This is a genomic window from Desulfovibrio sp. (assembly GCA_016208105.1).
Lineage (GTDB): Bacteria > Desulfobacterota > Desulfovibrionia > Desulfovibrionales > Desulfovibrionaceae > Fundidesulfovibrio.
In genome coordinates, this window is the sequence record JACQYS010000019.1 from 57,672 (window position 1) to 114,006 (window position 56,335).

Consider the following 56,335-nt stretch of genomic DNA (forward strand, 5'->3'; position numbering starts at 1 on the left):
CAGATGGAGCAGAAGCTCTCCGACGCCTTCGAGGCGGAAAAGCTCAACATCATCATGGGCCACGCTCCCTCCAAGGAGGAGATCGACGCCAAGAAGAACAACTCCAAGGCCTGCGTGAAGAACCGGGTGCTCACCCTGCTCAACGAGCGCTTCGGCATAAGCGAGACGGACCTCTACTCCGCCGAGCTCCAGGCCGTTCCGGCCGGCCCGGCCAGGTTCGTGGGTCTGGACGGCTCTCTCATCGGCGGCTACGGCCACGACGACCGGCTGTGCGTGTTCGCCGGGCTTGAGGCCATCCTGGCCGCGCCCAAGCCCGAGCACACCCAGATCGTTCTTTTCTGGGACAAGGAGGAAATCGGCTCCGAGGGGGCCACAGGCGCGCGTTCCAGGTACTTTGAGCACTGCCTGGAAGACCTTGTCGACGCCTGGGAGCCGGGAACAAGGCTGTCCAAGATCTTTCACGCCTCCAAGGCGGTGTCCGCCGACGTCAACGCGGCGCTCGACCCGGACTACCAGGACGTGCACGAGAAGATGAACGCGTGCCTTTTGGGCCACGGGCCCACCTTCAACAAGTTTACCGGGCACCGGGGCAAGGTGGGAGCAAGCGACGCCCACTTCGAATACGTGGCCTGGATCCGCGGGATCATGGACAAGGCCGGGGTGCCCTGGCAGATGGCTGAGCTTGGCAAGGTGGACCTGGGTGGCGGCGGAACCGTGGCCAAGTTCCTGGCCGAGCACTGCATGGACATCATCGATTTCGGCCCGCCCGTGCTCTCCATGCACAGCCCGTTCGAGCTGTGCAGCAAAGCCGATCTCTATGCTTCGCTCAAGGCCTACCAGGCATTCCTGCTGAGCTGAATCCAAACCCAAGCATGAGAAGAGCCCCGGCGCGATGTTCGCCTCGGGGCTCTCTTTGCAGCCATCAGACAGCGGCCGTTTGGCGTCCCACTTGCCGGAGGGGCAGCTCTGAGGAACTCAGACATGAGCGCGCCCGCCCAGGCCACCTCTTGTGGGGCATTATTTCATCATCCCCCGGCCGCGAGGAGAACTTCTCCGCGCTGGTCAGGCCGGAACTCATTCAGGAAAGTGTTAGCCGAGGCGACAACGCCGTCGATGTTGAGATAATCCCACGCGCCGCTCCGGCCCACCAGGTGGATTCCCTTGCCCGCCAGGAACTTTTTGGCGAAGGTTTTCAGACTGTGCAGCCCCACTGTGGGGATGGGATATGTGTGGGCCTGGTAGTGCGCGTCCACGGTCCTGATGTCGTCCATGGAGCGCAGCACTCCACGGCGCAGGAGATCCCGCACCACCTGCTCCGCGATGGCTGCCGGGTCGGCCGTCTGGCCGTCCTTCGCGGTATGTTCGGCCACCACAGCGGCCGGGAAATCGTCCGAGAAGTTGTGCATCATGGTGATGCGGTAGAATACCTCATCGTGCGCGAAGAATACCCAGTGACAGGAGTCGAAGTTCGCGAAGCTGCGCCCATCTTTTAGCCCGACCATGATGAACACCGTATTGTTGTGCCTGAGCTCGCGCCTGAGAGGCGCCAGTTCCCTGTAGGGCAGGGAATCGATTAGGGTCGTCAGCGGGATGGTGGAGATCAACTGTTTGAAGGCCCGAGCCTGGCCATCCACGAACTCGATCACATGCCCTCCCTCCGCCGGGACGATGCGGGAAACCGCCTTATCCATTTGCGCATGCGGACCTACCAGTTCGTAATAGTGATCCACCAGGGTCTGGACACCTCCCTTGGGGTAGAGAAACTTGGCCTGGTAGGCACGTCCCACGAAATTCTGGCCCATGGCGCCGCGTAACACCTTTTCAAAGGGCTCCGGTTCGATCTTGTTGGACACGAGGCGGGGGGATATCCTTTCGAGCGGACTGTTCCAAATCTTCTTGTTGTATGGAACCATGAAGCATCTGGCGATGCCCGAACCAAGACCCCTTACAATCCAGTCTTCGAGGCTTTTAAAATCCACCTTGTTGTTGGCGCGGGACTCCATATAGCCCACAACGCAGTCCTCCCAGTCGTCATCCGGCAGCTGATGCAGGCCGTTCTCGAAGGGGTAGTCCAATTGGTGCAATCCCTCGTTCGAGATATGGCAGATCTTCACCTGTCGGTCGCAGGATTGGTATCGTATGGGAAGCGAACGCAGGTACCCGGCGAAAGCGGGGTCCTTGCCATAGAGGGCGTGCACTCCAAGGTCCCAGGAGAAATGACCTGTACGGAGCGTTCTCGACAGCCCGCCCGGAACAGACTCTGCCTCGAAGAGGGAGAAGTCCCGCCCTCGTTTCGCCAGCTCCGAACCAATGTACAGGCCGCATATGCCGCCGCCCAGAATCGCCAGGTCGCCAAGTTCCATATGATCGCCTCGTTTCGATTCAAACATGACGTGACACGCCGTCCATTTCCGCTTCGGCTACGCTCCGGGGTTACCCGAAGGCCGTACAGGATACTGGGAGAGCCCTAACGGCGTATTGACCAATATCTGTGCGTTCGGTTTGAGAGTCCTTGCCCAAGCTTCGACCAGCGCCTCATTTTGTCCCGAGTCCTCTGTCGCTTCCATGAACAACAGATCAACGCTCCTGTCCCTAAAGAGCGTTGCTCCTTCACGCGGTGCTTCGGGTAACACGCGAACCATGTGTTCAATCCCAGCTGTAGCCAACACTGATTCGTCGCAGGCGCCTCCCAGAACGTAGGCCATGGCGTCCAGACGCAGTGAACCAATCATCCCGCTGGCAATCAGCGCCGAAGACAGTTCCCCTCGAGCACCGAGAACAACAGCCACGCCGTCGGGGGGCAGCGCGCTCCCGGCTTCGTAAATTGTTTCGATATCCTGAAATCGCAGAAGCCCCGGAATGCCGTTTGCCGTGATCCAGCCCGACCGGGTTGGGTCCTTTAATGCCTGGATTCCCCGGTTTACCCAGTATTGCCCGTTGCGCCCTACTCCATCCGGATCCAGCACGAGCGGCGCCAGAGCCTCTGGACGACGCAAGCGTTTTGGTGCGAGTTCGGACCGGATTTCGTGGGGCCTGGTCATCCAAACCCCTTGGCGACGCTCGGGCATTTTTCGAAGTGAACGCAGCATCCGTTCCGCGAGCTTGTCGTTGTCGAAGTGTCGCTCCCAGGTTTCCCTGGCCAGGAGGCACATGAGTTTGAGCTGCTTTGGAGTTTTTGACTGGAGCCACTGTTTGATGATGCTTCCAGCCTCATGCGCTCTGGACTCGGGGATGCGCAGGGAAAAGCTTCCGTAGTCTATCTCGTCTTCAAAGGGCAGGCAGCCGTCGTCGTCCACCAACACCGGGATTCGCCCCATGCACATGGCTTCATAGAACCGGAAGCAGATGTGACCGATCCCGCGTGGGCTCATAACCGCAAGGCTGCGTACCAGGGACTGGACGTACCGGGCTTCCATGGAGCGTTTTGATTCCCCTTCCGGCAAGTAATACCATGAAGATTTGGTGACATCGCTCTCCCTGGGCGTTTCGACGAATGCGTCGAGCCCCGGTTCGCTCACCAGGGAGCGCATAAGAGGGATACGCACCTCATGTTGGATTGAGCCGGTGAAGCTCACTTCGTGCCGAATCTTGGAAAAATCCAACCCCGGTGCCTCGTTACGGACGAAATCATGAGCGGGATAGGGAAAGGCCAGAGCGTTCGGGTCCCGGCGGGTGCGGCTGAGGCTGGTCTTGAAGATCACCGATTCGATCCCCACCGGGTTATCCAAGTCCCCTGAATCGTAGAAGACGTGCTTTCCCTCATAGGTCTGAAAGTACGGTAGTGTGTTGAGAAAATCGCGCAACCGGGCATACCCGAAATGCGCGATGAAATGGCAAAACTCCAAGGGGAATACGATCCAGTCCGCCTTTTCAGGATCATCCGTCAGCAAAGCATTATGGCGTTCCAACCACTCTGAAGAAGGGTCTGCAGGCAGACAAAGGGGAGTCTGCGCCACTCCGGGAGGCACGGTGAAAAAAACATCAGGCCGGTAGACCAGCAGTGTGATACCCTTCATGTCGCTCCCAACGAATCTTCCTGAAAGACAAACCTTTTAAGTATGCGCCCCGCTCTCACACGAACGCTCCAGCGGAACCACGACTTAAATGTCCTGTCATACCACAGGCCCGTTATCCGCCTGAACCAGGCACATATCCCCGGTATCGACCCCGCGGGTTTACCCTTTCCAACTGAGTGGAACGAGAATGAAAGTGTCAAAATTCCGTTCACTCAGGTTCTCAGGGGAGCACCGCACGGCCGAAATAATCGCTCAGTCAACAGGCGAGATCTCGTTCCACGAATGCCACGTCATCCAGCTTGTCCAAGTCGGGCAAAGCAGGCATATCCGCAGCATCCAGTCCCACTCTCCCAACGACACCCTTCATCAAGATTGGCTCCGGCTGGTGCGTGTCCGCATCCGAATATGTCCTTCTTCCCTCTGGATTCGTAATGCGGATCGCCTTCCCAAAAGCCCTCCGAGCAATTCCCATACCAACCGCATGAAACAGGAGAACAAGCGGCACGAATCATGCATTTGGTCCCAGACGGAGGACGCCATGCTCATACCCCACGCCCAGGACAAGTACCATTACCTCATCAATTTCTGTCACTGGCGCAAGGTTCACCATATTCCCGGGGACTTTGTGGAGATCGGCGCCTTGTTCGGCGAAGGTACGCAGTTGCTCTCGCACTATCTGTCCAAGGAATGCCGGAACAAGCTCCTCCACGTCATCGATGTGTTTGATCTTGATTTCGATCAGACCGCCACGGACCAGGGCTTCGTGATGAAAGAACTCTACAAGGAGTGGCTGGCCGAGAGAGGGGCTCCCTCGCAGTGGCTTCTCTATCTGCACAACACCCGGGGGCTCTTGAACGTCCGAACCCTGCGAGGAGATTCCAAGGCAGTCATCCTGCCCGCATCCAAAATCGCCTTCGCCTTTATCGACGGCAACCATCAGGCCGACTACGTCCAGAGTGATTTCAACATGATCTGGAACCGGCTGAGCCCAGGCGGAGTGGTGGCCTTCCATGACTACAAAGGCGACCTGCCCGATGTCACCCGCACCATAGACGAACTGGCCGAGCGCCATGCCACGGACCTTGAATACTCCAAGGCTGTTCCCAGGCAGTTTCTCTATTTCATGGTGAAACGCCGGCAACAGGGCCAATCCTCCATAGTCGCATAAATCTTCCTGGCCCTTTACAGACCGCGCCCATCCGGCGATACTTGGAAACGGCGCCTTAACAACCTGGTGCAAAAGTCGGTCTTCTTAAGCCTGTTCAAAAAGCCTGCTGGCAAGGCGTAGAAAAAAGTCAAGGCTGAAGCGTATTTGACATACGCGAAGGTTTGGCTTTTGCGCTGCAACACCGCCAGCGGGAATTTTTCAACAGGCTAGAGCGCCAATCCAAACCGTCTGGAGTCATTCATGCCGGTCATCATGGGCACGGCCGGTCACATCGACCACGGCAAGACCACACTCGTCAAAGCCCTCACAGGAATCGACTGCGACCGCCTGTCCGAGGAAAAGAAGCGCGGCATTACCATCGAGCTGGGCTTCGCCTTCATGGAGCTCGGTGGCCACCGCATTGGCGTGGTGGACGTTCCCGGGCACGAGCGTTTCGTAAAGAACATGGTGGCCGGCGCGGCCGGCATCGACTTCGTGGTCCTGGTCATCGCGGCCGACGAGGGCGTCATGCCCCAGACACGCGAGCACCTGGAGATCTGCACCCTTTTAGGCATCAAGCAGGGTGTGGTAGCGCTGACCAAGCTGGACGCAGTTGACGAAGAATGGCTGTCCCTGGTCACCGAGGACGTCAAAACCTTCCTGGCTCCGACATTTCTAGCCGATGCCCCGTTCATACCGGTATCCGCCCACACCGGCCAGGGTCTTGACGCGCTCAAGGCGGAACTCGCCCGCCTAACAGCTGAATTTACCCCCAAGCGCCGCTCGGACCTTGCCCGGCTGCCCATAGACCGGGTTTTCACCATGAAGGGGCACGGCACCGTAGTGACCGGCACGCTCATAGCCGGGCAGCTTAAAACTGGTGACGAAGCCATGCTTTTCCCCTCGGGCAAGCCAACCAAGGTGCGCGGCCTCCAGGTGCATGGCAACGCTTCCGATGTGGCCCTGGCGGGGCAACGCACCGCGGTGAACGTCTCCGGCCTGGAAGTGGAGGACGTTGAGCGCGGCGAGGTGCTCGCCCATGCAGGCACCCTGTTTCCAAGTCTGGCCTGGAACATGGAAATCACCTGCCTGGCATCCTCCCCCAGGGCGCTCAGGCATCGCGGCGAGGTCCATTTCCACCACGGAACCCGCGAGGTGATGGCCCGGCTCTATTTCCTGGACCGGGACAAGCTCGAACCCGGCCAGACCGCTCTGTGCCAGGCCCGTTTTGAATCTCCCCTGGCCGGCGTAAGCGGCGACCGATGCGTCATGCGCGCCTTTTCCCCGCTTCGTACCGTTGCGGGCGGGACCATACTCACCCCCCTGGCTGGCCGCATCAAACGCAACGGCCCGGAACTCGCCGATCTGGCCGCCTTGCCCCAGGCATCAACAGAAGATGTGATCCGCCTTCATCTTAAACTGCGTGGGTCTGTGGGTGCCAGCTTCGCGGAACTCATGGTTCTTACCGGCCTGGAAAGCCGCGAGTTGGACAAGACCCTCCAGGGCTTTTCCGGTAAGGGCCAGGCCAGCCTCTGGGACAAGGAGGCCAAGCTATGGATCTTGGGCGACGTCTTGGAAGGGCTCGGACTAAGCCTCATCCAACACATGGAGGCCTTTCACAAGCGCGAGCCCCTCAAACAGGGCGTCGCAAGGGGAGAGCTGGCCTCCACATGGGGGAAGAAACACCCACCGAAGCTCATGCATTTCCTGTTGGAGCGGCTGCTCAAGACCGGCGGTCTGTCCCAGGATCTGGAGCTGTTGCGTCTGCCCGCCCACACAATTCTGTTGGGGACTGACCAGGAGGATCTGCGCGCCAGGATTCTCGGGGTCTATCAGGTCGGGGGGCTGACCCCTCCCAACTACAAGGATGTTCTGGAGATGATGGGGCTTGGCCCCAAGGACGTCCAGCCTGTGTACAAACTCCTTCAGGACCAGGGATTTCTGGCCCGGGTCAAGGAAGAGATGTACTTTGCCACCTCGGCTCTGGAAGCTCTTAAATCCAAAGTGCTGGAGTACTTTTCCTCAAACCGGGAACTCGGCCCCCAGGAGTTCAGGGAGCTGACCGGGCTGTCGCGCAAGTTCGCCATCCCCCTGCTGGAATACCTGGACAAGGAGAAGGTCACTATCCGCGTCGGTGACAAACGCGTCCCCAGGGCCGTCACAAGCGGGGCGGGGGCTTGATTTTTTCCCGCATGGGGCTAAACCGCTCATGCCCCCCTGGGGCCAACCACTCACAAGGAGTCACTCATGGCCCGTAAAGCCTTGCTCATCGCTCTCGCCCTTATTCTCGCCCTGGCCGTCCCGGCCCTGGCCCAGAAAAAATCCGGCGACAAGACCCCAACGCCTCTTGCCTCCTCCCCTTCCGCAGCTGCTAAGGGACATGGTGAAGTCACCAATTTCGGCCAGCGCTGGACCGCCATGACAGACAAGGAACGTATCTCCTTTGTTGAAGGTATCGCCACGGCTTTTCGCATCCTCTGCCTGAACGTCACCTTTGGCGGACAGGATAGCGCCAAAAACCCGCAGGATGCCCAGAAAAGTTTTATGGATTGCTTTCTGGCTCAATTCCCTTACCAGCCGTACATGGTGAAGGATGCCATGAACAGCCTCTATCAGGACAAGGCCAACAATATCATTCCCTTCGACCTGATGTACGGGATGGCCCTGCTCAAAGTGAAGGGAGACCCCATCGAGGACAACCTGGCCAAGCTGCGTCAGGACCTTTCCAAGCGCGGCAAGTAGCCAAGGCTCAAGGCGTGAGCGCCCTGAACCTGAAGTTGGGCCAGTCTCTTGGGATTCGGCCTGCGGGAGAGGGGCCCGCGCCCGTGTTGGTCGGTGGGGGATTCGAGGTTTTCTTCTTCTATGGTGGAATCTCCCCCGGCGAGGTGCGCGGCTTTGCCAGCGGAGCCCTCACCTGTGGCGTCTATGTGGAAGAAGCGGTCCCTGTGCTGGTGCTGGACATCGAAGGTTTTGGCGGATTGGAGGTGGCCTTCAACATCTTTGCCGAACCTGAAGACAAGCGCAGTGCATTTTTTGAATCAACTCCGACGCTCGGCACGGCACACCTGGTTCTCTGCGACCACCCCGAATCCGTTGTCCGGGCGGTAAGGACCATCCATCCCGGCCCCCTGCTCATTTCCGAGATCAAGAAAGCCTGCCTGGACCAGCTGAGTCTCTACACCGACATTTCCCATTGCTTCAGAGCCATGAATCACCTGTACGAGACCATTACCCCCGAAGACATGCGCGAGCGCGTTCTTATGCGCCCGGCCTGAGCGAGTCATATTCGGATGGACCTCCACCGCGGCTCCATCCTCCGGAGCCCTGCCCCCCTCGTGCGATGCTTTCGGGAATGAACCGGAACCTCAGCCCGATTAGACAGCTCTTCTCCTTCCACGACTTCGGCCCTGCCGCAATTATTCCGATATATCACACCCAGAAAAGGGCCGCTGCCTGCCTACTGGACTCACACGCCCAGCAACAGACTTAATATTAAAGACAATTCGCCAAGGCATACGATTTGCTTTTAGAATCCTTAAGTTCGAACAACCCATCGGGAGGCTTTGTTTTCTCCATTATTGCCAAAAACCACCTCAATGCTATATGTAACTTATGGGCTCTGTTTTACGTCTTCAGTTGACGAACCTAAGTCCCAGGGAGGGGTCATGATTCGAATTGTCCTTGCTGTCGCGATGACCATCATCATCGCAGTTCCTGGCCCTGCTGGAGCCGTTTTAGCCCAGCAGAGGGTTACCACCAGCTACGTGGAAGAGCTCAGGAACAAAGTTGAAACTCAGCGGGACGCTTACTACCGCTTCGAATTGGCTGAGAAGGAAGCTCTGGAGGACGGCTCCGCTGAACGGGCCGCAGCATTTCGAGATGCCAAGGCCAAGGCATATGAAGCCTACCACTCCTTAAACGCTCAATTGCAAAAAGCTCAGTACGAAAAACGCGAACAGGAAAAACGACTCTCCGAACAAAATCCCGACTACCGCTAAAGCTTCTAGGTTCTTCCATTCTCTAGCCGGAGAGGCTTCCGTCCTCTCCGGCCCATTCTTCCCATATTTTTGTGATCTAGATCACATTTTTCATAGCTGAATGTGCTAATAATAGCGTATTCCATCAATTCATCACGCCCGCATTCCCGGGCCAGCAACGCAGGAGGGAGCCGCATGAGCAACTCGCCGCCGAAACAGGCAGGAACGACCAACTGGTTCAAGGTCGCCATGATTCTCCTGGCTGTCCTGGTATTAGGCGTTGGCGGGGCCTATACCATGCAGACCACGGACCAGGCGGCCTTCTGTTCCAGTTGCCATTCCATGGACACCTCGTTCTGGACCTTCAAGAACTCGGGCCATGCCAAGCTCGCCTGTAACGATTGCCACGCCCCCTACAACCTGGCCGCCAAGATTCCCTTCAAGGCCGCTGCTGGCGCAAGCGATGCATGGAGCACGGTCACCAAGAACATCCCCGACGTGATCCATGCGAACAAGCTGCATAAGGATGTGATCCAGGCCAACTGCGTGCGCTGCCACACGCCCACCATTGAAAAAGTGGCCATGGATTCCAAGCCCTATTGCGGGGACTGCCATCGTTCGGTCCCGCACAAGTCCCGCACCCCCATCTCCACAAGGAAGGTCGCCGATGACTAAGAACAAACTTTTCGTCGCCCTGCTCGCGGCAGCGGTCTTGAGTCTTTTCATCGTCGGCTGCGGCCAGCAGGCCGACGCGCCCAAGGCCCCCACCTACAAGACCGGGCTAAAGAGCGAAGAGACCAGCAACAAAGCCTTTGAAAAACAGTTCCCGGCCCAGTGGACCACCTACCAGCGCAACAACAAGGACGACCTGCAGCAGCTGACCGACTTCGGCGGACCCGTTCCCTGGGACAAGAACGACAACATCAACCAGCCTCCCAAAGGCAATCCCAAGGCGGCCCAGCCCTATCTCAAAAACCTGTGGCTGGGGTACCCTTTCAGCCTGGAGTACAAGAAAGCGCGCGGGCACACCTACGCCATCGACGACATCCTGCACACCGATCGTATCAACCAGTATTCAGACAAGGCCGGCCTGCCCGCCACCTGCTGGAACTGCAAGACCAACAAGATGGCCAATTGGCACAAGGAATACGGCGACAAATTGTGGTCCATGGAATTCCAGGACTTCCGCGCCAAGACCGACCCCAAGGACGATTCCATCGGATGCGCCTACTGCCACGATCCAGCGGACATGAAGCTGCGCATTTCCTCGGTGCCCCTGAAGGAAACTCTCGAGAAGCTCGGCTTCGACCTGTCCAAGGCCAGCCGGAACGAAATGCGCACCCTGGTATGCGCCCAGTGCCACGTGGAGTACTACTTCCAGCCCGCCAAGTACGGCCCGGCCGCCAAACCCATCTTCCCCTGGACCACCGGCGCCACGCCTGACAAGCCCTTTGCCGGCGTGGATCCCGAAAACATTTACGAATACTACAAGGACCACGGCGTGGTCGAGATGAAGGGCATGGAGAACTGGTTCGCCGACTGGACGCATCCCGTGTCCAAGACTCCCATGCTCAAAGCCCAGCACCCAGAATTCGAACACTTCATCAACGGTCCCCACGGGGCCGCGGGTGTTGCCTGTGCCGACTGCCACATGGCCTACACCCGCACAGTCGATCCGGACAAGAAGAAGACCAGCAACCACCAGTGGACCTCGCCGCTTCTGAACCCCGAGGGGACCTGCAAGCAGTGCCACCAGGACAAGACTGCGGAATATCTCAAGGAGCGCGTGCTGTTCACCCAGCGCAAGGTTCACGACCAGCTCTTAAAGGCCCAGGAAATGTCCGTGCGCGCCCATGAGGCAGTGCGCCTGGCAAACGAGTTCAAGGGCGAAAAGAACGCCGCTTACGACGCGCTCATGCTCCAGGCCAAGGAGAATGTCCGCCACGGCCAGTGGATGTGGGACTATGTGTCCGCCGAGAACTCCATGGGCTTCCACAACCCCGTGAAGGCCCTGGACACCCTGGCCCGTTCCCAGGAATACAGCCGCCGCGCCGCTGACCTGGCCATGCAGGCAACCAACTACGCCGTGGCCAAGAACCTGGAAGGCGACATCAAGACCCTGGTTCCGCCCATCTTGGAATGGAGCCGCGAAATGATGATGAATCCTGAAAACCTGAAGAAGTACGTCTGGACCACTTACCTGCAGCCCGCTCCCAAGGCCACCAAGATGTGGGACGGCACCAAGAAGCTGACCCAGTAACGTAGCCGAACAATCCTGCTCCAAATGACGGCCTTCGGACATGGATTGATGAATCGTCCCGGCCCCGAAAACACAAGCCCCTCGCGAAAGCGGGGGGCTTTTTCCTGGCCGTCACTTTCGTATTCCCTCCCGGCTCGGGCTGATATATCAGGGCTCATGGACAATAAGCCGTACCTGCGCCTTGGATTGGGCTATCTGTTGGGATCGATCCTCTTGGCCATATACGGGGGCAAGGTCTGACCCTTCATGGATGCACTGCCCCCCGTGAAGCTGGGGGCGATCATCCTGGGCGCCTCGACACTTGTGCTCGCGGCCAGGCCCTTTCTGGAAAAAGCCCTGGTGGAAAACCGCGAGATTTTCTGCCAGCCCCGAGCCCAGTTCATTCTCGATTTTCTCCTGGGCCTCGCGGCCGGATCACTGGCTGCATCGTTTAATACCGCCGTGCTCGGATTCCCCTTTTTCAGTGGTGTGAAGTTGGGAATAGGCATGGCCTCGCTAGCATTCTTCCTGTCCATGGACGCTGCAATTACCCGGCAGCGACGCATCATCGACCGGGCATGCACCAAAAACTGGCGGACCCCGCCTGAAAAGGTGCGTCCCATGGCCCGCAAGTTCGCATTCGTGGCTCTGGGTTCCGCTGTCATCGTGGCGGCGCTTCTCACTGTGATTCTCATTAACGGCGTGGACTGGCTGGCCGGACACGCAAGCGACCCCAGGGCCCTGGCCGAAGCCAAGCGGTCGGTGACCATGGAAGTGGTTTACGTTACAGCCGTGCTCATCGCCGGGGTGGGCATCCTGATATTTCGGTATTCGGAAAACCTGCGCAGGCTTCTTTCCGAGCAGACAGTGGTGCTGGAAGCCGTGAGCCAGGGAGAGTTCCGCCGGTTCATTCCCGTGGCCACCGCCGACGAGTTCGGAGTAATCGCCGCGCGCACCAACTCCATGATAGAGGGACTACGGCACCGCACCCAGCTCATGGAAGCCCTTTCCCAGGCCGAGGCCATACAGAAGAGTCTCTTGCCGGGCATGATCCCCATGCGCCAAGGTGTGGACATCGCGGCCACAGCCATCTACTCGGGGCAGACAGGCGGGGACTACTACGACTTCTTGGAACTGGCCGGGGACACCCTGGCCGTGGTGGTGGCGGACGTCTCCGGCCACGGCGTCGATTCGGCCCTGCTCATGGCCTCGGCCCGAGGTTTTCTGCGACAAGCGGCCCTGTGCCTGTCCGACACCTCGCGCATCGTGACCACCCTGAACCGGCATCTGGCCCGGGACGTGGCCGGAAGCGGCCATTTCATCACCCTGTTCATGCTGGTGCTGGACCCGAGGCAACACCATGTGGAGTGGGTCCGGGCCGGCCATGACCCCGCCATAGTGTATGATCCGGACTCGGATGCATTCACCGAGCTGCACGGCAAGGGCTTACCCCTGGCTGTCGACCAGGAGAGCGCCTATCTCCCCCAGAGGCTGAAAGAGTGGCCAGCCGGCAAGATTCTGATACTTGGTACGGATGGGCTCTGGGAGAGCTTCGGGCCGGACAGGTCCATGTACGGCAAAGACAGGCTCCGCAAGGTGATCCGGGACAATGCGGCCAAACCCGCCCAGGCCATACTTGAAGCCATCACTACGGATTGGCGCGAATTTCTGGACGGAGGGAACCAGGACGACGACGTGACCCTGGTGGTAATCCGCTTCGCGGCTGTCTAGAATAATTCGGTCGGAGTGTTTGCGCAGGAAGCACTGCGTGCCCATAAGGCCTGTTCTTTTCTTCCACCTAGCATATACTCACAACGGTCTTCTCCGTTTTGCATTGTTGCACAGTCCCAGGCGGTCTTGCCTGGGGCCTGGTTTCAAGGCTATGGGATTGTTTGCATTTCCAGGAGGAGCTCCCCGTGAAGAAAGATATACCTCAGCTGCACTTCATACGCGCCATCGCCATGGTGGGAATATTCCTGCACCACCTTTTCCAGGGGATCGGCCCCCTGCGCGACGCCTACGCCGGGACATTGCTTGGAGAGGCGTTCAAGGATCTGGCCCTGGGCGTGGTTGTGTTCAACGTCATGACCGCCTTTCTCCTGGCCATGCCCTATGTTGGCGACACCCCCGCCCCGATACCGAAGCTCAAGGACTTCGTTCCCAAGCGGCTGTCCAGGCTTTGCCCCCATTATTTCATCGCCGTTCTTCTGGTGATCATCGGCAACGCGGTAGTGTACAGGGTGACTGATCCCGCTGCCTGGCTGCCTTCGGCCCTTTCGCACATTTTCTTTCTGGACCCACTGCGGACGCAGTCTTTCATGTCCAACACGGCGGCCTACTGGTGGCTTGGACTCCTGTTCCAGTTCACCCTGGCCTGGCCCTGGATACTTACCCAGTACCGCAAGTACGGCCCGGCCAAATTCACCATCACCACCGCGCTCATCGTCTGGCCGCTCACCGAGGCCGTCAAGCTTTGGGGGCAGGCTTCCCCGGACGGATGGGGAGGCACCCTGGCCTTCCTCTCCTCCTTCAACCTGCCTTCGAGACTTCCGGAATTTCTCATCGGCATGTGGATGGCTGACCTGTGGAAGCAGTCTCCTGGGCGGGCCTTGATTGTGGACACCCGCCTGGGCGGCCTCATCTTCGGCACCTGCGGATTCTGCCTGGTCTGGTGGCTCCTTGGCTTGCAAACCCCCTGGTTCGCCTCCCTGGCCTGGACCCTGGCCCTGTTCGTGGTTCTCTTTTCCCTGCCGTTTTCCGAAAGCATGGGCCAGCGCCAAGGGGTGCTTTGGCTCTCAGGCGCTTCCTACGCCATCTATCTCATGCACCAGCCGATATTGAGCTACCTGGACGTGGCCGTGGCTTCGTTCTCGCCGTGGTGGAAATTCCTGGCGCTTGGGGCCTTGGGATGGTTCTTCAGCGTGAAGGAGGCGGACTACCTGGACAGGGCCGCAGCCTGGGTTTCAGGGAAACTGCCAGGGCACAAGTGATGCGCGAGCCAGTGCTCCGGTCCAAGCCAAACGTTTTTTGACGCCACAGCCTGAATCTGGCGATGCCTCGTGCAAAACCGGACGGGCGGACCGGTCTCAGCAGCGCACGCTTTCGGCCAGACCGCCCTGAGCTGTCTCCTTGTATTTTGCGCACATGTCACGGCCGGTTTCGGCCATGGCCTTAATGGCCTGATCCAACCCGACCATATGGTGCCCCGGGACCTCGGCAGCCGCAATCTGGTAGGCTGCGAAGGCCTTCACCGCCCCCATGGCGTTTCGCTCGATGCAGGGTATCTGCACGTAGCCCTGCACGGGATCGCAGGTCAGTCCCAGATGGTGCTCCAGGGCTGTTTCAGCGGCATTTTCAACCACCCTGGCGGGATGGCCGTTCACCTGGGCCAGAAACGCGGCAGCCATGGCGGACGCCACGCCCACCTCTCCCTGGCACCCCACCTCGGCCCCACTCACTGAAGCGTTGTGCTTGGCCAACATTCCCACCACGGCAGCGGCCAACAACGCCTCGCGCAGGGCCTTCCTGAAGACTCCCGCGGTCGGACGCAGGTTCTTGGTGACGTAGAGCACTGCCGGAAGCACTCCCGAAGCCCCTGCCGTGGGTGCGGTAACGATGGTGTGCCCGCTTGCGTTCTCCTCCGCCCCGGCAAAGGCGCAGGCACACAAGGCAAGAATGGGCCTGTCGTGCATCTGCGGGTCCTGCCTGTAGCGCTCGAAAAGAGCCTTGGCCTTGCGATGTAGCCCAAGCGGACCCGGCAGAGGACCATCCGCCTCCAGACCCCGCTCCACCGCGTCCTCCATGACCCGCATGACGTGCTCGAGCTTGGCCCCGATATCCTGGGGAGAAAGCCCGGTCAGGGCGGCTTCGTTGGCGAGCATAATCTCCGGTAACGACAGCCCCGAGGCATCGATACACAGAAGCAGCTCCTGCATTGTGGAATACGGAAACGGCAGGGCCGGTGATGTAACTGGCTGCTGGTCCTTCCACTCGATGAAACCGCCTCCCACCGAATAGGCTTCTCGCTCAAAAAGCGGTGCCCCCTCGGAGTCTTTGAGCGCAAGCCAGATGGTATTGGGATGATGCTCGGGCTTTGTCAGCATGTCGAAGACCACGGAATCTTCGGATATGGCTACATCGCGGCCGCCCAGCCGGATGCTTCCCGTGCCGAAGCCGGACATGGTGTCGAGAATGTCCGGGGGGCAGGACTCCGGGCTGTGCCCGAGCAGGCCGGCCAGTACGGCCCGGACCGTCCCGTGTCCCCGGCCGGTGGCCGCCAGCGAGCCGAAGAGCCTGACCTCGAGAGACCGGGCCCTGTCCAGAATGTCCGTGGGGAGCAATCCTGCCATGTCCACGAACTGCCTGGCGGCCAGCATGGGGCCGATGGTGTGGGAGCTGGACGGGCCAGGGCCAATTTTGAAGAGCTCGAAAACTGAAATGGTGATGGGGCGCATGCCCCTTTTCTATCCTAGCTCGAGCCGGAACGCCACGCCTTCCGGGCTTCAGGCGGCAGGAGCCTTGTCTTTTTGGAGAGTGTTCGCGCTGAGGAATCGTTTCACACTGAGATCTGAATACACCACGTGCTCCACGAGCAATTTCTTTAGAAACTCCCGAATGTCCTTTTCCCGAACTCTCCCTTCCCAGAAGAGTTGCTCTTGGTGTTGGCGCAACATACTTTTGATATCATCATGCTCCTTGGCATGGGCTTTGACCTCCGGATACCCCATGGAGCGCATGAACTCTTCTTCATCGTTGAAATGGTAGACGGTATGCTGCCTGAGCTTGCTGAAGAGAGCGGAAACCAGACGGTAATCCTGTTTGCTTTTCACGGATTGAATGATGCCTGCGGCCAGTTCGATCAATCTTCTCTGCTGGCTGTCCAAAGACTTCACGCCCAGGCTGAAAGACGCGTTCCACTCAATTTTTGCCATGGTCCACCCCGCACGAGCGATTTCCCACGAAGCCATTACGGCAGTAACGTTACGACTCAGCGAAGGTCCGGCCGTAAAGAAGAACTCAACGAAAACGGCCCCGTTGCCGGGGCCGCCTTGGAATCACACTCACCTCGAAGTGTTCGCGCAAGCCGCGCGCCAGGACATCGGCGCACATTTCCAGCGCACTTCGTCCTTTAGGGGCAACAAAGCATCCGTTATGCTCCCAAAGCGCGTTTCGCGGACCTTCCAGCAGGAAGGCTTCCACTCGATCCGCCGTCGGACTGCATCTCCTCGATAAGCCCCTTGAGCACCTGCGACTGATTGGCCAACTCCTCCACGGCCAAGGCGGACTGCCGCATGCCTTCGGAGGTCTCGGCCGAAACCCTGTTGATTTCTTCGATGGAACGGTTGATCTGCTCGCTGGCCGCGGACTGTTCCTCGCTGGCTGTGGCGATGGAGCGGACCTGATCAGTGGCCAGTTCCACCAGCGTAACGATCTCTCGCAAGGCTTCGCCCGAGTGGTTGGCCATGGAGGTGGCTTCGTCGATCTTTTCCACCGCCAGATCCACGTTCTCAATGTTTCGCTTGGTGCCACCCTGGATGCCGCCGATGGCATCACCCACTTCCTTGGTGGCGGTCATGGTCTTCTCGGCCAATTTGCGCACTTCGTCCGCCACCACGGCGAACCCTCGGCCCGCCTCGCCGGCCCTTGCGGCCTCGATGGCCGCGTTCAAGGCCAGCAGGTTGGTCTGGTCCGCGATATCGGAGATGACGTTCATCACCTGCCCGATTCCCTCCGCCTGTTTGCCCAGAGTGGTCATGTCGGTTTTCAGCCCAAGTGCATGGCGCTGCACTTCGCCGATGCTTTCCACCACCTGCCCCACTCTCTTTGAACCTTCCTCGGCCTTGCCCCGGGCCTGGTCGGATGTTTCCGCAGCCTGGGAAGCGTTTTTTGCCACCTCAAGTACTGTGGCGTTCATCTGCTCCATGGCGGTGGCAGTCTCGCCGACGCGCTGGGCCTGCTGCTCGGCACCCCGGCTGGACTGCTCCACCTGGGCCGCAAGTTCCTCTGAAGCCGAAGTGACGATCTCGACCACCCCTTCCAGGCTGTCGGCCGCATGGAGCATGCCTTCGCGCTTGGCCGCTTCGGCCTGCTCCTTGGCCTTCTGGGCCTCGGCCGTGGCCAGCCTGGCTTCCTCGGCGGCTTGCTCGGCCTGAGCGCTCTTGGCGTCAGCCTCGGCAATCTTCTCCTTGAGGTTCTTAACCATGAAGCGCAACCCGTCAGCCAGCTTGCCGGTTTCGTCCGTGCAGTTCACGTCCAGAACCGCGTTCAAGTCGCCGTTGGCTACTGCGGCGGAAAACTCCATGTTCCTCTTCAGCGGCAAAACGATGGACCGGGTCACGAAAAGTCCTATCAACAGGGACGCCACAGGAGCGAGTACAGCCAGGGCCGTGATCAGGGTGTTCAGCCAGCCGATTTCCTTTTCCGCTGTCTGAGTATCTGTTTGCGCGCTTTTGACGTTATATTCCATCACACTGCCGACAGCGTCGTTAAGCGCCCGGTTGGACTTCAAAGCCTGGGTCATGACCAGGTCGGTCAAATGCTCGAAAAGCTCATCGTTGTTGATGTCCTTTTCCCAGGCGGTGATGGCCTCCATGGTCTTGTCGTTTATCGTCCTGACTGTTTCCAGTTCCTTCTTGAATACCTGCCACCGCGCATCTTCCTCGGGAGTGCGGGGCAGGGCTTCGTATTTGGCCACGGCTTCCACGTTAGCTTCACGCGCGGCCTTCAAGTTATCCTTCTGGCGCTGGCGCTCCTGCGGGGATATCTTGTCGATAAGCAGGGTTCGTTGCGCAACGACGATGTTTCTCAGGTTGAACCGCATGTTCGCCAGGTAGCTGATGCCTGGAATGTAGTCGTTGTTGCTATTGTCCAGATAACTCTTGGTGGATTTGAGACCCACATAACCGGCAATACCCACCACCACGGTGAACAGCGACACCAAAACAAAGGCTGAAACCAGCCTCACGCCAACGCGTATGTTATTCATAATCCCCACCTTTTTGGCCGTCGAACAGACCGGCTCACGGGCTCGATAAGACACCCGCACGCTCGATGATTCTCCGACTCTTTGAATTCATGGAACACACATGACGCGGAAAAACGCCCATTTCTTCGCGCCACGTGGATCCCCACCACGCTCAATACCCGACAAAATTAGCCGGGGAGTAAAGACTCTTTGCTGGGAAGGCAAGTATAATCTATTCTATATATGATACGGAACTATCTGTTTTTCAGAACGATTCCTGAGAAAGATATTTGCGCACTTCGCGACGACAAACAGCTATCCAGCATTGGTTAGCCCGCCCCAAAAACGTTTCTCTCCCCACTCTCTTCTGCCTGATGGCTCACGTTTCCACATCTGCCTAATTGTCAGGTTTCGATTCTAAAAACCTTTTTATGTCCAGATCGTTGTACACTATATGATCAATCAGCCATTTCTTCAAAAAGTCGAGTATTTCCGACTCTGTAATCTCCGCCTTCTTGTAGAGAGCCTCCTGATAGTACTTCACCTGCTGCTTCAAGATGAGGTGTTGCTGGCTATGCTCGTGCAACTTTGGATACTTGATCCGCCGCATGTATTCTTCTTCGTCGTTGAAGTGGTATACTGTGTATTCCCGGAGAGAATGGAAAGCTTCTGTTATGTTCTTGGAAGCCCCATGCTTGGCGGCGTCCATCAATTTGTTTGAGAGATCGATGAGGTTCTTATGCTGGTCGTCAATCTTCTCGATGCCCAAGGACAAACCCGAATGCCATTCGATATGCGACATGACGCCCCCGAGGTTCGAATTGGATAAGGCGCTCTCCAGCCAAAACGCTCTGCGACAGGACAATGTGAAGCATTATCCAGTATTTTCTGAGGAGGTCAACAACGAGAGGAAGAAGAAATACTCTTTGGATCAACCAGGGAGTTAATGGGCGGCGGGGCAAGGTTGGCAATGGCGAGATCCCCGCCGCCCTGGGCAGTGATTAAGGCACCCGGCTTTTACAAGAATTCGTACGCGGTGGGAATAAAAACATTGCGCTGAAGAGACGATCCTCGGCAGCAGAATGTTCCAGACGTCTCAACTATCGCATGAAGCCAGCGTGAAGCCTCAAAAGAGTTACTTCTTTTGATCTCCCAGATCGCACGCAACAACCTCGCACGGATCATCAATGAGCGTAATCTGCTGGCAGTCCGCCCTGAACGCACATCCCAATTGCCCGCACGTGTCGAAGCAGCCGCATCCGAAGCACGGATCATAGCCCTCGGCTCGCTGGATGGCCCTAATGGACTCAATCTTGTCCAAACCTTCTACGTCAGTTCCGGCCGTCCAAGCCCGGGCAACAATTTCCAGTCTGTCCACCGTGCAGCCCTCCTGTGACGAGAGGCGAACCCAAACTCACAGCCATGCTGGGAAAAAAAGTCGTCCAGCCACGCTTTGGTTATTCTCTCATCCGGGAGGGTGGGGCGTGTCAAACTGAAAAATGCCGGACAGCGGACTGCCCGGCATTGGAAATGATACTCGCCCAGTGGCCGAGCTACGTCACTTTGAATAGTTAGTCCGGCAAAACCTTTGGCACCAATCACGGGCTGAGTCGTTGGGGCCGGCGCAATCGGTGAGTATGTAGGTCCAGACCTGGGAACCATGAACGGCCTCGCATTCTTGCAGACATTTACTCAAGGACGGCTGCTGCATGTTCATGGCCACAGTATATGGATCGCATACCGATATGGTGTCGCACGAACCGAAACGGCCGTCGCCGGACTGGTAACAGAACCCCTTGAATTCGGATTCGGTCATCGGCTTGATTGGTCCACACCCGCCCAAGAAGAGGAGCACGGCAGAGAGAATGGTCAATGGAAGCAGTTTCATAAGAACCTCCTGTGGGACACTCAATACGGGCAGCTCCGGCCCGTATCGCATAGAATCCTGTTCACTAGGAGTTGAATACATGCTCCCTAACAGAAATCAACCTCACGGAATGAGAGGAACGCGGCGGATGGAAAAGAAAAATCCCGGACAGATGCCTGGCCGGGATTTCCACTTTTACGATGGGGTGACTGATGGGGCTTGAACCCACGACCCCCAGGGCCACAACCTGGTGCTCTACCAACTGAGCTACAGCCACCGTCGGACGGGAAGCAATACATGAGGCCAGCCATGGGGTCAAGACCATTTCACAGCCCTTGAGCCCCGGCCCGCTTCGGGCTAGAGAGAGTCCACGCCATCCGTAACATCGCGAGGAATCCATGGACAAACTGATCATCGAGGGCGGCCTGCCCCTGCGCGGACGCGTACGGGTTTCCGGCTCCAAGAACGCGGCCCTGCCCATACTCATGGCCGCCATCCTGCTGGATAGCCCCGTCACCTACCGCAATGTCCCGAACCTTCGCGACATCCACACCACCCTCAAACTTTTGAACATCCTTGGTCTTCAGGCCGAATTCGAGGCGGGTTCGGCCTGCGTGCACCCGGCTCAGACGCTGAATCCCGAGGCTCCCTACGATCTTGTGAAAACCATGCGCGCCTCGGTGCTCTGCCTGGGGCCGCTCCTGGCCCGCCTGGGCGAAGCCAGGGTCGCCCTGCCAGGCGGTTGCGCCATCGGGGCCAGGCCTGTGAACCTGCACCTGACCGCCCTGGAGCAAATGGGAGCCCGGTTCGATCTTGATTCCGGATACATCGAAGGTAAGACCAGCGGCCTTCATGGAGCCAAGATCGTCTTCGACCAGGTCACTGTGGGCGGCACCGAGAACCTGCTCATGGCCGCCAGCCTGGCCGAGGGTGAAACCATCCTGGAGAACGCCGCCCGGGAGCCCGAGGTGGTGGACCTGGCCAATTTCCTCATCGCCTGTGGAGCCAAGATAACCGGCCACGGCACGCCCGTTATCAAGATTCAGGGTGTAACATCTCTGTCCGGCTGCGAATACTCCATCATGCCCGACCGCATCGAGGCAGGCACCTACCTGGTGGCCGCTGCCATGACCGGCGGCGAGCTCATCCTGGACAACTGCCCCTGCGACGCCATGGACGCCGTGTTCAGCAAACTTCGGGAAATGGGCGTGGTCATGAACGAAGGCCCGGACGGTCTGGTTGTCCGCAGGGGAGGCGAGTTGACCTGCATGGACGTGACCACCATTCCCTACCCCGGATTCCCAACCGACATGCAGGCCCAGATCATGGCCCTCATGTGCGTCTCCTCCGGAGCGGGGACCATCCGCGAAACCATCTTCGAAAACCGCTTCATGCACGTTCAGGAGTTGGTCCGGCTGGGGGCCAAGATCAAGGTGAGTTCGCAGAGCGCCTTTGTGCGCGGCGTGCCAAGACTCACAGGCGCTCCGGTAATGGCGTCGGACCTGCGGGCCAGCGCGTCCCTGGTGGTGGCTGGCCTTGCCGCCTATGGCTCCACAGAAGTGCAACGCATCTACCACCTCGACCGCGGCTACGAGGCCATGGAAGTGAAGCTTCAGACCCTGGGTGCCCGCATCAAGCGAGCCAAGGAGTAGCCTCGGCGTGCCCGCCGTGGCAGCCTGTCGGCTGGAACCGGGCGCGTGATAGCCGCACCTGGGCTCTTACCCTGGCAGATTTTATTTTTGGCCGGCGTTTGCGGGGCCTGGGCCGTTCACGATCCGGCCGCAGGACTTCTGGCCGTTTTTCTGACCATTGCCGGCAACCGCATTGCGGGGCGTTCGTCGCCCCGCTTTTTCTTTTTCCTCCTGGCCGCCCTGGCCGGGTTTGCATTCACCTGGCTTAGGCTCCCATCGGTCCCGGCCATCCCTGATTGGATTGACCAGCGTCCGAAGGGGGTTCTGGCCGGGAAAGTAATCAGCATGGAAGAGAAACCGGGCAATCGTCTGGAGATTCTCCTTGAGCAGGTGCAGTTCCGTTTTTCTGATGGGAAAACCGCACCCTTGCCTGGGCGTTTGGTCTGGACCTGGCAGGACCCCGCGTTCAGACCCACCCCCGATAGCAGTGTGATCCTGCACGCTCAGCCGCACCCCACGGGCGGGTTCGTCAATCCCGGAACCACGGACTGGTCCTGGCGCTGGAGATTGAAAGGCGTGTTTCTCAGAGCCTACACGTTGGGAGGCAAGGGTGTGTCGGTGGAAACAGATGCCCCGACATCAGCCTTGGAGAATTGGCGAGCCGAGCTGCGAAACGCCATTCTGCGGGGAGCTGGCCCAGGATCTTCCGGCGGGATGGTCCTAGGGCTTGTCACGGGAGAACGCTTCGCGATCGCCCGCGACGACCTGGACCGGGTTCGCCGGGCCTCCTTGTCGCACCTGCTTGCTGTATCCGGCATGAACCTGGCCGCAGTGGCCGCCTTGGGGTGGGCTGTGTCCTGGTTGCTCGGGCTTATTTGGTCTGGAATCTATCTGCGCCTGCCAAGGCCAAAGCTGGCCGTGGCCATCGGATTTCCCCTGGTCGGCTGCTATTTGTGGCTTGGCCGTTTCGAACCTTCCCTCACTCGGGCGGCGCTCATGTTCGCGGCCTGGGGGGTGCTGCTTTTGCTCGGCAGACCCCGGGTGCTGCTGGACGGATTGTTCTTCGCTCTGGCCGCCATGTTTCTGTGGGATCCGCTCTGCGTCTTCGATGTTGGGTTGCAACTTTCAGCCATGGCCGTGGCCGGTCTCATCCTGCTTTTGCCTCTGGCCAAGCCGATCTTCACCCATCTGCGCGGAAAAGGACCGTGGAGATGGATTCCGGCGCTTCTCCTGGGCTGGGTGTTGGTCACCCTGGCCGCGCAGCTCGCAGTGCTCCCCATCCAGTTTGCAGTGTTCGGCGAGGCCAGCCCGCACCTGTACCTCAACCTTCTTTGGGTGCCCGTGGTGGAATGGATCGCCCAGCCCCTGGCCTATCTGGGAGCGCTCACCGTCATCTGGCTGCCCACCGTGGGCGACCCGCTCCTGGCAGCCTCCGCCCAGGTGTGTTCACTCATGCTGGGCAGCCTCAAGGCCATGGACGCGCGCGGATGGCTGACCGTGTATCCCGTTCAGCGTCCCTGGCAACCCGAGGTTCTTGGTTACATGTTGCTCCTCGGCGGCTCTGCCTGGGCCTGGAAATTGCCGCGCGCAACGATGCTTTCCTGGTTGGGACTTTGCTTGCTCCTGTTGGCCACTCCTTCGCTTTACCGGGTCTGGGACCAAAGCCGCGAACGGGTCCGACTGACCATGCTGGACGTGGGCCAGGGTCAATCCCTGCTTGTGGAAGCTCCTGGCGGCAGGCGCTACCTGGTGGACGGAGGAGGCACTTTATCCAGCACCTTCGACCTGGGCCGGGCGGTCCTGGCCCCGGTCCTCACCTGGGGACGGCCCCCTGTCTTGGACGGGATGGTGATGTCTCATCCGGACCGGGACCACACCGGCGGGATGGTCTCTCTGCTAAGCAGCTTCCGGGTGGGTTTCCTGGCCGGAAACGGAGAACTCCCGGCACCTGAGGATTTTCGCAATGCCCTGGCTGTAAGCGGCCTCAGGCCGCTTATCTGGCGTGCCGGGGACAGCATAGCGCTCCAAGAGGATCTGTCCCTTGAGGTGCTGCACCCGCCGGACGGATTCGCGAAACGGGGTAACGCGGCTTCGTTGGTGCTGCGGCTTGTCTGGCGCGGGAGGGGCTTGGCTCTTCTTCCCGGAGATGCTGGCAGTGATGTTCTCGCGGCTCTGGCCGATTCGGGGATAGATCTTTCAGCGGACGTGCTGGCTATCCCCCACCATGGCAGCCGGACCGCTCTTGCGCCGAGACTCTATGAGAGGGTTCAGGCCAAATGGGCTTTCATAAGCTGCGGACGGGGCAACAGTTTCGGGTTCCCATCGCCCGAGGTTGTTCGCGCTCTTGAAAATGCGGGAGCACAGGTTTTCAGCACCGCCTACAACGGAGCGATCAGCGCCACATGGGATTCGCCGGGCGCCTCCCATTCCATCATGCACATGCGCTGACGCAACCCTCTACGGACCTTCGGTCGGGTACCCTTTGACGAAACTGCCGGTCTCCGGCTCCACATGGATCACCACCCGCCCGACATTCTCTATGGCGGCCCGGACTACATTCTCGAGTTTGGCCGTCATTTCGTGGGCCTGACCGATGGAGACGGTAGGGGCCATGCGGCAGTGGAAGCTCACCGAATACTTGTCTCCCAGGCGGTGCACTGCCACCCCGTGGCAGTCGGACACCGAGCCGGCCCCGTTCACAAGCTTCTCCACCTCCTGGCGGATGGATTCGGATTGGTCCGTTTGGCTGTCCCTTGCCAAATCCTTCTCACCCACGGGCTCAATATGGCTGGCAATGGTAACCGGCTCCTTGAGCCCGCCCCGGACCGAATTCTCAAAGGCCGTCACCAGCTCGTGAGCTCGGGCCAGGGTCTGGCCGTCGGGCACCTCCACATGCATCTCCAGGTGCAGGCCTTTGGGCGTCTGGTGGGCATGCAGCCCGTGAACGCCCAGGGCATGGCGCGCTGCCAAGCCGCGAACCAGCTCGAAAAGATCGCGCTCCTGCGCTGCCACAGGTTTCAGGTGCACCACCACGTCAGCACCCGGAAGCACCTGTTTCACCGCGTCTTCGGCCCTGGCCCCTATCTTATGTGCGTCCTCAAAACTGGCCTGCCGGGCGATGTCCAGAGTCAGGTCCACGAACGAGGTCGGGCCGGAAAGTCTGGCCCGCACCTGACCCACCCCGCGCACCCCTGGGATATCCTCAACTGCCTCCCGGAGTTCCTGGGCCATGTCCTGCGAGCCACCGTCCAGCAGTACATCCACAGCTTCGCGCCCGAGCCGGATGCTCACCCAGACGACAATCGCGCTTACGCCGAGAGCGGCCACTGCGTCCGCACGCTCCAGTACTCCCCGCCAGGGCGAGCCCTCGGGCATGATCCCGGCCAGCCACACGCAACCAAGGCCCAATATGACCACGGCCGAGGACCAGATGTCGGTTGAGAAATGCAAGGCATCCGCTTCCAGGGCCTGGCTGTTGTGTTTCTCAGCCATACGCTTAAGCATCCGCGAACGGGAAATATCTATGACAATGGAAACAGCCATGACCCCGAAGCTCCACCAGGTGACCTCAACGGCTTCCGGGGCGTAGAAGAGCCTGTCCACGGCCTCGCGCACGATGTAGACGCAGGTCAGCAGAAGAAGAAGCGTTTCCACCAGGGCGGACAGGTTTTCCATCTTGCCGTGTCCGTAGGGGTGGCGTGAATCCGCCGGAAGCGACGAATAGCGGACAGCGAAATAGGTGACGGCAGCGGCCAGAAGGTCGAGGCCCGAATGCGCCGCCTCGGACAGGATGCCCAGGGAGTTTGTAGATAACCCCACCGCCAGTTTCATTCCGGTGAGAAACACCGCCGCCACCAATGAAGACATGGCAGCCCCGCGTTTCTCCAATCCGGCCTCATGGCTGTCGATGTGCATGATCAATCTTTTATCCCACTTCCCGCTGCCATGGAAACCCGTGATGGTGATTTTCAGAATTGCTCTGGATTCGGCAAAAAATGTCAAGCAGACATGGACAACATTTGTTAGAAACTCTCCATGACTGAGACGGAAAAGAGCTATCGTCGGCGCATGCTCACTGTGTTGGCCCACATACAGGACAACCTGGACACCGAGCTGGGACTCGAAAACCTGGCCCGCATCGCCGGGTTCTCGCCCTTCCACTTCCACCGCATCTTCCTGGGCATGGCCGGAGAGACCGTAGGGGCTCATGTGCGCCGCCTCCGCCTGACCAGGGCCGCGTACCGCCTTGAATTCTCCGACATGAGCGTCACGGACGCGGGGCTGGAAGCAGGGTACGAAGCCCCCGAAGCCTTCAGCCGGGCCTTCAAGACGCAGTTTGCCGAATCTCCCAGCACATTCAGAGAGCTTTCGCGCAAGCGGCGCAAGGAGCTTGTCGCAACGCTTTTCCCTTTCCCCGAAGACTTTCTGAACCACAACCTGAGCGGAGCAATAGCCGTGGATGTTACCATCAAAAAAAAGGACCCCGTTCGAGTCGCCTTCACCCGGGCCACCGGCCCCTACATGCAGTCCTCCATGGAAGCTTGGCGGAAGATGATGGCCTGGGCTGGCCCCAAGGGGCTTTTCACACCCAAGACGATGTTCATTGGCGTTGGGCATGACGACCCCACCACCACGCAGCCTGAACGCATCCGCTACGACGCCTGCATCAGCGTGGGAGAAGAGGTTCAGGGGGATGGGGAAGCCGGAGTGACAATGCTGCCTGGCGGCGAATACGCCACCGTGATCCACAAGGGCCCTTACGACCAGCTTATAAAGACGTACATGTGGTTCTACGGGGTTTGGCTGCCCAAGTCCGGACGCGAGGTCTCGGCGCAGCCGGGGTACGAGGTGTACCTGAACGATCCGGAAACAACGCCTCCCGAGGACCTTCTGACCGAGATCAACATGCCGTTGGAAGAGAAATAGCTGGACAGTGGGCGCTCATCATTTCCCATAGCCCAGACCAGACGGCGATTGGGCTCAACATTCTGACTTGTGCTAGGAGAACCAAAGATGCCCTTCGTGAACATCAAGATCACCCGCGAAGCCACGCCCGTAACCCCGGAACAAAAGGCCAAGGTCATCGAGGGGGTCACGGACGTCATCGCCACGGTGCTTGGCCGCAACCGGGCCACCACCATCGTGATCATCGAGGAAGTGGAGATGGACAACTACGGAATCGGCGGCACTACGGTCACCGAGATACGTAAAAAAAAGTAACCTTTTCAGAGCCGGAAGTACGGCTCACTCACTCAATCACCCAGCTTTCTTGAAGGTTGCACTCGAGTATCGCCCCAAATAAGTGGGGCGCTTTGCCATCCAATTGTCATCGGCCTGCCTCTGGATAGTTGCTTTATTGGGGGACATTCCTTCTCGAAAAATCGAGGAGGCATGCCCATGCTCCATCTTGAGGGATTGGCCAAAAGCTTCAATGGCCGTAATGCCCTGCACCCAACAACCCTTACCTTCCACGCCGGGCAGTTCAGCGTTCTTCTGGGCCCATCCGGCGCCGGGAAATCGACTCTGCTGCGCTGCCTGAACCAGCTCAACGAGCCAAGCAGCGGCAGCATCTTCTGCGACAGCATCGGTCGGGTGGACACGCGGGATAAGCGACGCGCCTTGCGCCTCATGACCGGTTTCGTATTCCAACAGCATCAGCTCATTCTCAGGCAGACCGCCCTTGGCAACGTGCTCAACGGACGACTCGGCTACCGCCCCCTCTGGCGCAGCCTGTTTCCGTGGAGAAGAGAGGAAACCGAACAAGGGCTGCACTGCCTTGAGCGCGTCGGACTTTTGGAGTTCGCCCTGACCAGGGCCGGGTCGCTCTCCGGCGGCCAACAACAGCGTGTTGGCATTGCCCGCGCGCTGGCCCAGCGTCCTCGTATTCTCCTGGCCGATGAGCCCGTGGCCAGCCTAGACCCTACCAAGTCAACGGAAATTCTCGAATTGCTGCATCGCATCTGCAGGGAAGACGGGATTTGCGCCGTGGTGAGCCTGCATCAGGTCGATCTGGCTATCCGTTTTGCCGACCGGATTGTTGCCCTGAAAGAGGGGCAAGTGGTTTTTGATGACACTCCGGACGCGCTCGACGACAGGGCTCTCGAATCCATCTATTCTTCGCAACCTCGCGGACAGGATTCCCCTGTACCGCAGCTCTCCATCCCCGGCTACCTCACGCCTATCGAAACCGAAGCCGCTCTCACGGGATGAAGCGATAATAAACCAAGCACCCAGGAGAACCTATGCGCACCATCATCGCTTGCGTGGTTACTGCCGTAACTATGCTTTTCTGCTCCGCTGCCTTCGCGGCCAACCCCGACCCCGAGACCCTGAAGGTGGCTCTGCTGCCGGATGAAAGTCCGAGCACCGTGATCAAGAACAACAAAGCCCTCAAGGACTATTTGGAGAAAAGCCTGGGCAAGAAGATCGAACTCGTGGTGACAACGGACTACTCGTCAATGATTGAGGCCATGCGCAACGGCCGTCTCGACTTGGCCTTCTTCGGCCCCCTTTCCTACGTGTTGGCCAAATCCAAAAGCCAGATCGAGCCCTTCGCGGCCATGCAGAAGAAGGGCAAGGCCACATACCGCGCCGTGGTTATAGCCAACACCTCTTCCGGAATAGAGAAGATCGAGGATATCGCAGGGAAAAAAATGGCATACGGAGATACTGCGTCCACCTCATCGCACCTCATCCCCAAATCCATGCTCAAGTCAAAGGGTTTGGAGCACAAAAAGAACTATGAGGAACACTTTCTTGGCAGCCACGACGCTGTTGCCCTGAATGTCCAGAACAACAACGCTCAGGCCGGTGGTCTCTCAGAGTCAATCTTCTCCATGCTGGTCGAGAAAGGCACTATCTCCAAGGACAAAGTGAAGGTTGTAGCCGTCTCCGAGGAGTTCCCCGAATATCCCTGGACCATGCGCTCAGACCTCTCCCCCACGCTCAAAGAGAAAATCGCTTCCGTATTCATCGGCCTAAAGGATCCCGAGGTACTCAAGCCTTTCAAGGCCGACGGCTTCGTGGCCATCACAGACAAAGATTACGATGCGGTCCGCGAGTTGGCCAAGGTGCTCAACCTCGATCTGGCGAAGATGTAGCCATGTCCGTGACCTTCGACTCCATTATCGGCGAACGGCAGAACGCCTACCGCCGGAATCTCACTCGAGGCGGTGTCATCCTCCTGGCTGTGGGGATGTGCCTGGCCCACTCCGGGCTTTTCGACGTGAACCGGCTGACCGAAGGCGGACCTGCCCTGCTCCGGCTGCTGGGCGAGATGCTGCCGCCTGATTTCAGCAATATTGGGACCTGGGGGAAACCCCTCCTGGACACCTTGGCTATGAGCGTTGCCGGCACTTTCCTGGCTGTCTGCTTGTCCATCCCAATCGGTTTTCTTGCAGCGACAAATTCATCACCAAATCCCGCCGTACGGCGAATGGCCCGGGGAGTTCTCAACTTCCTGCGCTCTGTACCCGAACTCATCATGGGCATCGTGTTCGTGGCCGCAGTCGGGTTCGGGGCTCTGCCAGGCGTGCTGGCCCTAGGGCTTCACTCCGTGGGGATGGTGGGAAAATTCTTTGCCGAATCCGTGGAGCACTGCGACGTCCGGCCGGTTGAAGCCGTGCGAGCGGCCGGGGCCTCCCGGCTGCAGGTGATACTGCATGGCATGCTCCCCCAGGTTATTCCTCAGATGGCGGATATTACGGTCTACAGGTGGGAGTACAACTTCAGAGCTTCCACAGTCATGGGCATGGTGGGCGCGGGCGGCATCGGTTTCGAGCTGATGGCCTCGCTACGGTTGATGCAATACCAGGAAGTGGCGGCCATCCTCCTGGTGATACTCGCGATGGTCACTGTGGTGGACGCGCTGGGATCATGGCTCAGGAGGAAATTCGTATGAAAAAGAAGCCTCTGGTTGTGATCACTCATTGGGTACATCCTCAAGTTTTGTCATACCTTGAGCGACACTGCCGGGTTCTGCCCAATGAGTCCCGGGAGAGTCTGCCCAGGGAAGAACTCTTCTCCAGACTAACCCACGCGGATGCGGTCATGATGTTCATGCCGGACTGGGTGGATCAGGAACTGCTTGACCATGCCCCCAAGCTCAAGGTCATCGGAGCGGCGCTTAAGGGTTTCGACAATTTCGACGTCAAGAGCATCACTGCTCGCGGCATATGGCTGACCAACGTGCCTGACCTTTTAACCGTACCTACCGCAGAATTGGCCATTGGCCTCATGCTGGCACTAAGCCGCAATGTGCTTGCAGGGGACCGCCGTGTCCGATCAGGGAACTTCCAGGGATGGCGGCCGAGCTTATACGGCACTGGAATACAGGGGCGGACTGTCGGCATCATCGGGCTGGGCAAATTGGGTCAGGCTGTTGCGCAACGTCTGATAGGATGGGAAGCCAGGGTCCTGGGGTACGATCCCGTCCCCTTGCCGGACGACAAGGCGCGCGAGTTGCGCCTGGAACAGTTGGAACTGGACGAGTTGCTAGGCCTCGCCGACCATGTTCTACTGCTTTCTCCCTTGACTGAGAGTTCGCACCATCTTCTGAATGCAAAGCGACTGGCTACAATGAAATCTGGCAGCTTTTTGATAAACGCCGGGCGTGGTTCGTGCGTAGACGAAGCTGCAGTGGCGAAGGCTTTGGAAAATGGGCGACTGAATGGTTATTCTGCGGATGTGTTTGAATTCGAAGACTGGATTCTACCCGGCCGTCCCGCCACTCTTTCCGGTGAACTCCTCTCCAAGCTGGATCAAACGCTTTTCACTCCCCACCTGGGGTCCGCAGTCGAAGAGGTGCGTTTGGCAATCGCCATGGAAGCAGCGGAAAACATCGTCGACGCTCTTCAGCAGCAACAGCCCAGGTGCGCCGTCAATTCGCCAGGCACCATTTAGGGGGGCCCAACCAAAGTTCTGTCAGCCTAGAAACGGCAGGTCCACGAAAAGCAGGAAGCCGTTGGCGCCAAGAAATACGCCCATCCCGGCCGACACCAAAGAAAGCCACAGGGTCTTGCGCGAGCCGGAGATGATGGACACCGAGGCCAGGATGATGGCCAGCTGGAGGAGCACCTCGGAATAATCGAAGTAGGGATCCTTCTTCATGCTCCGGTCCCGCTCTTCCTCATGGTGCGCGGCCTTCCGGGCGATCTCGGTTTTATCCTGGGCGAAGCGGGTCTCTTCAGCGGCCAGTTGTTCCAGAAGTTTCTCGAAGCGCTCACGGGCCGCCGGACTCTGACTCTCGCGAGAAGCCAACTCCACTTCCAGGATGGAACGCTCCAGTTTATAGAAATGCTCGCGTTGGGCCTTGGCCTGGTAGTGGGCCCACTGGTTGGTGACTTTCTGCTGCTCCATCATCATTTCCTTGGCCGCATTGCTGCCGCCAAGGGCGCAAATGGACAACACCACAGCGTATATGGCCGTGAGCAGGGCCACCCGTTTTGAAAAGCGCTTGTCCGCGCTCTCCTCGGCCTTCTCTGCAATCTCCCCTATCTGTTCGACTTCAGGACATTCCGCCATGGCATCTCTCTCTTCGTCATCCCAAGGTGCGGGTCCGGTGGGATCGCACCGCACCCCATCCATGACTAGAAATTGAAATTCAGCCTTTCGCGCAGCTCCTCGATAGTGGTCCTAGCGGCCTGACGAGCCCGTTCGTTGCCGTCGCGCAGAATATCCCAGGCCAGGTCCGGGTTCTTGTCCAGCTCGGCCCGGCGCTCCTGGAAGGGGCCCAGGAACTCGCACAGGTTGGCGGTCATTATCTTCTTGCACTCGCCGCATCCCATGGCTGCGGTGCGGCAGTCCCTGGCGATGCGCTGGCACTCCTCCACCGGGGTGAACAGCTCGTGGTAGGGATAGAGGTTGCACTCGTCGGGTTCGCCAGGGTCCTTTAAGCGGGCACGCTTCACGCAGGTGAGCATGGTGGAGACCTTCTTGCGCACCTCGTCCAGATTCTCGCCCAGTGAAATCGAGTTGCCGTAGCTCTTGGACATTTTGCGACCGTCAAGGCCGGGAAGCTTGGGTGATTTGGTCAGCTTGGCCTCGGGTTCGGGGAATATGTTCCCCCAGAAGTGGTTGGCCCGGCGGGCGATCTCGCGGGTGAGCTCCAGATGCGGCAGCTGGTCCTGGCCCACAGGCACCCACTTGGGCTTGTAGATAAGGATGTCCGAGGCCATGAGCACGGGATACCCCAGAAATCCGTAAGTGGAGAGGTCCTTGGTGCCATCAAGCTGGTCTCGCACGTCCTTGTAGGTGGGACAGCGCTCCAGCCAGCTCACCGGGGTGATCATGGACATGAGCAGGTGCAACTCGGCATGCTCCTTCACCTGGGACTGCTGGAACATGACGCACCGAGCCGGATCGAGCCCGGAAGCGACCCAGTCGGTGACCAGGCCGGGTACGAAGCCCTTCACTCTCGCGGGATCGGCGTACTCCGTGGTCAGGGCGTGCCAGTCAGCCACGAAGAAGAAACACTGGTGGTCCTTGTGCAGTTCCACCCAGCTGTCCAGAACGCCGAAATAGTGTCCGAGGTGCAGGGGGCCGGTAGGGCGCATGCCCGATACGATTCGGTTATTGGCGGTCATGTCGGCTCGCTAGATCAGAAGGTTGTAAAGATATGACACCACGGGCCCGAGGACGCGCCCCAGGATGCCGCTGATGGCAAGAAGAATCACGATGACGAATCCCCAGCGTTCCTTGAGCGACAATTCATAGGCCCACCGCGCTGGCAAAAGCCCCATAAGCAAATGCCCGCCATCCAGGGGAGGGATGGGGAGCAGATTGAACACCCCCAGAGCAAGGTTCACCTGCACGCTGGCGACAGTCATGTAGAGAAGCGGGAGCAGGAAGTAGGCCCTGACAGCGGGGTCGCTTATCAGGTGCGCCGTGTTTTGGATGCCATCGAGAGCAAGGGCCGACAACACGGCAAGCACGAAATTCGACGCCGGACCGGCCGCCGAGACCAGCACCATGCCCATGCGGGGATTCTTGAAATAACGTCCGTCCACGGGCACGGGCTTGGCCCAGCCGATCATCTGGGTAAGCACGAAGGCCAGAAGGCCCAAGGGATCCAGATGCTTCAGCGGGTTGAGCGTCAGACGCCCCGCCAGCCTCGCGGTGGGGTCGCCCAGGAGAGCGGCCACCGCGCCGTGGGAAACCTCGTGGAAGGTGACTGCCATGAGCATGGGCGGGGCAAAGATGGCCAGTTTCAACAGAAACTGGCTCATGTCCTCAAAAAGCATGGGCAGGGGCTAGCATGAACCCCACGGGAGGGCAAGGGGACGCGGCCGGGGAGCCCCGGCCGCGTAGGGTTTTGAGAGAATGATTACGCGCTGGCCGTGGCCTTGTCCAAGGCCAGTGTCACCTTGGACTTGAGCTCGGTCAAGTCCACCGATTTCACCACGTAGTAATCCGCGGCAATGGATTTGAGGTCATGTTGAAATGAATCATACGCGGTGGAGAGGATCACGGGAATGGCCTGGTCCTTACCCCGGATCTCCTGCAGAAGGTCCAGGCCGGAACGGTTAGGCCCGAGCTTGATGTCCAAAACCACCACCGCCGGTTTCTCCCTGTCGAGCACGGCAAGGATGGGTTCCTCCCCGTCGGAGGTGGCCACTTCATATCCTTCACCTTCAAGCTCCTCTTGGTAGAGCATGCGGATGTGCTTCTCGTCGTCCACCACTAGGACCTTTTTCGAACTCATGGAGACCTCCGGAGCTTGGCGCGTCTCGCGCTTTCACACCAACACCATATGCTCAAAAACAAGGGTCGGGTCAACACGTTTCGCTGCCGCGCCAGCGCTTGCCCAAAGCGGACTCTCGCGGTAGGACCTCCCCCATGATAACCGTTGTCCTTGAATCCACGGGGGAGCGGATTGAGTTCCGCCGCCTCAATACAGTCACCCAGCTTCTTGGAAAGCTCAAGCTCAAACCGAGCGAAGTTCTGGTCATCCGTGGCCGAGAGCTGCTCACCCCCGACCGTAAAGTTGGCCATGAAGGCGAAATCCGCGTACGCCACGTGGTCTCCAGGGGATAGGCGAACATGAAGTGCCGTCGCTGCGGGGAACTTGCCCAAGTGGCCCTCCCCAGTCATCATACCGGATTTTGCGCGCCCTGCTTCGAGACCTATTTCCTCCGCCAGGTTGAAAGAGGCATCCACGAGCATAAACAGTTCAGCCACGAGGATCGCGTGGTCCTGGCGGTGTCCGGCGGCAAAGATTCACTGGGTCTGCTGCTCGCACTCACTGAATTGGGCTACACCATTACAGCGCTGCACATCGACCTGGGAATTCCTGTTTCCTCGGAAAACGCCAGGAGTACTGTCGAAAGCTTTTGCGCCGAGCACGGCATCGCCTGTCACATCCTGGAGATGGCCCAGAAGGGGCTGCCCATTCCCGAGGTGAAGAAAATCATAAGGCGCCCCATCTGTTCGATGTGCGGCAAAATAAAGCGCCACTGGTTCAACAGATTCGCATTCGAAAACGGATTCGACGTCCTGGCGACCGGGCACAACCTGGACGACGAGGCCGCCCGGCTCTTCGCCAACACCATTCGCTGGGACCAAGCCTACCTGGCCGGGCAAGGGCCGGTAAAACCAGGGGAAGGCCGCTTCGTGAAAAAGGTCAAGCCCCTGTGCCGGGTGACCGAGTACGAGACAGCTGTATGGTGCTTTCTCAAGGGCATCGAGCATGTGCTGGCCGCCTGTCCGTATTCCGGTGGGGCGAGTTTCACCGGGCACAAGAAATTATTGGCCGACCTCGAGGAGAGAAGCCCGGGCATGAAGATGCAATTCTACGAACATTTCCTGCGAAACGGCAAACCGGCCTTCGAGGCCATGACGCTCTCCGCTCCTGCGCTCAGAGAGTGCGCTGAATGCGGGTTCCCGTCTTCCCTTGAGCTGTGCGGGGTGTGCCGGATCAAGGCGCAGTTGGAGACGTAGCTGATGGAACTCTCCGCATGGGTTGCCAGCCGGGAGCGTGGTGCGCTGAAACGCGTCAGAACTGTTGGCCTGGGGCTGGCTGGAATTTTGTTCATCCTGACGGTTTGGCTCGGCTGGCGCGAAGCCAGGCTGACATCGTTATCCCAACACGTTGAAGGGGCCTTACAGGCTGAGAACAGACACACTACGCGTCTTCGCCTCAAGGCGCTGTCCCAAGTCATCTACCTGGCCAAAGTCCGTGCAAACAGCCTCCTCGCAGACATGACTGACAAGTCTGACCTATCTGCCCCATGTCTCCAACTTAATTGTATGCGAAGCCTGGACGCTTCCTCGGCATGTGTTGTTGCTTGGGAGACTAACCTGACGAGGATATGGAAGGCAGCGTTCTCTCTCGACGCCCCTCCCACTGGGGCAGAGATGCAAAGGGACGTTTGGGGGGCGCCCTATCTTCTCGACCAATCTGAAGCCTCATGCGGAAACTACGGAGCGTGGTGCCCACACGATGTGGTCAGCAGCGCCGGCCCTGACAGTAAGCCCAACACGGATGATGACATCCACGAGACAATCCCCCAGCACTTGGGACCTTCACGCGTCAAACTGAACGGTTCGTCACCCTCCCAATAACCACACCAGATTTCCACCCGGCCGCACTCTCCCCGCTGGGCATCCCCCGCAATGTCCAGATGCCGCGTTCTCGGCCAGTTTGGTTTTGTCCGGTCCCGACACGAGGAAGAAAACGTTTCTGGCAGCATTGATGACAGGCAAGGTGAGGGTCAGACGAGATACCAGCGGGGTCGCTCCAGCATAGGTGACGGGAAGAACCCAGCGCACGCGCTCATCCAGGGCTGGCTGGCCAGGAAAGAGGGACGCCGTATGGCCGTCGCCCCCAAGACCAAGATGAATCACATCGAACTCGGGGATCGCCCCATCCCCGAAGAAACGCCGGAGCATGTTTTCATAGGTCCACGCAGCCTTTTCAGGATCGACCATTCCAACCGGCACTTTCTGGACTGCCCCTGAACCTACGCTCTCAGTCTGATTTGTGTTTTCGTTGGGCACCTGCTCCACCCACATGGGGTGGATGTTGCTCGTTGGAAGAGACACACGGGAGAGCAGACGCTCCCAGGCCAGACGGTAATTGCTTTCCGGTGCATCCAGCGGGACCAGGCGTTCATCCACCCAGAATATGTGCACCTTGTCCCAGGGCAATCCCTGCTCTGCAAGAAGTTCGAAATACCGACCCGGAGTGGACCCGCCAGACAATGCCAATGCGGCCCTTCCACGTTCCGCAACTGCCTCGCGAACAGCCTCCGCTGTCAGGAGCGCCGCCCTGAAGCTTGCGGCCTCTTGGTCCGCGAAGCGCTCAAGACTACCGGCGCTCATTGCCAACAACATCCCTAAAATAGTTCAAGTGGACCATGTTCGAATCCCTTGGCCCCCAGCTGCCGGCGGGATAGAACTTGAGATATTTCTCCATTTCGTCGCACTGGTCGCACATTTCCAGAATGGGAGTCAGATATCCCCAGGACAGTTCCACCCCGTCCTGGCGCCAGAAGAGCATGTGGTCGCCCAGCATGCAGTCCAGAATCACCTTTTCATAGGAATCCAGGGCCGGCCCTGTGAAGCCCTCCTTGAAATCGAAGCTCATGGACGCTGAGCGCAGGCAGAAGCCCTCGCCGGACTTTTTGGCCTGAAGTGTCAGGTTTATTCCTTCATTGGGATAGATTTCCATGATGAGCCGGTTGGCCAAGACGCGCTCCCCAACAATATCACGGTAGATGGAATGCGGCACTTCCTTGAACTGCACCACGACACGCGTGATTTTCTCGGCCAGGCGCTTTCCGGAGCAGATATAGAAGGGCACGCCCTGCCAGCGCCAGTTATCTATATAAGCCTTAAGCATAGCGAAAGTCGGCGTGATGGAACCGGGCGCCACATTCGGCTCTTCCCGGTAGCCGGGCATGGAGCCATCCGCACTGGCCGAGTACTGGCCCAGCACCAGCTGCCCAAAACCCTTTTCCGGGTCGAACGGCCGCAGGCTGCGATAAACCTTGGTTTTCTCGTCCAGCACCTCGCGAGCACGAAACACCGAGGGGGGTTCCATGGCGGCCAGGGCCAGAAGCTGCATCATGTGATTCTGGAACATGTCACGCAAGACCCCGGACTGCTCATAATAGCCGGCCCGGTGCTCAACTCCCAATTCTTCCGCAGCCACGATGGACACGTAGTCAACATAGTTGCGGTTCCACACAGGTTCGAACACGGCGTTGGCGAAGCGAAACAACAGGACGTTCTGAACTGTTTCCTTGGCCAGGTAATGGTCGATCCGAAATATCTGCTCTTCGGCGAAGTGCTGGTGCATGGCCGCATCCAGAGTGCGGGACGAGGACAGGTCGCGCCCGAAGGGTTTTTCCACCACTATCCTGGTCCACGCGCCCTTGGCCTTATTCCTGGACAGTCCCGCTTCCCCGAGCATCCCGGACACCGGTTCGTAGAGCGTGGGAGGGATTGCCAGGTAGAACATCCGGTTTCCCGGCAAGCTTTGGCTCTCCTCGACTCCGGCCATAAACCGGGCCAGCTCCTGATATCCTTTGAGTGCGTCATACTCCATGGGAAGGTAGTAGATCCTGGACTGAAAAATCTTCCAGTCGATTCCCGCCAGGTTGCCGGAAGACTCCAGCCATTCCCGGACCTTTTCCCGAAATTCGTCCGAGTTCATGGCTGTTCTGGCAGCGCCCACTATGGCGAAGTTGTCCGGCAGGTCACCCACCTCGAAGAGCCTGGCCAGGGCGGGAAAGAGCTTTCGCGAGGACAAGTCTCCAGATGCGCCAAAAATAACAATGGTGCAATCCAGCGGGCGCTCCGTCAGCCTGCACTGCTCGGACTCGACGGATTTGGTCCGGACCGTATCCACGGCTACTTCTCCTTTTTGACCACGGCATGGCCGCCGAATTCATTGCGCAGCCCGGCCAGGACGCGATCCCCGAAGTCGTTATCCTTGCGGGAACGGAAACGTTCCATGAGCGAAAGCGTAAGCACGGGCGCCGGCACGGCATTGTCCACCGCCTCCTGCACGCTCCAGCGGCCCTCGCCGGAATCCTCCACGAAAGCGGCCAGATCGTTAAGCCTTGGGTCCTTGGCGAACATATCCTCGCAGAGTTCGAGCAGCCAGGAGCGCACCACGCTGCCCTGGTTCCACAGGTGCGAAAGCTTCGCGAAATCGAGCCCCTGGGAATAACGCGAGGCGTCCAGGAGGGCGAACCCCTCGGCGTAGGCCTGCATCATGCCGTACTCGATGGCATTGTGAATCATCTTCACGTAATGGCCCGAGCCCGTTTCGCCGCAGTGCATGTAGCCATCGGGCGGGGCCAGGGTCTTAAGGATCGGTTCGATATGCTCAAAGGCCTGGCGCGGACCGCCCACCATGGTGCAGTAGCCTACCTTGAGCCCCCAGATGCCTCCGGACACGCCCGCATCCACGTAGGTGACGCCAAGCTTGGCGAGCTCCGGAGCACGGCGGATGTCATCCGAGAAGCGGGAGTTGCCACCCTCCACCAGGATATCTCCCGGGGCAAGCAGGGGCTTTAGCTCCTCGATATGCTCCTCGGTCACGTTCCCGGCGGGAAGCATGAGCCAGACTACCCGGGGTTTTTCGAGCTTGGAGACGAGTTCCTCCATGGAGTAGGAGGCGATGGCCCCCTCGGCTGCGATCTCGTCGACTTTCGCGGGAGTGCGGTTGTAGGCCACCACTTCGTGTCCGCCCTTCAAGAGGCGGCGGACCATGTTCATACCCATCCGGCCAAGGCCTGCCAGACCGATTCGCATAGGGATCTCCTTTAGGGGATTCTGGGTAGTGCTTACGGGATTTCGGGCGGCGTTGCCAGAGGGAAAAGAATAAAGAAGAACTCGCAGGCAAGACGGGAGGTCAGAGGAGAGATGAGTACCGGCAACCGCCCGGGGACCGGCTATCAATCACCAGGCTTAGCGCCCCTTCCGCATCTGATACTTCACCACGGCACCGTTATGCTCCTCCAGGGACTTGGAGAAGTAGTGCGTTCCGTCGTTTTTCGAAACGAAATACAAATAGTCGTGGGATTCGGGATTTGCCGCGGCCTTGAGCGCTTCCAGGCCGGGGTTGCAGATGGGGCCGGGCGGAAGGCCCGGATGCTGGTAGGTGTTGTAGGGGTTTTTCGGGTCGTCCAGATGCGCCCGTTTCAAATTGCCGTCGAACTTCTCCCCCAGGCCGTAAATAATGGTGGGGTCGGTCTGCAAGAGCATCTTCTTGCCGAGCCGGTTGGCGAACACCCCTGCGATCTTGCCCCGTTCACCGGACTGGCCCGTTTCCTTCTCCACTATGGATGCCAGAACCACCGCGTTAAAGAGTTCCTTGCCGGTGGGCGCGCCCTGGGGCCAGGCTTTGGCCACCGCCTTCTGAAACTGCCCGAACATGGCCTCCACCACCTGCTTGGCATCAACGCCGGGCTTCTTGGTGAACAAGTAGGTTTCGGGAAACAGAAATCCCTCGGGATTCTCCGAAGGGATGCCGAACTTGGCCTGCAGTTCCTTGTCCCGGGCGGCCCTATCGAAACTTTCAACGCTCCCAAGCCCGGCCTGATCAACCAATCTGGCGATCTGGCGCATGGTCAGCCCTTCGGGCACTGATACCTTGTAGAGAATGGCCTGGCCGCTCACCAGGAGATCGAGAACTTTCTGTGGAGTGTAGCCTGTGCTCAGCAGGTACTCTCCGGCCTTGAGCCGGACGTCCTGCTTGGAATAGCGGGCCAGCAGCTTGAAGGCCAGAGGATCGGTGATGACGCCTTCCTTATGGAGAAGGCCGGTGATGGCATCGAAGCTCATGCCCTGATCCACGCGAACGGTGGTCTCCCGGCCGGGAGTCTCCGGGGGAACGGTCAGAAAGCGGTAGGCGTGCCATGCCACAAAGGCTGCCCCGGCCAGCACGACGAGCACCAGGAGCGAAACAAGGCGCTTAAACATCACTCTCATCCTCGAACGAATTACTACCCGCTGGCTTCGTATCGGCCGGAGTGCAAGGCTCCTGGCTCAGCCACGGTTTGCCAACCACTTCGCGAGCGGCGCCGGGTGCGGCCAGATAGCTTTTCAAAATGAGCACCGCGGCCTGCTGGTCCAGCGCGGCTTTTCTCCGCGAGGCCTTTACCCCACAGGCGCGCAGGGCGTCCAAAGCCTCTTCGCTGGACAGGGTCTCGTCCATGAGCTTGACCGGAACATCCACCCGCCTGGCCAGGCTCGCGGCGAAGTTGGCGGCCTGACGGGCCGTCAGGCTGTCCCTGCCCTCGGCAGGCGCGGGCCAGCCCACAACCACGATCTCGACACCTTCGTTCTTCACCACTTCCAGTAGTTCGGCGAACAGGGCGTCCCGTCCGCCTTTTTCCGTGCGTTCCACGGTCTTAAGCGGAAAGGCCATGCTCCCACCCGGGTCGGAGAGAGCGAGCCCCACGCGTTTCAAGCCAAAGTCGATGCCGAGAACCCGCATCAGCCCGCGGTCACCTTCTCAGCGAAAACCACCACCCGTTTGCGTCCCTCCTGGCGGGCATGAGCCAGAGCCTTGCGGAAGGTACGCTTCCACTTGGGCCCTTCCCATACGGCAGCCAGATACTCCAGGGTGTGGTACACGCTCTGCTTGCGCCCCATGCGCAACAGGCAGCGCTTGATGCCTATCTTGCACGAGGGGCATCCCACCAGAATGGGCTGGGTCTCGCTTGCTGCGTCGCCAAGGTCCTTGTGCAGCTGTTCCTGCTTGCGCAGGCGGATGCTATTGAAAAGGTCCGGGCTGGTGATGGCTCCCATGCCGGACTCGCCGCAGCAGCCGGGGGAGATGTCCACCTTGGAGTGGGTGAGGTCCGCCATGGCCTGACGATACATTTCCGAGGCCTTGGCCAGGGGCACCCCCTCCCACTCGGCGTGGCAGGCAGCGTGGTACACCAGTCTCTCGGCCGGAACCATACCGTCCGCAGCCCGTTCGGGCAGACGCGAGAGCAGGTACTGGGTCACGTCGAAATGGGGAATCTTGCCCCCCGCGATGACCTCGGTTTCGTAGCCTGAGAGCGACTCGCGACAGGTGCCGCAAGCGGTGAGCACGGCCTGGGGTTTCACTCCCTCGTTGGCGGCCTTGACGAATATCTCGCCCAGGGCCTCGATGTTGCGTGCCCGGTTCTTGCGGTATGCGTCCTGATAGCCCGCGGACAGAAGCGGATACCCGCAACACATGTGCCTCTCCGGGATCACCACGGCCACGCCCGCGCGCAAGAGCAGGTGGATGGCGCTCAGGCCTATGGTGCGCCAGAACAGGGCCGCGCCGCAGCCCGGGAAGTAGAACACGGCCTCGCCAGTTGGCCGCTCGGGCATGAAAATGCCGCCCTTGTCCAGCTGGAGGGCGTCTGCAAGGTTCTTGAACCCGGTGATGGGACCAGACCCCTGCAGCATGGGATTGGAGAAGCGCGAACGCCAAGGCCCCGGGATGAGCCCCACCAGATGGTTGCCCACCGCCTGGCCCCAGGCGGCCATCTTGGCCATGCTCGGGGCCCGCTCCTCGGGCTTTTCCGCGATGTGGTGCAATATCTTGGACTTGAGGCCGTGCCCGCCCGCACCCTTTTCTTCTATGAAGGCCCGCATATCCAGGATGGCGCCGGCAGTCTGGATCTTCACCGGGCAGGCTGCCGTGCACTTGCCGCACGTGGTGCAGCGCTCGGTCATCTTGCGCAGGCTGTCCAGGAGCTCCGGGGACGGCCTGCCGTGGTGAACCTGGGAATAGTAGATGGCCTCGATGATGGCACCCAGGCTGATGTTCTTGTTGCGCGGATGGTAAATAAGCCCGCGCTCGGGATAATACATGGGGCAGACCTGCTTGCACTTGCCGCAGCGGGTGCAGACCTGGATGTTGGTCAGCAGGTTGATGAGCTTGTCCTTGTCCGGCAGAGCGGTTTTTCTGATGTCGCGGATGAGACGGTTAAACGAGAACGTGTAGGGCTCGCAGTCCAGGTCGCGGCTGACCAGCTTGCCCGGGTTCAGAATGTTCTTGGGATCCACCGTCTGCTTGTAGGCTCTTAGGGCGGTGATCTTGTCCTCGGGCAGGAACGCGATTTTGGTTATGCCTATTCCGTGCTCGCCCGACACCGCGCCCCCAAGTTCCATCACCTTCTCGAACACCCTGTCCGCGGCCTCGTGGGCCTGGGCCAGCATTTCGGGATCATTGGAGTTCACGGGCAGGTTCACGTGGCAGTTGCCGTCGCCCGCGTGCATGTGGTTGGCCACGATGATGCGTCTGGCCAGCATATCCTGATGGATGGCCTCGATGTCGTTGTAGAGCTTCGGGTAACGGGTTCTTAAATCCGTAAAGAAGTAATAGGCCTGAACCTCGAGCTCCTGGTCGTTTAATTCCGCAGTGGTACGGATGCCGCGCAGGATTTCGGCCGCGAACTGCATTTCCATGGACACGAATGAGTCGGAATCCGGAAAGCCGGGCAGCCGGGTTACTTCCTGCAGGGCCTTGCGGTAAGCCTTGGCCAGGTAGTTTAGGTTAAGTTCCTCAAGAAAGTCGGAGAACTGGGGGATGACCCCCAGGGGGATGACCACGTCCTCGTTTATCTTAAAACCCGAGGTGCGCTTGGCAATGGCCGAGAGCTTGTGGCGATCCTCCCAGAAGACTTCCGCCTCCTTCTCGTCCCGGGCAACGAAGGCGTCCACTCCCTCGTGTTTTTCGGCAATGGCCACGATATCGGCCACGGCCTTTTCCAGCGCCGGGAGGTCGTTGCCGTCGAGCTGGATGGTCAGCACGCTTATCGGGTCGCCCTCGTATTTGGCGGACTTCTTCTGGTACTCGATGGCCTTCACGTACTTGGAGTTGAATTCCTCCAGGGCGGAGATCTTCACCAGATCGCCCTCGAGGCGGATCTTGTCGCGCATGGCCACCACGCCCTGGATGGTGAGCATGGCGTTGTGCATGGACCGGCCGAAGAACTCCAGGACCAGCACCTTGGAGTGGGCGAGCTTCTCGTAGCAGATGAAGCAGGCCTCGGTGATCACGCCGTCCACGCCTTCCTTCTGCATGCCCGGCAAGCCGCCCAGATACTTGTTGGACACGTCCTTGCCCAGACCCGCGCCTCGGATCTCGCTGCCGGGAAGCTCGACGCGGTCTCTCACCACGCCGTCCTCGCCCACGACCTCGAAAACCGCGGTCTCGTTTTCCAGGATCTTGTGCCTGGGATGGTCCACGCGCCTGATTTCTACAACCTGTGCATCCGGAGTGACCATCTTGTAAGAAAGCAGGTTGTCGAGCGTGGTGCCGTATTCGAAGGCGTAAGGCCCTCCGGCGTTTTCAGAGATGTTGCCCCCTATGGAGCTCGAGGCCTTGGAGGCCGGGTCCACGGTGAGCACCAGACCCTTTTCGGCAGCTGCCTTGATGGCCTGCAAGGTGATGACCCCGGACTGCACGCAGATGGTGCGGTCCTCCGGGTTCACAGAGAGAACCTGCTTGAGCCTGGTGACGGAGAGCACCACTGTGCGGCGCCTGGCGGGCACGGCGCCGCCGGTGCAGCCCGAGCCCCCGCCTCGCGGGATGACGGAAAAGCCCATCTCGTCCGCCAGCTTCATAATGCGCTGGACGTGCTCGGTCCTGTCCGGGGCCAGGACCATGAGCGGAAGTTCCATGCGCAGGTCCGTGGCGTCCGTGGAGCACTCCACCAGATTGTGGGGCCCATCCATGATGGCCTTGTCGTCCAAAAACTGGGTGAGCCTGTTTTTTAAGTCCTCCCGAAAGGCCGTGTCCTTGTCGAACCCGGTCCAGAAGTCCTTCACGGCCGTGGAAATCGCCCGGAAATACTCCGGGGTGAGCATGGTGGTGGACTGGGTCAGACGCTGCTCGACGGACTCACGCACGTCCGAGGCATCGATGAAGGGGTTGTAGCGAACCAAAAACAGCTCGCTGGCCAGGGATACGGCCAGCTCCTGTATGTCCTCGGGCCACGTTTCCAGCTCGCGCTCTTTAAAGCCCAACACTCGGGGAACCAAACGCTTAAGCGGGATCGATATATGCGGATTCTTTTCTGGCATGGGGGGAATACCTGTAGTCAGTGATGAGAAGGCATTTACACTTAGTACCGGCCGGGACGCTTGGCAAGGCGTTTCCTTGAGGCAAACCTCAAAACCCTCACCCCACCCTCCGGAAGGGCAAACCGGGAGAATCCCCCAAGAATCCATTCCTTTGACCTATGGACATCCTCACCCTTCTTCTGTGTTATCTTCCTGGGTGTCCTTGGATGCTTCGCGGGACACCCAGATGGACCATTCCCCCAGAACCACGCGTTTTCGTCTGAGGCGCAGCCGACGGCAACTTCTCGAAAACGCGGTCAGCGCACTCTACCCGGAGGGGTCATGTCGCACGACGCCGAGTACGAACAGATGCAGATGATCGAGGAAAAGCGCGGCAGTTGGGAGGCTGGACGGATAAACGAGAAAGTGGCGAGGCTTGCCACCCGTATGGACGACATCCAGCAGGCGATCGATGGCATCCGCACAGATATCCAAGAGATCAAGGAGCGATTGCGCGTGTAGCCGCGAACGCTTCCAATCACTACACCGGTCCAGGAGGAGAGATGCTTAGTCTGTCAAAATCGAATGACGTGTTGGGAACGGTCAACAGGGGAAACATCGCTGAATCCGGGTTATGCACGCTCTGCCGGGCCGATTGCGCGGGCAAGTGCGAAACCTGGGTGTCCAGCCTCAACGGGAGGGCGACGCTCTACCCCCGGGATTTCGGCCTTGTGACGGCGGGCAGCGGCAACACCACGCACGTCGGTGTGAACTACAATGCCCTGCGCATTCAGGGGTACAATTACGGCGCCAAAGGTGTCCCCACTGGCAAATCCAACAGCCCCGACGACTGTCTCTTCACCAACGTGAGCCTTGAAACAACGTTCGGCAAGGGCATCAAATGCCGTTTGCCGCTCATGACCGGCGCCCTCGGATCCACCTTCATCGCCGCAAAATACTGGGACTCCTTTGCACTTGGCTGCGCCCTGTCGGGCATACCCATCGTGGTGGGAGAAAACGTGGTCGGCGTTGACCGCAAGTCCATCCTCAGCAAGGGCAAGATCAAAGAGGCCCCTGAACTCGACCGCCGCATCAACGGGTATATGCGTTACTTCGACGGTTACGGTGCCATCATCGTCCAGTTGAACGTCGAGGACACCCGCAACGGCGTAGCCGAATACGTCATCGACAAGTACGGCGACAAGGTCGTCATCGAGCTCAAGTGGGGACAGGGAGCAAAGAACATCGGCGGCGAGATAGAGGTGACGAGTCTCGATTACGCCCTGTTCCTGAAAAAACGCGGCTACCTGGTTGACCCCGACCCTGAGTTGAAAGAGGTCCAGGACGCTTTCAAAGCCGGGGCCATCCACGGATTCGCCCGTCACTCCAGGCTGGGATACACGGACCTGGATTCCGAGGATGCCGTTCGCGACAATTTCATGACCAGCGTGGCTTACCTGCGCAAGCTCGGCTACAAGAGCATCTCCCTTAAGACCGGTTCCTACGGCATGGAAGCGCTGGCCATGGCCATCCGCTACGCCTCGGACACCGAACTCGAACTGCTCACCATCGACGGTTCCGGAGGAGGCACCGGCATGAGCCCCTGGAACATGATGGAGACCTGGGGCGTCCCCTCCATCCTGCTTCATTCCAAGGCATATGAATACGCATCCCTTCTCGCTTCGCGCGGCAAGAAGGTGGTGGACCTCTCCTTCGCGGGCGGATTCGCTCGCGAAGACCACATCTTCAAGGCGCTGGCCTTGGGCGCGCCGTTCACCAAGCTCATCTGCATGGGCCGCGCCATCATGATTCCCGGTTTCCTGGGCTCGAACATAGAGGGAGCGCTGCATCCCGAACGCCGCGCAGCGGTGAGCGGCAATTGGGAAACCCTGCCCAAAACGGTCAAGGACATCGGCGAAACCCCGGAAAAGCTGTTCGCCGGTTACGCTTCGGTGAAGAAACGGGTCGGCGCCAAGGAAATGAAGAACATCCCATATGGTGCCATCGCCATATGCACGCTCACAGACAAACTCGGAGCCGGACTGCAGCAACTCCTGGCAGGAGCGAGACGATTCTCGGTCTCCCAGATCACCCGGGAGGACGTCGCTTCCGCCAACCGGGAAACCGAGAGGGAAACGGGCATCCCCTTCATTACCGGCATCCAGGATGAATCGGCTCGGAAGATTCTGCTCGCTTAGCGACTTAAGAAATGGCAGCGGCGGCCCATGCCGCCGCTGCCTTGTGCATCCCCCCTGTGGCGAGGCGCTCCGTTCTCTGCTATCTTTGTTCATGGGCCATAACGGCTTAAGAGAGTGCAGGCAAAGAGGCCCTCATCATATGACATCCGGCCAGAAATCCCTTTTGAGCATCCGCCTAGTCCTCGGTCAGTCCAGACCGCCGGTTTGGATTAGCGGTACTGTTTTGCCATCGCAGACGCAGTCAACTTCTACATGACACATGACAACACCCCGATGCGCAATACGCGAACAGATGCCCCTTCCCCTATGCCGGGCGAAGATCCCCACGAACTTCTGACTCTGCACCGCAAAACCGTTCGCGCGCTTCGGGAAAGAGTCAAGGAGCTGAACTGCCTCTATTCAATCACACGCTTCTCCCAGCGCGAGGACCTCTCCACGACCGCCCTCATCAAGGGCATCGCTGAACTGGTGCGGGAATCCTGGCAATACCCCGAGGTAGCCTGCTCCCGTGTTCTTGTGGAGGGAGAGGAATACCGAACGGCAGGGTACGAGCCATCGCCCTGGGTACAGTCCTCCATCGTGTCAATGCGGGGTGAAGAGATAGGTTTGGTGGAAGTCCGTTATCTCGAGCCCTGCCCCCCAAGCGATGAAGGCCCTTTTCTGAACGAGGAAAGGCATCTTATCGACGCCGTGGCCGACCTTTTGAGCCAGATCATGGAGGCTCGGAAAATCAAGGCCCAGGTGCAGCGGCTCTCCCGGGAACTCATCAAAGCCCAGGAGAGCGAACGCCAGCGCATTGCCCGTGAATTGCACGACAAGGCAGCCCAGGACCTCTCCCTTCTCAAAATCGAGCTGGAAGCGCTCAACTCCAGCCATGGCCCCCTGCCACCCGAAGCCAGAACCCATGTGAGCCGGCTCTTAAGTCAGACCAGCGGCATCATTAACGAAATCAGGGATATATCCTACGCATTGCTCCCGCCCGATTTGGAACAGCTTGGCCTGGCCTCCGCCGCCTTCAGACTCTGTGAGGAATTCACAAGCCGTCACGGCGTGGTGATCGAATTTTCAGCAGATGGCATGCACTCTCTCTGCCTCGGCTTTGAAACCCAAATAAACCTCTACCGGATCATTCAGGAAGCCTTGACGAACATTCGCAAGCATTCAGGGGCAAAACGCGCCCGGGTTCTTCTGGTCGCCTCCCACCCCTTTATCATCCTGCGCATCGAAGACGACGGCGTGGGGTTCGATCCGGGGACGGAATTCTCCGGCCAGTCTGGAGGAAGACACATGGGGCTTTTAAGCATGCGGGAACGCGCCCGCCTGATCGGCGGCAGATTTGTAATACGGTCCGCTCACGGCAAGGGCACGCGCATCGTCTTGGAAGTCCCAGCCGGAGGGGTTGAATCCTCATGACCCGCCAACTCTCCATCTTGATCGTCGACGACCACCCGCTCTTTCGGGATGGGGTCAAATCCCTGATCGACAGAGCGCCCGGCTTCATTGTGGCCGGCGAGGTCGGGACAGCCGGAGAGGCACTCCGTGTGGCTCTTGAGCTTCGCCCGGACCTCATCCTCCTGGACTTGAGTCTCCCGGATTCCAACGGGCTGAACCTCCTGGGGGAACTACGGTCGCAACTGCCTGATACGGCCGTCATCGTTCTCAGCATGCATTCCAGAATCGAGATGGTGGCAGAGAGCTTCCGCTGCGGAGCCAGGGGATACATCGTCAAGGAATCCGCCAGTGAGCGCCTGGTCCAAGCTTTGGACTGCGTGGCGCGGGGCGAACAGTACCTGGACAGCACCATTTCCCCGCAGGTCATCCGGCGGCTCACGGACTTCGCGGTCAAGAAGGCCAAGAGAACCGAGTCTTCCTACGATGCGCTGACGCGTCGCGAGCAGCAAATACTGCGGCTTTTAGCCGAGGGGCAGTATCCCAAAACCATTGCCCAGTCGCTTTTCATCACCAGAAAGACGGTGGAAAACCACCGGGCGAATATCATGACAAAGCTCGGTTTGAAAACACCTCTCGAACTGATGCGCTACGCCATGCGCAAAGGGCTTGTCGAGGTTGATGATCCCTTCAGGGATTCTTGAGCTTCTCTGCGCGGGTTCCGCCTCGCGCAAGCCTTCCGGAAATCGTATTCCCATTTCTCAAGGGGCTTGACAGGACCCCGTTTTTTCATGGATTTTTCCCAGTGAATTTGCCGTCATTCCATTGTAATTTGAGGAAATACGGTACCACACGGTTTTCCCCGAGGCCGGACTACGCTGAATTATGCCGCTTAAGCGGTGAGCAACAGGAGGTTCCATGTCCCACGATGCAGACATAGCCCAGAAGAACCTGATCAAGGAAACTCGCGGAAGCTACGAAGCGGATAAAATCTTCAGACAACTGGAAAAGCTGGTAAGCCGGATGGAATCCATGCAGCAGGCCACGGCCGAGATGCAGAAGGACATCCAGGCCATCAAGGGGCATCTCGGCATCGGCTAACCCGCCCACTTATCCGCCTTCCGAGAACAAGCGCCCTGAGGCCGCACTGATTCCGATGCGGCTACCGCTGGCGTAACGCTCCTGTGCATTATTCCTCTCCTTCATCCCCCCGGAGAGAACCATTCAACCTTGCAGGCCGGGCCGGCGTGACATTTTGCGCCCCCAATTCCAGCAAACGCATCGCCCCCAAAACAACAAAACGGACCAGCCCGACTCATCGGACTGGCCCGCGAAACGATATGCGCTGAGGCGGGTGACCATCTTGCCCGCACAAGAGCGTGCCTATGGGCAAGGCATGTGCAATTGCAAAGGTTTACACCCGCAGGTTATCCTTTCAGCTTGGCCTCGATCTCCGAGATAAGGCCGGGATGCACCTCGTAGTTGCATTCCTTGGCCTGTTTCACGCAGCTCATGGCCTGGGCGGCGTCGCCCTTCTCAAGATAGGCCAGGGCCAGATTGTTCCAGGCCGGACCGAACTTGGGGTGCAACTCGATGGCGCGCTTGCTCATCTCGATGGACTCGTCCGTTTCGCCCGCCATGTACAGGGCGCTGCCCAAGGTTCCGTAAGCCTGGACGAACTGGGAATCGAGCTTGATGGCCTTGCGCAAAGCCTTTAACGCCTCGTCCACCTGCCCCATCTGCAGCAGGCAGAAGCCGATGTTGGAATGAGGAACCGCAAACCGGGCCCTGGCCTTCAAGGCAGCCTGGTTCATGCTCAGGCAGCCCTCGATGTCCCCCTCGTTCATGGCTAGGCCGCCCAACTGCACGTAGGCTTCGGCCATTGTCGGGGAGCGCTCGGCCGCCCTCAAAAAGCAGGTCTTGGCCGCGTCATAGCGGCGCTTGGAGAGATAGGCTATTCCCAGGTTGTAATGGGAGGAAGCGCACTGGTCGTTCTTCTGTAGCCTGGACTCAAGTTCGGCAATATAATCGTCGATACTTTCAAAATCCTTGGTCATTATTTCCTACCCCGCTCGTTTATTCTGCTTGTATTCTTCCAGCCGCCCCTCGGATTCGAGAAGGTTCGCGTACCACAAGACAAAGTCGAACATGCCTCTGAATCGCTCCGATCCATTCACCACATCGACGCACAAGGTCCATACACCCTGGGCATAGTCCGTCCCGACAGGCTCACCCTCCGGCAAGGATTTCATGAACTCCCTCATGAGATCTTGCGACGTCCTTTTGGACGTGTCGATGCGGATGTCGATGGGATCGAAAGGTTTCTGGAAAGGATCCCAGTTGTCGTATCCCAGCTTGTCGATGAACTTGCGCCTGCGCGGCGCGATCTTCTCGTAAATGGCGCGCTTATGGGCCTCTTCTTCGGGAGTGAGCTGTTTGGGAAGCACGCCTAGTCCTCCTTGGACTCCTTGAGACCGAAAAACTCTTCGTCGTAGTTGGTGAGCATGGCCATGGACACCGGCACGAGCATCTCGGCCAAATAGTCGTACTTGGCCCCCACCCGCTCAACGATCTGTTGCGAAAGCGCGAAAAGGCGCTCTTGAAGTTTGGCGACGTTGACCGCAGGGTATTTTCCCCCGGCCTCGAACCCGGACTTGCCGCAGACGCGCATCTGTCCGCCGATATTGAGCGGGGCGCCGTAAAGCCGACAGGTGATGGGACGATAGTCGTACATTTCGCAGCGATTCTCGTCGGAAAGAAGGGCACAGCGGATTCGCTCCCGGGCAAAGTCCTCGACGATGGTTTCGTCGGGCACGCCAGCCTTGTGTGCCTTCCAGGCCTTGTGTTTGAGGCGATAGTGTTCGCGGTCGGAGCGGTTGGCGGCCTCCGTAAGGCGGTAGCGCTCGTCGCCCTTGGGGTGGAGTTCGTTGAAGCGTTTGTTGATGTAAAGCGCCTCCACCAGGGTGACATCGAACGGCGCATGGCAACAGTCCGCGCAGGCCACTTCACAGCGGACCTCAACAGGGCAGACGTCCTTGACCTTTTCAAAGACAGCGTCCACCTCGGCGGAAAGAGCCTCGTACTGGGAAAAAATATCGGAAAAATCGGCGTCGATCACGGTAGCTCCCGGCCGCGGGTTGCGGCAGCCAGCGATATAAGCACTCTTCGGCCCAGGGCAAGGGCAAAACACAGGCGGGAGCGGACCCGCTGGACCGCTCCCGCCTATTTAATTCAATCGGGGAAGAGGATTATTCTTCCTCGACGGTAATGGCGTCCTGATCGCAAACTTCGACGCAGGACTCGCAGCCCAGGCATTCTTCTTCATTGATAACAACAGCCTTGCCGTCCTGCAGCTCGTAGACCTCAACAGGGCAGACGTCTACGCATTCGCCGTCGCCGACGCACTTTTCCTCATCAACGGTGACCTTGTAGCCCATGGTCCTAACCTCCACTCTCACGTTTGGTTTGTTGCGTTCTATTGTCGAGGATGCGCCAGCCGAATGGTTTGACCCATCCTAAAAACCCAATTATTTTGATGGATTGGAAGGAGCCGCACTGCAACCCGGTCCAGATGAGCAAAGCCTTAGCCTCGGCAGCGTTGCCCTGTCAAGACGCGTGAGCTCGCTTCGCCCAAAGGTTTTCTTCTCGAGTGGAAAAATATTTCATGCCGCCCCTAAAGTCTCCCCCTGTTGATCCGATAAGAACAGCGGAGTCAGCTGGATTGCAACTTACGGCCAAGGATAGGCTGAAACATGAACAAGATAATACCACTGCGGCCAAACCGCGACCATATTCGCCCGGTCCTGTTGCTGCTTACCTCGCACCGGCTCGACTGCATCCTCCTCTGCCTGCGCAGTCTGGACCGCTTCACCACACTGGGACGATTCAAGAAAATCTACATCATAGCCAACGCCGTAAGCCCCGACCACGCCGCGATTTTACACCGGTTCATGCACACCCATGAAAACGTGGAGGTAATACATTGCTCCCCCAGGGGGCTCGTTCCCGCGGTAAACGCCGTTCAGAACGAGATTCTCATCCGCCATATGGACGACGTTATCATCAAGCTGGATGAAGATGTGTTCGTTACGCCACTGTGGCTGGAGCATCTGCTGGAGGCCTACAGGGTCCACCGGGTGCGCGAAGACATCCCCATCGTCAGCGCGCTTAGTCCGGTAAGTCCTCCGGGACGCTTTGCCCTGAACCGTTTCCTCAAGGCCAACCATGCCGCGGAAAGGGTTATGTTCGAGGGCGACGTGGTCGAGGAAAACTGGGTCTACCACCGCTGGATGTGGGAGAAGGTAGTGGGGGAAGGTTTCGTGGAGGCCTGGCTGCGCAGCGGTCCGGCTCCCTATTTCTATCCGGGCTTCTCCAGCACCAACTGTGTCGTCTACGACCGTAGGCTCATGGAGTCCATGCTGCCCCTACCGACGGATAAAACGATCGCAGCGACCGGTTCGTACGAAGTGACCCTGAACTCGCTGATGAGCGCCAGAAACTGGAAGAACGCCGTGGTGAGCGGAGCGATCGCCCATCACTACAGCTTCTCCAAGTGCGAGGAATACCTTCGTTCGCACATGCCCCTGGACATGGTATGGAGCTACCTGCAGGAATTGTGGCGTCAGGAGCAGATCAGGATCAAGAGCACTGGTTTGCGCAGGGTGAAGCAGGTTGTCAGCATGGCTGGCGCAGGGGGATAACCCTCACTCACCACACTCTCTCAATGTCGGCAACTCCCAAGGGAGTTGCCGACATTTTTTTCCTCGCCCCTGGTTGTTGCCGGGCTGTTCCTGTCGTATAGTTCCCAAAACATTCGAGCCCAACCGGAGGTATGCGATGTCGAGCGAGAGCAAGGAATGGACCTGCCCCAAGTGCAACGCTTCCAACGACCCGGACTTCACCCACTGCCGCATGTGCGGCGAGCATAATCCCGCGTTGCCGAAGCCTGAAAAGAAATGTTCCTCTTGCGGATTTCTGGCTAGCAAGGAGACATGCTGCCCCGTCTGCGGCAGCGATTATTTCCTGAATCTCTGATCCCCGCCGGCCATTCCAACAAAAAGGCGGCCCAAATGGGCCGCCTTTTTTATCGCGGGGTCCAGGGGCGATCATCGCCCCTGGCGGGTGCAGGGCGGAGCCCTGTCTGGTTCTTCATTCTTGCTGAAACTATCTCCCAGCCATGGCCCTCAGTCTGCGTATCCTCTCCTCAGTAGGGGGATGGGTGGAGAACAGGCTGGTCACGCCACCGCCGCTCAAGGGGCTAATGATGAACATGTTTTCCGTGGCCGGATTCGCACCCTGCATGGGCACGTTGTGGGCGTAGTCGTCGAGCTTTTTCAGCGCCCCGGCCAGAGGAAGCGGGTTACCCGCCAGCCTGGCTCCGGTTTCGTCGGCCAGGTACTCGCGTGAGCGCGAAATGGCCATCTGGATGAGCATGGCCGCGATGGGGGCCACAATGGCCATGAGGATGGCTCCAAAGGCGCCACCCCCGCCGCCTTCCTCACTGTCGCCGCGGCCCATGCCGAAGATGGCGCCCCACTGGAGCATATTGGCGATACCGGTGATGGCCCCGCCCACCACTGCGGCGATGGTCTGCACCAGAATGTCCCGGTTTTTTATATGGGCCATCTCATGGGCCAGCACTCCGGCCAATTCGTCGGGCGAGACCAAGCGCAAGAGCCCTTCGGTCACCGCCACGGCCGCATTGGCCGGGTTGCGCCCCGTAGCGAAGGCGTTGGGCTGCTCCTGGGGAATCAGGTAAATCTTGGGCATGGGCAGTCCGGCATTGCGGGACAGCTGCCCCACCAGGTCGAACAGGCCCGGAGCGTCCTCTTCGGAGAGCTGTTGAGCCCGGTACATGGAGAGCACGATTCTGTCGGAAAACCAGTAGCTGCCGACATTCATGACCACGGCGAACACCAGGGCGATCACCAGGCCGGACTTGCCGCCCATGGCCTGGCCTAAAAGTATGAGCAAAGCGGTTAGAAGGCCAAGTAGAAGGCCTGTCTTGATCTGACTGGTCATCAGAATACCTCCGTAGGGAAGTGTGAATTCAATGGGGTGTTAGAGAATCTGGATGCGCCGGCAGCGCGTTTCGTGGTGTTCCTTGGGCATGGTGATCTCCAGCAGGCCGTTCTTGAACACAGCGCTCACACCTGACCTGTCCACGCCCTTGGGCAAGGTGAAGCGACGGGCAAATGGACCGTAGGAGCGCTCCAGGGAGTGGTACACGCCCTCTCCGTCGCAAACCTTCACGAAGCGCCTTTCGCCGTAGACCCACAGGGCCCTGGCCTTCACCTCGACAGCGACCTCGTCGCGTTCGACGCCCGGAAGTTCCACGGTGATAACGAACGCATCAGAGGTTTCCAGCACATCCGCCGAAGGAGCCCAGAAATATGCCTTCTCGGACACGGCGCTCGGAGCGCGGCCACGCCGGGCCGCCTGCGACATGACCCGTTCCAACTCGGCCTTCATGTCAGCCAGCCCCATCCACGGGTTCCAATTGAGTTTGGCCATCCGGTAACACCTCTTCGCACGCCTTATCACACGGCGTTCAGGGTACGTAACCATTGAGAGGCCCGTGTCAAGGCTTACGGCTTGGCCTGGCGTTCCCCTTTTTCCCAGCGGGCGAGTTCCACCGCTTCCTCGATGAGCATTATGGGTATATCCTCCCGGATAGGATAGACCACCGCGCATTTGGCGCAGGTGAGACCGTCTGCCTGGGGGGTTAAGGATATGTCGCCCTTGCACTTGGGGCAGGCTAGAATTTCCAGAAGTTCCGAAGCAATGGGCATATGGCCTCCGATTTGTTCGCCCGTCTATACTCGAGCTTTCCCCCACTCTCAAGGCTTGCGTTGACGCTTGGGCCAATAGCCCATACCGTGTAAGAACATGCCCAGCGTGGACCTCCATACCCATTCCAACGCCTCGGACGGACAGCTCTCTCCGGCCGAGGTGGTTCGCCTGGCCGCCCAGGCCGGACTCGCCGCCGTGGCCCTTACCGACCATGACACGCTGGACGGACTGGAGGAGGCCACACAGACCGGGCTGGAACTCGGCATAGAGGTGATCCCCGGATGCGAGTTGTCCGTGGTGGACAGCGGCCGGGAGCTGCACATCCTGGGGCTGTGGGTCCGCCCGGGCGCAAAGGAACTTGAGACTGCTCTGGCCTCGCTTCGGGAGAGCCGCGACGACCGCAACAAGCTCATCGTGGAAAAGCTCACCCATCTGGGCATTCCCATCGAATACGATGAGGTGCTGGAGCTGGCCCAAGGGACCGTGGGCAGGCCCCATATCGCGCAGATACTTGTGGAGCGCGGCATCGTGCGCGATTTCGACGCGGCCTTCAAACAATACCTGGGGCGCCACGGCCGGGCCTTCGCTCCCAAACGCGAGCTGTCTCTGGCCACGGCGGTGGACGTGCTCAAGGCCGAAGGAGCAACGGTGGCTCTGGCCCACCCCTATCTGCTTGGAGAAAACGGCCGGTCCATGGAGAACCTGTTGCAGCGTTACGCCGGGCTCGGAGTGAACGCCATCGAGGCCTACTACACCGACCACTCCCAGATAAAAACCCGTGAGTACCTTGAATTGGCCCGGCGACTTGATCTCGGAGTGTGCGGCGGGTCGGATTTCCACGGGGCCATCAAGCCGGGAATCCGGATTGGCGTGGGCAAGGGCAAGCTGGCCGTGCCCGAGGCGGTTTTAGACGACCTGAAGGAGCGCCGTCGCAATCGTGGACTCTGGGTCTAGCTTTCCTCGGCCGGATCATCAGGGCTCGGTTCTCCCGCAGCCTGGGGTCTGAAATCTTCCCTGGCGCTCAGCACCGACACCTTCACCCCGCTCTCCCGGCTCGCAGCGAGCTGGAACACCCTGCCCGCGTGGCCGTAGAAGGCGTCCACGGGATGGTGGCTTATGTAGAGCACCTGAAGGCCAAGCTTGTCCCCTATGCTGGCGATGAGCCTAGCGAATGTGGGAACCAGTTCAGGGCGGAGCCAGCAGTCCTGCTCGTCGAGCACCAAAAAACGCCGGTGCTCGTTCGGGTCCAACTGGGCAAGGCCAATGAGCCGAAGTCCCACCGAGAGGATGTTGCACACGGAGCCCCCCTGCCCATGCAGGATGTCCTCGGTCTGACCCTGATGCTCTATCTCCAGGGTGATATGGAACTTGCCCTGTTTTATTTCCCTGCGGCTGACCACCGTGCGGTCCTGCCCCAGGATTTCTCGCACGGCATGGGTGAGATTCGACTCCACTTCTTCCATCAGTTCGCCGAACAACTCCCTGGAGAGCTCTTCCAGCCGGGCCTGGGCCCTAGGCGCCATGTCCAGAAAATCCTTGACCGACAACAGCTCCTGCCGGACCCGCTGATGCTCCTTGACCAGCGCTTCGGCCAGTCCTTCCAGGCGGCCGGCCCGTCGCTCCAGGCCGTCGACCTCGGCCAGTAGTTCATCAAGGGTGGCCGAGAGAGGGGAATCGTCTGGTTCAAGAACGTTCATTTCGCCCCGGATGGCGCACAGGCCTGACAGCGTAGACGGGCGCAGGGCTTGTACCCAGCATGCGTCTTAATCGGCTAAAGCAGAGGCACATGGGCTACCCGGCGTCCTCAGCCGAATCCTGCTCAAGGGACTTAAGCCCCTGGCGGACAGAGGCTATGTGTTCACGGTATCCGCTCACAAGCCGCTCGTTCTCGGCGCGCATGGTCTGGAGCTTGGCGCGCAGTTCAGCCGGGTCGGACGTGCCATACTCGGCCAGCGCCTTTTCCTCCAGGGCCTTCATCTCCGCCTGCAGGTGGGCCAGGGTCTGTTCCGCGCGCACCTGCTCCTCGCGCAGTTTCTCGTATTCACCCTTGAGCTGGCCGAGTTCGCGCTCCAGAGCCCCGTCAGGGCCTTCAGATGTGGTTCTTGCCACCGGC

General features: G+C 59.3%; 57 protein-coding genes and 1 tRNA gene (2 of these 58 only partly in view). 28 read left to right on the plus strand and 30 right to left on the minus strand.

All coding sequences use genetic code 11. The features are described 5' to 3' along the window. On the plus strand, positions 1-858 hold the 3' portion of the coding sequence (locus tag HY795_10125; protein ID MBI4805577.1) for an aminopeptidase. It extends 537 nt beyond the left edge of the window; only the last 858 of its 1,395 coding nucleotides appear in the window; its start codon lies beyond the left edge, outside the window; it ends in the stop codon at positions 856-858. Positions 859-1,025: 167 nt separating this feature from the next. On the opposite strand, the gene HY795_10130 is transcribed toward HY795_10125, so the two are convergent. Together HY795_10130 and HY795_10135 are read right to left on the minus strand one after the other, a co-directional pair. Next, positions 1,026-2,363: an FAD-dependent oxidoreductase gene (locus HY795_10130; protein MBI4805578.1), complete on the minus strand. Its 1,338-nt coding sequence runs from the start codon at positions 2,361-2,363 to the stop codon at positions 1,026-1,028. 57 nt (positions 2,364-2,420) lie between these two features. Next, entirely contained in the window at positions 2,421-4,016 is a 1,596-nt protein-coding gene (locus HY795_10135) for an exostosin family protein (GenBank protein MBI4805579.1), read from the minus strand. 481 nt (positions 4,017-4,497) lie between these two features. Here HY795_10135 and HY795_10140 point away from each other — a divergent pair, with 481 nt between their 5' ends. The 9 genes from HY795_10140 (at position 4,498) to HY795_10180 (ending at position 14,369) form a co-directional block, all read left to right on the plus strand. Beyond that, the gene (locus HY795_10140) at positions 4,498-5,184 is read left to right on the plus strand and encodes a class I SAM-dependent methyltransferase (GenBank protein ID MBI4805580.1); all 687 of its coding nucleotides are present in this window, start codon (positions 4,498-4,500) and stop codon (positions 5,182-5,184) included. A gap of 240 nt (positions 5,185-5,424) precedes the next feature. Continuing rightward, positions 5,425-7,344, plus strand: a complete 1,920-nt coding sequence (selB, locus tag HY795_10145; protein ID MBI4805581.1) for a selenocysteine-specific translation elongation factor — start codon at positions 5,425-5,427, stop codon at positions 7,342-7,344. A gap of 66 nt (positions 7,345-7,410) precedes the next feature. After that, the gene (locus tag HY795_10150) at positions 7,411-7,905 is read left to right on the plus strand and encodes a hypothetical protein (GenBank protein MBI4805582.1); all 495 of its coding nucleotides are present in this window, start codon (positions 7,411-7,413) and stop codon (positions 7,903-7,905) included. Positions 7,906-7,919: 14 nt separating this feature from the next. After that, a complete protein-coding gene (locus tag HY795_10155) occupies positions 7,920-8,438 on the plus strand; it encodes a hypothetical protein (GenBank protein ID MBI4805583.1) in 519 nt (172 codons plus the stop codon). Positions 8,439-8,828: 390 nt separating this feature from the next. Then, positions 8,829-9,161, plus strand: a complete 333-nt coding sequence (locus tag HY795_10160; protein ID MBI4805584.1) for a hypothetical protein — start codon at positions 8,829-8,831, stop codon at positions 9,159-9,161. 174 nt (positions 9,162-9,335) lie between these two features. Continuing rightward, complete coding sequence (locus tag HY795_10165) at positions 9,336-9,815, plus strand: NapC/NirT family cytochrome c (GenBank protein MBI4805585.1); 480 nt, start codon at positions 9,336-9,338, stop codon at positions 9,813-9,815. Continuing rightward, entirely contained in the window at positions 9,808-11,400 is a 1,593-nt protein-coding gene (locus HY795_10170; protein ID MBI4805586.1) for an ammonia-forming cytochrome c nitrite reductase subunit c552, read from the plus strand. The genes HY795_10165 and HY795_10170 overlap by 8 nt, the downstream gene beginning before the upstream one ends. Positions 11,401-11,646: 246 nt before the next feature. Next, positions 11,647-13,110 carry a SpoIIE family protein phosphatase gene (locus tag HY795_10175; GenBank protein ID MBI4805587.1) on the plus strand — a complete coding sequence of 488 codons (1,464 nt, stop codon included), beginning with the start codon at positions 11,647-11,649 and terminating at the stop codon, positions 13,108-13,110. 185 nt (positions 13,111-13,295) lie between these two features. After that, positions 13,296-14,369: an acyltransferase gene (locus tag HY795_10180; protein MBI4805588.1), complete on the plus strand. Its 1,074-nt coding sequence runs from the start codon at positions 13,296-13,298 to the stop codon at positions 14,367-14,369. 96 nt (positions 14,370-14,465) lie between these two features. Here HY795_10180 and HY795_10185 read toward each other — a convergent pair whose 3' ends face one another. The 7 genes from HY795_10185 to HY795_10215 all read right to left on the minus strand — a co-directional run bounded on the left by HY795_10185 (position 14,466) and on the right by HY795_10215 (position 20,487). Next, complete coding sequence (locus HY795_10185; protein MBI4805589.1) at positions 14,466-15,833, minus strand: L-serine ammonia-lyase; 1,368 nt, start codon at positions 15,831-15,833, stop codon at positions 14,466-14,468. A 48-nt stretch (positions 15,834-15,881) separates the two neighbouring features. After that, positions 15,882-16,346 (minus strand): hemerythrin family protein, encoded by a 465-nt coding sequence (locus HY795_10190; GenBank protein MBI4805590.1) that lies wholly within the window; start codon positions 16,344-16,346, stop codon positions 15,882-15,884. Between the two features lie 182 nt (positions 16,347-16,528). Further along, positions 16,529-18,364: a methyl-accepting chemotaxis protein gene (locus HY795_10195; GenBank protein MBI4805591.1), complete on the minus strand. Its 1,836-nt coding sequence runs from the start codon at positions 18,362-18,364 to the stop codon at positions 16,529-16,531. 376 nt (positions 18,365-18,740) lie between these two features. Continuing rightward, positions 18,741-19,145, minus strand: a complete 405-nt coding sequence (locus HY795_10200) for a hemerythrin family protein (protein MBI4805592.1) — start codon at positions 19,143-19,145, stop codon at positions 18,741-18,743. A 333-nt stretch (positions 19,146-19,478) separates the two neighbouring features. Beyond that, positions 19,479-19,721 (minus strand): hypothetical protein, encoded by a 243-nt coding sequence (locus HY795_10205; GenBank protein ID MBI4805593.1) that lies wholly within the window; start codon positions 19,719-19,721, stop codon positions 19,479-19,481. A gap of 180 nt (positions 19,722-19,901) precedes the next feature. Continuing rightward, a complete protein-coding gene (locus HY795_10210) occupies positions 19,902-20,231 on the minus strand; it encodes a hypothetical protein (protein ID MBI4805594.1) in 330 nt (109 codons plus the stop codon). 180 nt (positions 20,232-20,411) lie between these two features. Continuing rightward, positions 20,412-20,487: transfer RNA gene (locus tag HY795_10215), tRNA-His, on the minus strand. A gap of 121 nt (positions 20,488-20,608) precedes the next feature. On the opposite strand from HY795_10215, the gene murA reads away from it, so the two are divergent. Both murA and HY795_10225 read left to right on the plus strand, forming a co-directional pair. Further along, positions 20,609-21,862: a UDP-N-acetylglucosamine 1-carboxyvinyltransferase gene (gene murA, locus HY795_10220; protein MBI4805595.1), complete on the plus strand. Its 1,254-nt coding sequence runs from the start codon at positions 20,609-20,611 to the stop codon at positions 21,860-21,862. Positions 21,863-21,907: 45 nt separating this feature from the next. Then, positions 21,908-24,289: a DNA internalization-related competence protein ComEC/Rec2 gene (locus HY795_10225; GenBank protein MBI4805596.1), complete on the plus strand. Its 2,382-nt coding sequence runs from the start codon at positions 21,908-21,910 to the stop codon at positions 24,287-24,289. Between the two features lie 9 nt (positions 24,290-24,298). Here HY795_10225 and HY795_10230 read toward each other — a convergent pair whose 3' ends face one another. Next, entirely contained in the window at positions 24,299-25,756 is a 1,458-nt protein-coding gene (locus HY795_10230; GenBank protein ID MBI4805597.1) for a cation diffusion facilitator family transporter, read from the minus strand. Positions 25,757-25,876: 120 nt separating this feature from the next. Here HY795_10230 and HY795_10235 point away from each other — a divergent pair, with 120 nt between their 5' ends. The 6 genes from HY795_10235 to HY795_10260 all read left to right on the plus strand — a co-directional run bounded on the left by HY795_10235 (position 25,877) and on the right by HY795_10260 (position 30,742). Next, on the plus strand, positions 25,877-26,767 hold the full coding sequence (locus HY795_10235; GenBank protein MBI4805598.1) for an AraC family transcriptional regulator: 891 nt from the start codon (positions 25,877-25,879) through the stop codon (positions 26,765-26,767). An 87-nt stretch (positions 26,768-26,854) separates the two neighbouring features. Beyond that, the gene (locus tag HY795_10240; GenBank protein ID MBI4805599.1) at positions 26,855-27,061 is read left to right on the plus strand and encodes a 4-oxalocrotonate tautomerase family protein; all 207 of its coding nucleotides are present in this window, start codon (positions 26,855-26,857) and stop codon (positions 27,059-27,061) included. Between the two features lie 177 nt (positions 27,062-27,238). Continuing rightward, the gene (phnC, locus tag HY795_10245) at positions 27,239-28,051 is read left to right on the plus strand and encodes a phosphonate ABC transporter ATP-binding protein (protein ID MBI4805600.1); all 813 of its coding nucleotides are present in this window, start codon (positions 27,239-27,241) and stop codon (positions 28,049-28,051) included. Positions 28,052-28,083: 32 nt separating this feature from the next. Further along, entirely contained in the window at positions 28,084-28,941 is an 858-nt protein-coding gene (gene phnD / locus HY795_10250; protein ID MBI4805601.1) for a phosphate/phosphite/phosphonate ABC transporter substrate-binding protein, read from the plus strand. Positions 28,942-28,943: 2 nt separating this feature from the next. Continuing rightward, positions 28,944-29,741, plus strand: coding sequence for a phosphonate ABC transporter, permease protein PhnE (gene phnE, locus HY795_10255; protein MBI4805602.1), 798 nt, complete (start codon positions 28,944-28,946; stop codon positions 29,739-29,741). After that, positions 29,738-30,742 (plus strand): hydroxyacid dehydrogenase, encoded by a 1,005-nt coding sequence (locus tag HY795_10260; GenBank protein MBI4805603.1) that lies wholly within the window; start codon positions 29,738-29,740, stop codon positions 30,740-30,742. The genes phnE and HY795_10260 overlap by 4 nt, the downstream gene beginning before the upstream one ends. A 21-nt stretch (positions 30,743-30,763) precedes the next feature. Here HY795_10260 and HY795_10265 read toward each other — a convergent pair whose 3' ends face one another. The 4 genes from HY795_10265 to HY795_10280 form a co-directional block, all read right to left on the minus strand. Then, positions 30,764-31,363, minus strand: a complete 600-nt coding sequence (locus HY795_10265; protein MBI4805604.1) for a DUF4337 domain-containing protein — start codon at positions 31,361-31,363, stop codon at positions 30,764-30,766. Positions 31,364-31,428: 65 nt separating this feature from the next. Next, positions 31,429-32,424: a tryptophan--tRNA ligase gene (gene trpS, locus HY795_10270; protein ID MBI4805605.1), complete on the minus strand. Its 996-nt coding sequence runs from the start codon at positions 32,422-32,424 to the stop codon at positions 31,429-31,431. A gap of 9 nt (positions 32,425-32,433) precedes the next feature. Beyond that, positions 32,434-33,081 carry a site-2 protease family protein gene (locus HY795_10275; protein ID MBI4805606.1) on the minus strand — a complete coding sequence of 216 codons (648 nt, stop codon included), beginning with the start codon at positions 33,079-33,081 and terminating at the stop codon, positions 32,434-32,436. An 83-nt stretch (positions 33,082-33,164) separates the two neighbouring features. Continuing rightward, positions 33,165-33,542 carry a response regulator gene (locus tag HY795_10280; GenBank protein MBI4805607.1) on the minus strand — a complete coding sequence of 126 codons (378 nt, stop codon included), beginning with the start codon at positions 33,540-33,542 and terminating at the stop codon, positions 33,165-33,167. A 134-nt stretch (positions 33,543-33,676) separates the two neighbouring features. On the opposite strand from HY795_10280, the gene HY795_10285 reads away from it, so the two are divergent. Next, positions 33,677-33,874: a hypothetical protein gene (locus HY795_10285; GenBank protein MBI4805608.1), complete on the plus strand. Its 198-nt coding sequence runs from the start codon at positions 33,677-33,679 to the stop codon at positions 33,872-33,874. A gap of 6 nt (positions 33,875-33,880) precedes the next feature. Continuing rightward, entirely contained in the window at positions 33,881-34,777 is an 897-nt protein-coding gene (locus HY795_10290) for a TIGR00269 family protein (protein MBI4805609.1), read from the plus strand. Positions 34,778-35,386: 609 nt separating this feature from the next. Here HY795_10290 and pgl read toward each other — a convergent pair. From pgl to HY795_10320, 6 genes are all read right to left on the minus strand, one after another. Further along, positions 35,387-36,160 carry a 6-phosphogluconolactonase gene (gene pgl, locus HY795_10295; protein ID MBI4805610.1) on the minus strand — a complete coding sequence of 258 codons (774 nt, stop codon included), beginning with the start codon at positions 36,158-36,160 and terminating at the stop codon, positions 35,387-35,389. Then, entirely contained in the window at positions 36,147-37,691 is a 1,545-nt protein-coding gene (zwf, locus tag HY795_10300; GenBank protein MBI4805611.1) for a glucose-6-phosphate dehydrogenase, read from the minus strand. Before zwf ends, pgl begins: the two co-directional genes overlap by 14 nt. A gap of 2 nt (positions 37,692-37,693) precedes the next feature. Continuing rightward, positions 37,694-38,602 carry a decarboxylating 6-phosphogluconate dehydrogenase gene (gene gnd / locus HY795_10305; GenBank protein ID MBI4805612.1) on the minus strand — a complete coding sequence of 303 codons (909 nt, stop codon included), beginning with the start codon at positions 38,600-38,602 and terminating at the stop codon, positions 37,694-37,696. A 156-nt stretch (positions 38,603-38,758) separates the two neighbouring features. Beyond that, complete coding sequence (gene mltG / locus HY795_10310; GenBank protein ID MBI4805613.1) at positions 38,759-39,772, minus strand: endolytic transglycosylase MltG; 1,014 nt, start codon at positions 39,770-39,772, stop codon at positions 38,759-38,761. Continuing rightward, a complete protein-coding gene (gene ruvX, locus HY795_10315) occupies positions 39,765-40,289 on the minus strand; it encodes a Holliday junction resolvase RuvX (GenBank protein ID MBI4805614.1) in 525 nt (174 codons plus the stop codon). The genes mltG and ruvX overlap by 8 nt, the downstream gene beginning before the upstream one ends. Next, the gene (locus HY795_10320; GenBank protein MBI4805615.1) at positions 40,289-43,864 is read right to left on the minus strand and encodes an FAD-binding oxidoreductase; all 3,576 of its coding nucleotides are present in this window, start codon (positions 43,862-43,864) and stop codon (positions 40,289-40,291) included. The genes ruvX and HY795_10320 overlap by 1 nt, the downstream gene beginning before the upstream one ends. 321 nt (positions 43,865-44,185) lie before the next feature. Here HY795_10320 and HY795_10325 point away from each other — a divergent pair, with 321 nt between their 5' ends. From HY795_10325 to HY795_10345, 5 genes are all read left to right on the plus strand, one after another. After that, the gene (locus HY795_10325; protein MBI4805616.1) at positions 44,186-44,365 is read left to right on the plus strand and encodes a hypothetical protein; all 180 of its coding nucleotides are present in this window, start codon (positions 44,186-44,188) and stop codon (positions 44,363-44,365) included. 41 nt (positions 44,366-44,406) lie between these two features. After that, positions 44,407-46,041: an FMN-binding glutamate synthase family protein gene (locus tag HY795_10330; GenBank protein ID MBI4805617.1), complete on the plus strand. Its 1,635-nt coding sequence runs from the start codon at positions 44,407-44,409 to the stop codon at positions 46,039-46,041. 306 nt (positions 46,042-46,347) lie between these two features. After that, positions 46,348-47,454, plus strand: coding sequence for a sensor histidine kinase (locus tag HY795_10335; GenBank protein MBI4805618.1), 1,107 nt, complete (start codon positions 46,348-46,350; stop codon positions 47,452-47,454). Then, positions 47,451-48,134, plus strand: coding sequence for a response regulator transcription factor (locus HY795_10340; protein ID MBI4805619.1), 684 nt, complete (start codon positions 47,451-47,453; stop codon positions 48,132-48,134). Before HY795_10335 ends, HY795_10340 begins: the two co-directional genes overlap by 4 nt. A 214-nt stretch (positions 48,135-48,348) precedes the next feature. Further along, positions 48,349-48,531: a hypothetical protein gene (locus tag HY795_10345; GenBank protein ID MBI4805620.1), complete on the plus strand. Its 183-nt coding sequence runs from the start codon at positions 48,349-48,351 to the stop codon at positions 48,529-48,531. A 326-nt stretch (positions 48,532-48,857) separates the two neighbouring features. Here the strand turns inward: HY795_10345 and HY795_10350 are convergent, their stop codons facing one another. The 4 genes from HY795_10350 to HY795_10365 all read right to left on the minus strand — a co-directional run bounded on the left by HY795_10350 (position 48,858) and on the right by HY795_10365 (position 50,867). Further along, complete coding sequence (locus HY795_10350; GenBank protein MBI4805621.1) at positions 48,858-49,487, minus strand: tetratricopeptide repeat protein; 630 nt, start codon at positions 49,485-49,487, stop codon at positions 48,858-48,860. Between the two features lie 6 nt (positions 49,488-49,493). Next, positions 49,494-49,877: a hypothetical protein gene (locus HY795_10355; protein ID MBI4805622.1), complete on the minus strand. Its 384-nt coding sequence runs from the start codon at positions 49,875-49,877 to the stop codon at positions 49,494-49,496. Positions 49,878-49,879: 2 nt separating this feature from the next. Beyond that, entirely contained in the window at positions 49,880-50,545 is a 666-nt protein-coding gene (locus HY795_10360; GenBank protein ID MBI4805623.1) for a YkgJ family cysteine cluster protein, read from the minus strand. Between the two features lie 133 nt (positions 50,546-50,678). Continuing rightward, the gene (locus HY795_10365) at positions 50,679-50,867 is read right to left on the minus strand and encodes a 4Fe-4S binding protein (protein ID MBI4805624.1); all 189 of its coding nucleotides are present in this window, start codon (positions 50,865-50,867) and stop codon (positions 50,679-50,681) included. A 315-nt stretch (positions 50,868-51,182) separates the two neighbouring features. Between HY795_10365 and HY795_10370 the strand changes: the two genes are divergently transcribed. Next, positions 51,183-52,130 (plus strand): glycosyltransferase family 2 protein, encoded by a 948-nt coding sequence (locus HY795_10370; GenBank protein MBI4805625.1) that lies wholly within the window; start codon positions 51,183-51,185, stop codon positions 52,128-52,130. Positions 52,131-52,266: 136 nt separating this feature from the next. Further along, on the plus strand, positions 52,267-52,464 hold the full coding sequence (locus HY795_10375) for a hypothetical protein (protein MBI4805626.1): 198 nt from the start codon (positions 52,267-52,269) through the stop codon (positions 52,462-52,464). 129 nt (positions 52,465-52,593) lie between these two features. Here HY795_10375 and htpX read toward each other — a convergent pair whose 3' ends face one another. The 3 genes from htpX to HY795_10390 all read right to left on the minus strand — a co-directional run bounded on the left by htpX (position 52,594) and on the right by HY795_10390 (position 54,221). Further along, positions 52,594-53,451 carry a zinc metalloprotease HtpX gene (gene htpX / locus HY795_10380; GenBank protein ID MBI4805627.1) on the minus strand — a complete coding sequence of 286 codons (858 nt, stop codon included), beginning with the start codon at positions 53,449-53,451 and terminating at the stop codon, positions 52,594-52,596. 39 nt (positions 53,452-53,490) lie between these two features. Further along, positions 53,491-53,943, minus strand: coding sequence for an Hsp20/alpha crystallin family protein (locus HY795_10385; GenBank protein ID MBI4805628.1), 453 nt, complete (start codon positions 53,941-53,943; stop codon positions 53,491-53,493). A 74-nt stretch (positions 53,944-54,017) separates the two neighbouring features. Then, positions 54,018-54,221: a Trm112 family protein gene (locus HY795_10390; GenBank protein ID MBI4805629.1), complete on the minus strand. Its 204-nt coding sequence runs from the start codon at positions 54,219-54,221 to the stop codon at positions 54,018-54,020. A gap of 97 nt (positions 54,222-54,318) precedes the next feature. Here HY795_10390 and HY795_10395 point away from each other — a divergent pair, with 97 nt between their 5' ends. After that, positions 54,319-55,176 carry a PHP domain-containing protein gene (locus HY795_10395; protein MBI4805630.1) on the plus strand — a complete coding sequence of 286 codons (858 nt, stop codon included), beginning with the start codon at positions 54,319-54,321 and terminating at the stop codon, positions 55,174-55,176. On the opposite strand, the gene HY795_10400 is transcribed toward HY795_10395, so the two are convergent. The 3 genes from HY795_10400 to HY795_10410 form a co-directional block, all read right to left on the minus strand. Beyond that, positions 55,173-55,919, minus strand: coding sequence for a hypothetical protein (locus HY795_10400; GenBank protein MBI4805631.1), 747 nt, complete (start codon positions 55,917-55,919; stop codon positions 55,173-55,175). The genes HY795_10395 and HY795_10400 overlap by 4 nt on opposite strands. 94 nt (positions 55,920-56,013) lie before the next feature. After that, positions 56,014-56,331, minus strand: coding sequence for a hypothetical protein (locus tag HY795_10405; protein MBI4805632.1), 318 nt, complete (start codon positions 56,329-56,331; stop codon positions 56,014-56,016). Further along, a protein-coding gene (locus tag HY795_10410) for a metallophosphoesterase (protein MBI4805633.1) crosses the window boundary here: on the minus strand, positions 56,312-56,335 show its end. Its footprint extends 960 nt past the window's final position; the window shows 24 of its 984 coding nt (coding positions 961-984); its start codon lies off the right edge, out of view; its stop codon occupies positions 56,312-56,314. Before HY795_10410 ends, HY795_10405 begins: the two co-directional genes overlap by 20 nt.

What these genes read in the sequence shown, in the direction of transcription:
- HY795_10130 (MBI4805578.1), bottom strand. Translation starts at nt 2,363, where the DNA reads ATGGAACTTGGCGACCTGGCGATTCTGGGCGGCGGCATATGCGGCCTG.
- HY795_10135 (MBI4805579.1), bottom strand. Translation starts at nt 4,016, where the DNA reads ATGAAGGGTATCACACTGCTGGTCTACCGGCCTGATGTTTTTTTCACC.
- HY795_10140 (MBI4805580.1), top strand. Translation starts at nt 4,498, where the DNA reads ATGAAACAGGAGAACAAGCGGCACGAATCATGCATTTGGTCCCAGACG.
- selB (MBI4805581.1), top strand. Translation starts at nt 5,425, where the DNA reads ATGCCGGTCATCATGGGCACGGCCGGTCACATCGACCACGGCAAGACC.
- HY795_10150 (MBI4805582.1), top strand. Translation starts at nt 7,411, where the DNA reads ATGGCCCGTAAAGCCTTGCTCATCGCTCTCGCCCTTATTCTCGCCCTG.
- HY795_10160 (MBI4805584.1), top strand. Translation starts at nt 8,829, where the DNA reads ATGATTCGAATTGTCCTTGCTGTCGCGATGACCATCATCATCGCAGTT.
- HY795_10165 (MBI4805585.1), top strand. Translation starts at nt 9,336, where the DNA reads ATGAGCAACTCGCCGCCGAAACAGGCAGGAACGACCAACTGGTTCAAG.
- HY795_10170 (MBI4805586.1), top strand. Translation starts at nt 9,808, where the DNA reads ATGACTAAGAACAAACTTTTCGTCGCCCTGCTCGCGGCAGCGGTCTTG.
- HY795_10175 (MBI4805587.1), top strand. Translation starts at nt 11,647, where the DNA reads ATGGATGCACTGCCCCCCGTGAAGCTGGGGGCGATCATCCTGGGCGCC.
- HY795_10185 (MBI4805589.1), bottom strand. Translation starts at nt 15,833, where the DNA reads ATGCGCCCCATCACCATTTCAGTTTTCGAGCTCTTCAAAATTGGCCCT.
- HY795_10190 (MBI4805590.1), bottom strand. Translation starts at nt 16,346, where the DNA reads ATGGCTTCGTGGGAAATCGCTCGTGCGGGGTGGACCATGGCAAAAATT.
- HY795_10195 (MBI4805591.1), bottom strand. Translation starts at nt 18,364, where the DNA reads ATGAATAACATACGCGTTGGCGTGAGGCTGGTTTCAGCCTTTGTTTTG.
- HY795_10200 (MBI4805592.1), bottom strand. Translation starts at nt 19,145, where the DNA reads ATGTCGCATATCGAATGGCATTCGGGTTTGTCCTTGGGCATCGAGAAG.
- HY795_10210 (MBI4805594.1), bottom strand. Translation starts at nt 20,231, where the DNA reads ATGAAACTGCTTCCATTGACCATTCTCTCTGCCGTGCTCCTCTTCTTG.
- murA (MBI4805595.1), top strand. Translation starts at nt 20,609, where the DNA reads ATGGACAAACTGATCATCGAGGGCGGCCTGCCCCTGCGCGGACGCGTA.
- HY795_10230 (MBI4805597.1), bottom strand. Translation starts at nt 25,756, where the DNA reads ATGCACATCGACAGCCATGAGGCCGGATTGGAGAAACGCGGGGCTGCC.
- HY795_10235 (MBI4805598.1), top strand. Translation starts at nt 25,877, where the DNA reads ATGACTGAGACGGAAAAGAGCTATCGTCGGCGCATGCTCACTGTGTTG.
- HY795_10240 (MBI4805599.1), top strand. Translation starts at nt 26,855, where the DNA reads ATGCCCTTCGTGAACATCAAGATCACCCGCGAAGCCACGCCCGTAACC.
- phnC (MBI4805600.1), top strand. Translation starts at nt 27,239, where the DNA reads ATGCTCCATCTTGAGGGATTGGCCAAAAGCTTCAATGGCCGTAATGCC.
- phnD (MBI4805601.1), top strand. Translation starts at nt 28,084, where the DNA reads ATGCGCACCATCATCGCTTGCGTGGTTACTGCCGTAACTATGCTTTTC.
- phnE (MBI4805602.1), top strand. Translation starts at nt 28,944, where the DNA reads ATGTCCGTGACCTTCGACTCCATTATCGGCGAACGGCAGAACGCCTAC.
- HY795_10260 (MBI4805603.1), top strand. Translation starts at nt 29,738, where the DNA reads ATGAAAAAGAAGCCTCTGGTTGTGATCACTCATTGGGTACATCCTCAA.
- HY795_10265 (MBI4805604.1), bottom strand. Translation starts at nt 31,363, where the DNA reads ATGGCGGAATGTCCTGAAGTCGAACAGATAGGGGAGATTGCAGAGAAG.
- trpS (MBI4805605.1), bottom strand. Translation starts at nt 32,424, where the DNA reads ATGACCGCCAATAACCGAATCGTATCGGGCATGCGCCCTACCGGCCCC.
- HY795_10275 (MBI4805606.1), bottom strand. Translation starts at nt 33,081, where the DNA reads ATGCTTTTTGAGGACATGAGCCAGTTTCTGTTGAAACTGGCCATCTTT.
- HY795_10280 (MBI4805607.1), bottom strand. Translation starts at nt 33,542, where the DNA reads ATGAGTTCGAAAAAGGTCCTAGTGGTGGACGACGAGAAGCACATCCGC.
- HY795_10285 (MBI4805608.1), top strand. Translation starts at nt 33,677, where the DNA reads ATGATAACCGTTGTCCTTGAATCCACGGGGGAGCGGATTGAGTTCCGC.
- HY795_10290 (MBI4805609.1), top strand. Translation starts at nt 33,881, where the DNA reads ATGAAGTGCCGTCGCTGCGGGGAACTTGCCCAAGTGGCCCTCCCCAGT.
- pgl (MBI4805610.1), bottom strand. Translation starts at nt 36,160, where the DNA reads ATGAGCGCCGGTAGTCTTGAGCGCTTCGCGGACCAAGAGGCCGCAAGC.
- gnd (MBI4805612.1), bottom strand. Translation starts at nt 38,602, where the DNA reads ATGCGAATCGGTCTGGCAGGCCTTGGCCGGATGGGTATGAACATGGTC.
- mltG (MBI4805613.1), bottom strand. Translation starts at nt 39,772, where the DNA reads ATGTTTAAGCGCCTTGTTTCGCTCCTGGTGCTCGTCGTGCTGGCCGGG.
- ruvX (MBI4805614.1), bottom strand. Translation starts at nt 40,289, where the DNA reads ATGCGGGTTCTCGGCATCGACTTTGGCTTGAAACGCGTGGGGCTCGCT.
- HY795_10320 (MBI4805615.1), bottom strand. Translation starts at nt 43,864, where the DNA reads ATGCCAGAAAAGAATCCGCATATATCGATCCCGCTTAAGCGTTTGGTT.
- HY795_10325 (MBI4805616.1), top strand. Translation starts at nt 44,186, where the DNA reads ATGTCGCACGACGCCGAGTACGAACAGATGCAGATGATCGAGGAAAAG.
- HY795_10330 (MBI4805617.1), top strand. Translation starts at nt 44,407, where the DNA reads ATGCTTAGTCTGTCAAAATCGAATGACGTGTTGGGAACGGTCAACAGG.
- HY795_10335 (MBI4805618.1), top strand. Translation starts at nt 46,348, where the DNA reads ATGCCGGGCGAAGATCCCCACGAACTTCTGACTCTGCACCGCAAAACC.
- HY795_10340 (MBI4805619.1), top strand. Translation starts at nt 47,451, where the DNA reads ATGACCCGCCAACTCTCCATCTTGATCGTCGACGACCACCCGCTCTTT.
- HY795_10345 (MBI4805620.1), top strand. Translation starts at nt 48,349, where the DNA reads ATGTCCCACGATGCAGACATAGCCCAGAAGAACCTGATCAAGGAAACT.
- HY795_10350 (MBI4805621.1), bottom strand. Translation starts at nt 49,487, where the DNA reads ATGACCAAGGATTTTGAAAGTATCGACGATTATATTGCCGAACTTGAG.
- HY795_10365 (MBI4805624.1), bottom strand. Translation starts at nt 50,867, where the DNA reads ATGGGCTACAAGGTCACCGTTGATGAGGAAAAGTGCGTCGGCGACGGC.
- HY795_10370 (MBI4805625.1), top strand. Translation starts at nt 51,183, where the DNA reads ATGAACAAGATAATACCACTGCGGCCAAACCGCGACCATATTCGCCCG.
- HY795_10375 (MBI4805626.1), top strand. Translation starts at nt 52,267, where the DNA reads ATGTCGAGCGAGAGCAAGGAATGGACCTGCCCCAAGTGCAACGCTTCC.
- htpX (MBI4805627.1), bottom strand. Translation starts at nt 53,451, where the DNA reads ATGACCAGTCAGATCAAGACAGGCCTTCTACTTGGCCTTCTAACCGCT.
- HY795_10385 (MBI4805628.1), bottom strand. Translation starts at nt 53,943, where the DNA reads ATGGCCAAACTCAATTGGAACCCGTGGATGGGGCTGGCTGACATGAAG.
- HY795_10390 (MBI4805629.1), bottom strand. Translation starts at nt 54,221, where the DNA reads ATGCCCATTGCTTCGGAACTTCTGGAAATTCTAGCCTGCCCCAAGTGC.
- HY795_10395 (MBI4805630.1), top strand. Translation starts at nt 54,319, where the DNA reads ATGCCCAGCGTGGACCTCCATACCCATTCCAACGCCTCGGACGGACAG.
- HY795_10400 (MBI4805631.1), bottom strand. Translation starts at nt 55,919, where the DNA reads ATGAACGTTCTTGAACCAGACGATTCCCCTCTCTCGGCCACCCTTGAT.